Source organism: Paraburkholderia unamae (assembly GCF_003096875.1).
Taxonomy (GTDB): Bacteria; Pseudomonadota; Gammaproteobacteria; order Burkholderiales; family Burkholderiaceae; genus Paraburkholderia; species Paraburkholderia unamae.
Genome location: NZ_QEOB01000048.1, coordinates 1 through 43983 on the forward strand (window position 1 = coordinate 1; position 43983 = coordinate 43983).

At 66.7% G+C, this 43983-nt stretch carries 37 protein-coding genes; 26 read left to right on the top strand and 11 right to left on the bottom strand.

The window, feature by feature from the left end; translation table 11 throughout:
* The first annotated feature begins 676 nt into the window (after nucleotides 1-676).
* Nucleotides 677-1765 carry an OpgC domain-containing protein gene (locus C7402_RS45160; protein WP_116615184.1) on the top strand — a complete coding sequence of 363 codons (1089 nt, stop codon included), beginning with the start codon at nucleotides 677-679 and terminating at the stop codon, nucleotides 1763-1765.
* Nucleotides 1766-1952: 187 nt separating this feature from the next.
* Here C7402_RS45160 and C7402_RS45165 read toward each other — a convergent pair whose 3' ends face one another.
* The gene (locus tag C7402_RS45165) at nucleotides 1953-2729 is read right to left on the bottom strand and encodes an SDR family oxidoreductase (protein WP_116615185.1); all 777 of its coding nucleotides are present in this window, start codon (nucleotides 2727-2729) and stop codon (nucleotides 1953-1955) included.
* A gap of 233 nt (nucleotides 2730-2962) precedes the next feature.
* On the opposite strand from C7402_RS45165, the gene C7402_RS45170 reads away from it, so the two are divergent.
* Nucleotides 2963-3940: a ProQ/FINO family protein gene (locus C7402_RS45170; protein WP_116615186.1), complete on the top strand. Its 978-nt coding sequence runs from the start codon at nucleotides 2963-2965 to the stop codon at nucleotides 3938-3940.
* Between the two features lie 318 nt (nucleotides 3941-4258).
* Here C7402_RS45170 and C7402_RS45175 read toward each other — a convergent pair whose 3' ends face one another.
* The 3 genes from C7402_RS45175 to C7402_RS45185 all read right to left on the bottom strand — a co-directional run bounded on the left by C7402_RS45175 (nucleotide 4259) and on the right by C7402_RS45185 (nucleotide 7557).
* Nucleotides 4259-4882 (bottom strand): transglycosylase SLT domain-containing protein, encoded by a 624-nt coding sequence (locus C7402_RS45175; RefSeq protein WP_112175799.1) that lies wholly within the window; start codon nucleotides 4880-4882, stop codon nucleotides 4259-4261.
* A 159-nt stretch (nucleotides 4883-5041) separates the two neighbouring features.
* Complete coding sequence (locus C7402_RS45180) at nucleotides 5042-5938, bottom strand: fructose bisphosphate aldolase (protein ID WP_116615187.1); 897 nt, start codon at nucleotides 5936-5938, stop codon at nucleotides 5042-5044.
* Between the two features lie 224 nt (nucleotides 5939-6162).
* Nucleotides 6163-7557, bottom strand: coding sequence for an aminotransferase-like domain-containing protein (locus C7402_RS45185; RefSeq protein ID WP_116615188.1), 1395 nt, complete (start codon nucleotides 7555-7557; stop codon nucleotides 6163-6165).
* Between the two features lie 345 nt (nucleotides 7558-7902).
* Here C7402_RS45185 and cyoA point away from each other — a divergent pair, with 345 nt between their 5' ends.
* The 5 genes from cyoA to C7402_RS45210 all read left to right on the top strand — a co-directional run bounded on the left by cyoA (nucleotide 7903) and on the right by C7402_RS45210 (nucleotide 12117).
* Complete coding sequence (gene cyoA, locus C7402_RS45190) at nucleotides 7903-8772, top strand: ubiquinol oxidase subunit II (protein WP_425273829.1); 870 nt, start codon at nucleotides 7903-7905, stop codon at nucleotides 8770-8772.
* Nucleotides 8773-8778: 6 nt separating this feature from the next.
* Complete coding sequence (gene cyoB, locus C7402_RS45195; RefSeq protein WP_112175791.1) at nucleotides 8779-10788, top strand: cytochrome o ubiquinol oxidase subunit I; 2010 nt, start codon at nucleotides 8779-8781, stop codon at nucleotides 10786-10788.
* 3 nt (nucleotides 10789-10791) lie between these two features.
* A complete protein-coding gene (gene cyoC, locus C7402_RS45200; protein ID WP_116615190.1) occupies nucleotides 10792-11403 on the top strand; it encodes a cytochrome o ubiquinol oxidase subunit III in 612 nt (203 codons plus the stop codon).
* Nucleotides 11400-11774 carry a cytochrome o ubiquinol oxidase subunit IV gene (gene cyoD / locus C7402_RS45205; protein ID WP_224045175.1) on the top strand — a complete coding sequence of 125 codons (375 nt, stop codon included), beginning with the start codon at nucleotides 11400-11402 and terminating at the stop codon, nucleotides 11772-11774. The genes cyoC and cyoD overlap by 4 nt, the downstream gene beginning before the upstream one ends.
* Before the next feature lie 154 nt (nucleotides 11775-11928).
* Nucleotides 11929-12117, top strand: coding sequence for a CsbD family protein (locus tag C7402_RS45210; RefSeq protein ID WP_112175786.1), 189 nt, complete (start codon nucleotides 11929-11931; stop codon nucleotides 12115-12117).
* 93 nt (nucleotides 12118-12210) lie between these two features.
* On the opposite strand, the gene C7402_RS45215 is transcribed toward C7402_RS45210, so the two are convergent.
* The gene (locus tag C7402_RS45215; RefSeq protein WP_116615191.1) at nucleotides 12211-12696 is read right to left on the bottom strand and encodes a PaaI family thioesterase; all 486 of its coding nucleotides are present in this window, start codon (nucleotides 12694-12696) and stop codon (nucleotides 12211-12213) included.
* Nucleotides 12697-12743: 47 nt separating this feature from the next.
* Nucleotides 12744-15476, bottom strand: coding sequence for a winged helix-turn-helix domain-containing protein (locus C7402_RS45220; RefSeq protein ID WP_244315111.1), 2733 nt, complete (start codon nucleotides 15474-15476; stop codon nucleotides 12744-12746).
* A gap of 377 nt (nucleotides 15477-15853) precedes the next feature.
* Here C7402_RS45220 and C7402_RS45225 point away from each other — a divergent pair, with 377 nt between their 5' ends.
* The 15 genes from C7402_RS45225 to C7402_RS45295 all read left to right on the top strand — a co-directional run bounded on the left by C7402_RS45225 (nucleotide 15854) and on the right by C7402_RS45295 (nucleotide 32517).
* The gene (locus C7402_RS45225; RefSeq protein ID WP_116615192.1) at nucleotides 15854-17410 is read left to right on the top strand and encodes a long-chain-fatty-acid--CoA ligase; all 1557 of its coding nucleotides are present in this window, start codon (nucleotides 15854-15856) and stop codon (nucleotides 17408-17410) included.
* Between the two features lie 58 nt (nucleotides 17411-17468).
* The gene (locus C7402_RS45230) at nucleotides 17469-18653 is read left to right on the top strand and encodes a lipid-transfer protein (RefSeq protein ID WP_112175780.1); all 1185 of its coding nucleotides are present in this window, start codon (nucleotides 17469-17471) and stop codon (nucleotides 18651-18653) included.
* A gap of 15 nt (nucleotides 18654-18668) precedes the next feature.
* Nucleotides 18669-19115 (top strand): MaoC family dehydratase N-terminal domain-containing protein, encoded by a 447-nt coding sequence (locus tag C7402_RS45235; RefSeq protein ID WP_116615193.1) that lies wholly within the window; start codon nucleotides 18669-18671, stop codon nucleotides 19113-19115.
* 47 nt (nucleotides 19116-19162) lie between these two features.
* Nucleotides 19163-19579 (top strand): MaoC family dehydratase, encoded by a 417-nt coding sequence (locus C7402_RS45240; RefSeq protein ID WP_112175776.1) that lies wholly within the window; start codon nucleotides 19163-19165, stop codon nucleotides 19577-19579.
* 36 nt (nucleotides 19580-19615) lie between these two features.
* Nucleotides 19616-20446 carry an SDR family NAD(P)-dependent oxidoreductase gene (locus C7402_RS45245; RefSeq protein WP_116615194.1) on the top strand — a complete coding sequence of 277 codons (831 nt, stop codon included), beginning with the start codon at nucleotides 19616-19618 and terminating at the stop codon, nucleotides 20444-20446.
* A 39-nt stretch (nucleotides 20447-20485) separates the two neighbouring features.
* A complete protein-coding gene (locus C7402_RS45250; protein WP_116615195.1) occupies nucleotides 20486-21634 on the top strand; it encodes an acyl-CoA dehydrogenase family protein in 1149 nt (382 codons plus the stop codon).
* A 36-nt stretch (nucleotides 21635-21670) separates the two neighbouring features.
* Complete coding sequence (locus tag C7402_RS45255; RefSeq protein WP_116615196.1) at nucleotides 21671-22867, top strand: acyl-CoA dehydrogenase family protein; 1197 nt, start codon at nucleotides 21671-21673, stop codon at nucleotides 22865-22867.
* 9 nt (nucleotides 22868-22876) lie between these two features.
* Entirely contained in the window at nucleotides 22877-24010 is a 1134-nt protein-coding gene (locus C7402_RS45260; RefSeq protein WP_112175769.1) for an acyl-CoA dehydrogenase family protein, read from the top strand.
* Nucleotides 24011-24071: 61 nt separating this feature from the next.
* Complete coding sequence (locus tag C7402_RS45265; protein WP_116615197.1) at nucleotides 24072-24866, top strand: enoyl-CoA hydratase/isomerase family protein; 795 nt, start codon at nucleotides 24072-24074, stop codon at nucleotides 24864-24866.
* A gap of 180 nt (nucleotides 24867-25046) precedes the next feature.
* A complete protein-coding gene (locus C7402_RS45270) occupies nucleotides 25047-25943 on the top strand; it encodes a TauD/TfdA dioxygenase family protein (RefSeq protein ID WP_116615198.1) in 897 nt (298 codons plus the stop codon).
* 36 nt (nucleotides 25944-25979) lie between these two features.
* Nucleotides 25980-27410: an aldehyde dehydrogenase family protein gene (locus tag C7402_RS45275; protein ID WP_116615199.1), complete on the top strand. Its 1431-nt coding sequence runs from the start codon at nucleotides 25980-25982 to the stop codon at nucleotides 27408-27410.
* A complete protein-coding gene (locus C7402_RS45280) occupies nucleotides 27407-29104 on the top strand; it encodes a GMC family oxidoreductase (RefSeq protein ID WP_116615200.1) in 1698 nt (565 codons plus the stop codon). The genes C7402_RS45275 and C7402_RS45280 overlap by 4 nt, the downstream gene beginning before the upstream one ends.
* Before the next feature lie 90 nt (nucleotides 29105-29194).
* Nucleotides 29195-30478, top strand: coding sequence for an MFS transporter (locus C7402_RS45285; RefSeq protein ID WP_116615201.1), 1284 nt, complete (start codon nucleotides 29195-29197; stop codon nucleotides 30476-30478).
* Between the two features lie 113 nt (nucleotides 30479-30591).
* Entirely contained in the window at nucleotides 30592-31707 is a 1116-nt protein-coding gene (locus tag C7402_RS45290; protein WP_116615205.1) for a porin, read from the top strand.
* A 192-nt stretch (nucleotides 31708-31899) separates the two neighbouring features.
* Complete coding sequence (locus C7402_RS45295; RefSeq protein WP_116615202.1) at nucleotides 31900-32517, top strand: histidine phosphatase family protein; 618 nt, start codon at nucleotides 31900-31902, stop codon at nucleotides 32515-32517.
* A 10-nt stretch (nucleotides 32518-32527) separates the two neighbouring features.
* Here the strand turns inward: C7402_RS45295 and C7402_RS45300 are convergent, their stop codons facing one another.
* Nucleotides 32528-33637, bottom strand: coding sequence for a serine hydrolase (locus C7402_RS45300; RefSeq protein ID WP_112175755.1), 1110 nt, complete (start codon nucleotides 33635-33637; stop codon nucleotides 32528-32530).
* Nucleotides 33638-33909: 272 nt separating this feature from the next.
* Between C7402_RS45300 and C7402_RS45305 the strand changes: the two genes are divergently transcribed.
* Entirely contained in the window at nucleotides 33910-34593 is a 684-nt protein-coding gene (locus C7402_RS45305) for a MarC family protein (protein WP_112175753.1), read from the top strand.
* A gap of 48 nt (nucleotides 34594-34641) precedes the next feature.
* Here C7402_RS45305 and C7402_RS45310 read toward each other — a convergent pair whose 3' ends face one another.
* A complete protein-coding gene (locus C7402_RS45310) occupies nucleotides 34642-35517 on the bottom strand; it encodes a LysR family transcriptional regulator (protein WP_112175751.1) in 876 nt (291 codons plus the stop codon).
* A gap of 154 nt (nucleotides 35518-35671) precedes the next feature.
* Here C7402_RS45310 and C7402_RS45315 point away from each other — a divergent pair, with 154 nt between their 5' ends.
* A complete protein-coding gene (locus tag C7402_RS45315) occupies nucleotides 35672-36745 on the top strand; it encodes an alkene reductase (RefSeq protein ID WP_112175750.1) in 1074 nt (357 codons plus the stop codon).
* A 24-nt stretch (nucleotides 36746-36769) separates the two neighbouring features.
* On the opposite strand, the gene C7402_RS45320 is transcribed toward C7402_RS45315, so the two are convergent.
* From C7402_RS45320 to C7402_RS45330, 3 genes are all read right to left on the bottom strand, one after another.
* On the bottom strand, nucleotides 36770-37573 hold the full coding sequence (locus C7402_RS45320) for a sulfite exporter TauE/SafE family protein (RefSeq protein ID WP_112175748.1): 804 nt from the start codon (nucleotides 37571-37573) through the stop codon (nucleotides 36770-36772).
* Nucleotides 37574-37605: 32 nt separating this feature from the next.
* Nucleotides 37606-39261, bottom strand: a complete 1656-nt coding sequence (locus tag C7402_RS45325; protein WP_116615203.1) for a bifunctional protein tyrosine phosphatase family protein/NAD(P)/FAD-dependent oxidoreductase — start codon at nucleotides 39259-39261, stop codon at nucleotides 37606-37608.
* Nucleotides 39262-39331: 70 nt separating this feature from the next.
* Nucleotides 39332-40213 carry an MBL fold metallo-hydrolase gene (locus C7402_RS45330; RefSeq protein ID WP_112175744.1) on the bottom strand — a complete coding sequence of 294 codons (882 nt, stop codon included), beginning with the start codon at nucleotides 40211-40213 and terminating at the stop codon, nucleotides 39332-39334.
* Nucleotides 40214-40501: 288 nt separating this feature from the next.
* Between C7402_RS45330 and C7402_RS45335 the strand changes: the two genes are divergently transcribed.
* Nucleotides 40502-41905 (top strand): sigma-54 interaction domain-containing protein, encoded by a 1404-nt coding sequence (locus C7402_RS45335; protein WP_112175743.1) that lies wholly within the window; start codon nucleotides 40502-40504, stop codon nucleotides 41903-41905.
* Between the two features lie 223 nt (nucleotides 41906-42128).
* Complete coding sequence (locus C7402_RS45340) at nucleotides 42129-43799, top strand: phospholipase C (protein WP_112175741.1); 1671 nt, start codon at nucleotides 42129-42131, stop codon at nucleotides 43797-43799.
* Nucleotides 43800-43983: the final 184 nt, after the last annotated feature.

A 43983-nucleotide genomic window follows, 5' to 3' on the forward strand; every position in this document is an offset into this window, starting at 1 on the left:
GAGCGAGACCGCGCCGTTCGACTATGTGCCCGCGCTCGCGCAGCAGGTGGAGCCGGTGGTGCGGCGCATGGTGGGCGGCGCGCTCGATGCCGTGATGGCGATGAACGCTTCCGCAAGCCGCTAACGCGCGGCGATCGCCTGATTCTGCAACCGAAAAGATCGCAGGATCAGGCTCAGTAACGAAACGTCTCAAATTTTCCGGAACCCTTGGCGCCGCCCGGCGTCAACTCGCCATGACGCGAGTAAAGGGAACACCCACGGGAACACCCAAGGCCGCCCACAAGGGCGTCCATCGGCTTTCGCGTGGCTTTCTGGCGGCCGCGACTTCCACGACTGTGCAATGGCGCTTGTCTCGCGCCACAAATGGGCGCGCGCCTACCCAGTGTGCATCGCGCGCACGGTTTGCGAGCACGCGAGGCGACGCCCGGCGACATCGCAGCGGCGAAATGCTTACCATGGGTTACGCCGCCACACTTCACGGCGTGCTGGCATTAAAGTCGCATGGTGCAGCCGCGCCCGCCAGCAGCCTTTTACGGAGCCCTTTCACGCGGCATCGCGGCGGCCACGAATCGATCAGTCATCCTTACAAAAAGACCCGAAAAGCTGACAGCCTTGTCGAATTCCGGCTGCCTATCCCTTCAATCGTAATGTTCGAAGCGAGCGGGAGTTGTCATTGATGAGTCAGGCGGCGAAGCGATCAATCGAAATCGACTTTTTACGCGGTTTCGCATTGATCTCCATTGCACTCGATCACATTCCGTCCAGCGTGCTCTCGCATGCGATGTTGCATAACTTCGCCTTCTGCGACTCCGCGGAAGTCTTCGTGTTCGTGAGCGGCTATGTGTGCGCGGCGAGCTGGCTGGCCATGGCGCAGCGCAAGGGGGCGGGGGCCGCGAACCGGCGTTTCTGGCGGCGCGGACGCGAGATCTACGCCGCCTATCTCTGCACAGCGGCGTTGATGCTGCTTTCAGGCGCCGCCGCCGTGATGCTGCGTGTCGATTCGCCCCTCGTTGGCGAGACGGGCTTTTTGCGTTTCGCCGCGCATCCGTTCGCGATGCTCGCCAATATCGCCGTGTTTCGCGATCAGCCTTATCTCGCGGGCGTGCTGCCCATGTACATCGTACTGGTGCTCGCGTTGCCGTTCGTCATGCCGCTCGCGCGCCGTTCGCCCGACCTCGTGCTTGTCGGCAGTTTCGTGCTGTGGTTCGGCGGTTGCTGGCTCGTGAATTATCTGCCCACCGCGCCGGGCGCTATCTGGCCCTTCAACCCGTTCGCGTGGCAGGCCATGTTCATGCTGGGCCTGCTGTGCCGCCTTTATCCGGTGTCGCGCGCGTTCCAGACTTCATTGACAGGGCGCACCTTGACGGCGTTCGCGCTCGTGCTCGTCGCAACGTTCGCGTTCATCCGGCTCTTTGCCGATCTCGATCCGCAGCCCGGCTACATGAAACAGAACCTCGCGAGCGTGCGCATCGTGAGCTTTGCCGCCGTCGCGTGGCTTGCCGCCCAGGCGGTGCGCAAGGGATGGATCGCGTGGTTCGCGCAACGGCTGCCGGCTGTCGTCAACGTGGGGCAGCAGGGGCTCGTGTGCTTCGTGGGCGGCGCGGTGGCGTCGAACGTCATCGACACCCTGCTGCGCGCGACGCATACGATGGATTCGTTGCCCGCGCGGCTCGCGGGCGATCTGCTGGCTATCACCGCGTTGCTCACGCTCGCCGGCGGCGCGCGGCGGCTGAAATCGGTGCGCCCACGCGTTGCGCTGACGTGATGCACGTCACACGCGAACGCGATTTTCCAAAGGTGAGTGTTTGCGGGAGGCCGCGCGTTGCGGGCCTCGGCATATCGCCCATATTGCGATTGGACGGCCCGTTTTTCCGCTCAACCCTCCAGTGGAAAACGCTGGAAGGTGAGGTTTTGCGGGAGCCGGGTGCGCCGCTTGTACTAGCGGCCCAGATTCACGCCTTGGCGAGTTCGCGCACGTCGGCCGTGGGCGTCGATCCGAATGCATCGCTGAGCGCGTAATCGATCAACTGCGTGGCCGCCGTTTCCGGCGTGGCGAGCAGGCCGTTTTGCTTCAGTTGTTCGAACCGTTCGCGCATCGGGAAGTGTGCGACGCTCGTGGCACGTATCGTTTCCTGCATGCCCGTGTCCACCACGCCCGGCGCCACGCTGCAAATGCGCACGCCTTGCGGCGCGTCGAGTGCGACAGCGCGCGCATGATGATCGAGCGCGGCCTTGGTTGCGCAATACACGCTCCAGCCCGGGTACGCATTGCGCGCCGCGCCGCTCGAAACATGCACGATGCGGCGCGACGCGTTTGCGCCCAGCGTGGGCAACGTGGCAAGCGCGTTCGCAAGCATCAGGGGCGCGGCCACATTGAGCGTCACGGCGCGCGCAATCGCACCCGCGTCCTGCGCGCCGAGCGGGGCGATCGGCTCGACGGTGCCCGCGTTGTTGATGAGGATCACGCACTGCGCGCCGCTCGCGAACGCGCCCAGCGTGTCGCCGGCAAGCCAGCGTTCGAGCGCGGCGGGATCGGCGAGATCCACTACGGACTGCGTGAAACGCGCCGCGTGGCGCGACGCGAGGGCGTCATGCGCGCCACGGCCGAGGCCGAGCACGTCGATGTGCCGTTGCAGCAGCAATTCGGCGAGCGCCGCGCCCAGGCCGCGCGTATGGCCGGTGACGATGGCGCGAATGGCGCTACGGGGGGCGGATGTCGAATTCGTCATGGTGTCGTGAGAAAAAAGGGTGGCGATCCTTGCGTGCGCAAGGGCTTGCCGGATGGTGGATATCGACGGGATTTGCCGCGTCTGTTCGCGATTTTCATGCGTTTTGTATGTTCCGCGCACGACGCAACGCGTGGCGGCGGACGCAAAAAAACAGCGATGAAACGTCATTCGCCGGTGAGGTCGCCCGTGATTCGGTATCATAGCGTCCGATCCCATATGGAAGAGAGCTGGACGTGAAAGCCGCATCGCAACAACGCCGCACCCTGAGCTTCAAGGATGGTCTTCTCGAAATCAAGAAGAGCATGGGGATGGACACGGGCCAACCGGCCGAAGAACAGACGCAGAAGTCGCCTGGCAAGCCCGCGCACAAGGGTGCGAAGGGCCACGGCGGCTCCCACGCCCCGAAGGGCCCGCGCGCGCCGAGAGATGGCGCGCAGGCCACCGGCGGCACGGGCGCCAACGAAGGGCGTTCGCGCTCGCGTCAGGGCCGTCCGCAGGGCGCGAAGGGGCAGCAGCAAGGTCAGCAGCCGGAGCAGGCGCAGCAGCAGCGCCGCCCGCAGCAGCCGAGGCCGGCTCGCGCGCAAGAGGCCGGCGAGCGCTCCCAGCAGCAGCGCCGCCGCCCGGCGCGGCCCCAGCAGCCGCCCGCAGCGCCCCTGAGCGAAGCCGAAAAGGCGCGCATCGAGCGCAATCGCCAGCTCAACACGGTCTGGAACGTGTTTGCGAAGCACTATCCCGCGTTCCGCGACCGTCTGCCGCTGAAGATCGGCGTGGCCGAAGACCTCGTTGCGCGTCACCCCGAGTACGATCGCACGCTGATCGTCGCCGTGCTCAAGCGCCACGTGAACCATCCTCGCTATCACGAGCGCGTTGCGGCAGGCGGCTCGCGTTTTGAGCTGGATGGCACGGCCTCGGAAGGCCCGGGCATCGACCCGTCGCACGTCGGCCGCGCCAACGCGGCGCTGACGCGCCAGAAGGCGAAGGCCGAGGCACAGGCCAAGGCGCGCGAGGAAGGCAAGGCTCAACCCGAGCCGAAGGCGCAAGCGAAGGCTGAGGTGAACGCCGACGTGAAGACCGAAGTGCAGGCCGATCCGGAGGCGCAGGCGCAGCCCGCGCAGGACGCACAGCCGCAAGCGCAGGCTCCGGCAGCCGAGACCCCCGCGCAGCAGCCTCAGCAAGCGGAAAACGGCGAAACGCCCGCAGCTGACGCCTGAGCGAGTGTGAATGCGGCGCGCGTGCGCGCCGCATCAAGCCGGCTTTCACGCTTTCACGTCAGGACTCCTGTTTCGGTTACGACCCTCTCGCGGCGCGCCCGCGCGAGGGCGTTCGCACGTTTACCTGACGGCGCTTGTCGGCACGCGGGATGAAGCAGGTGCAGCCGCGCTGTCAGCTTCTGCGAATTCATTCGGATAACGATGTTTTTTCGCGGCTCGAATTGCCTGCAATTCCGGCAATTTCAGCAAGCGCACCGGATTGAACGCGATTTGACCTGACCGCAGCGGCCATCCGGCGCTCGACGCGCGGAAGTGCGACTAGTGAGTACTGGCCGAAGCCGCGTCTTGCGCAGAAGCCTGAGCCGCTGTCGATGCCGCCGAAGCCACGAGGCCGGCGCTCGCGGGCGCATCGCTCGCGGCAGGCTCGCTGGCATTATCGATCACACGGCTGAACTCCACGGCGCGCAGGCGGATCTTTTCCGCATAGGCCTTCGAGCCGCCATAGTTCTTCATCGCGGCGTTGAGGTCGCCGCCGGCCGCGCGCTGGTAGCCGTAAAGAATCGAGGAGCCGACGTCGATGTTGACCTCGGGATCGGTGAGATCCTTGTTGTGCAGGATATTGCGATGCGCGGAAGGCACGACCTGCATGAGCCCGGTTGCGCCATTGGCGCCATGCGCCCGTTCGCGAAAGCGCGATTCGATCGAGATGATGGCCAGCAGCACGGCGGGCGGCAGCGAGTATTTCTCGGCGGCACCCGTCACGGCCAGTGAAATTTGCGCGGCCTTTTCCTTCGCCACGCCGAACTTCTGCGTGAGGTAGGTCGAAACCACGGCGGTGCGCGGCGTGCTGACGGTCTCGCTCGCGGGAACCTGCTGGGCCTGCGCGGCCGCGGTTTGCACGAGGCCCGGCAACAGGGCGAGCAGGCAGAATAGCTGCCTCATGGCCGGTGCATAGGGTGAGAAAAGGGAAGGAGCAAGTATAACCGGCCTCGCGTGGCGAGGCCGGTTGATGTGTCATCTTGTTTTTGTGCGGCTGACCGGCGTCAGACAAGGACAAGGCGCCTTGCGCGCCCCGGGTTCAGGTCCGCGTCAGACACGCATTCAGACCTTCTGCACCGATGCTTTCCAGATTTCATCGATGCTCGCGGCGAGCGTCGCATCGAACTCGGCGTCGCTCATCGACTTCGTGAGGTCGTTGATGAGCGCGCGCGAAAAGCTTGCAATCATTCCATGGTTTTTGGCGAGCCGCGCGCAGGCGTCGCTGCGCGTGTAGCCGCCGGAGAGCGCGACCACGCGCACCACGCGCGGATGCTCGATGAGCGGGCGATAGAAGTCCGGCGTATCGGGAATCGTCAACTTGATCATGACGTTGTGCGAGGCGGGCAGCGCGTCGAGCCCCTTGAGCAGTTCGGCGCGCAGCAGCGCCTCGGCCTTGGCCTTGTCGGGGGCCTTGATCGAGATTTCCGGTTCGAGAATCGGCACGAGCCCGTGCCCGGCGATCTGCGCGCCCAGCGCGAACTGCTGCGCGGCGATCGATGCGATGCCCGAAGGCGAGGCGTGCTCGACCACCGAGCGCATTTTGGTGCCGAAAATGCCGGCCTTCACGGCGCGTTGGAGCAGGGTGTCGAGGGCGGGAATCGGCTTCATGAGGCGGACGCCGTCGGCCTCGGCTTCCAGACCCTTGTCAACCTTGAGAAAGGGCACCACGCCGCGGTCGTTCCAGAGGAACGCGGGCACGGGCTTGCCGCCCGCTTCGCCTTCCATGGTGGCTTCGAAGAGAATCGCGCCGATCACCTTGTCGCCTGTGAACGCCGGCGCGCTGATGATGCGCACGCGCATTTCGTGGATCAGGCGGAACATCTCGGCGTCGCCGCTATAGGCGCTCTCGGGAATGCCGTACTGGTGCAGCGCGCCCGGCGTCGAGCCGCCGCTCTGGTCCAGCGCTGCGATGAAGCCCGGTTTGTCGCGCATCTGCGCGAGCATTTGCTCGTTTGCCATCGTTTTACCTCCCGCTTTGGGGCGCCCTTGGGGGCGCGGTGACTCGAATCCGGCCGTCGGCTGCTGCGACGAGTGTACTTGCGCCGCCGCGCCGCGTCTTTGCCATTATGTGGGCACGGCCGCGCAGCGGGGCGCAAGCAGGGAAACGATAAGCCGTAGCAATTGCGGTGCCATGGCAGGCGATAAAAAATCCGCAAGCGCGGATCGCCCGCGTGCCCAGGCCATCACACGATCACCTGGGTTTGCGCGGAGCGGTCGTTCGCGAGCAGCGCCGAAAGCTTGCGCAGCGCGGCCTGCAACTGCTCGCGCCCGCCCGTCGCGCCGAGCGAGATGCGGATCGCATTGGCGGTCTCCGGGCCTTGCTGGAACGCCGTGGAAGGCGCCACGGCCAGCCCTTCGTTGCTCGCGGCGGCGGCCAGATCGCGCGCGTGCCAGTAGCGCGGCAGCGTGTACCAGACGTGAATGCCCGCGCCCGCCGTGGACCCCAGCGTGTGCGACGCGATGCGCTGGCGCTCGCGCGCCTCGGCCTTCACGCCCGCGAAAATCTGCTCGGCCACGCCTTCCTCGATCCAGTGCGTGGCGAGCGCATTGGTGAGCGGGGCGGCCATCAGCGAGAACGCGCGCAGCGCCGCCAGCAGTTGCGCGTGTGCCACGCGGTCGGGCAGCGCGAGGTAGGCCGTGCGCAAGCCGGGCGAGAGCGTTTTCGAGAGCGTCGCGAGATAGCAGACCTGCGCGGGCGCGAGGCGCGCGAGGGGCGGCGGCGCATCGGGCACGAAGCGCCAGTACGGATCGTCCTCGACAATGCGCGCGCCGCAGCGTTCGGCCACCCGCAGGATCTCCAGGCGCCGCGCCTCGGGCATGGTCGCCGTGGTGGGGTTTTGCAGCGTCGGGTTCAGGTAGACGAGCCGCGCCGCGTGCTCTCGACACGCCGCTTCGAGCGCGTCGGGGCGCATGCCGTAAGCGTCGGCGGCCACCGGTTCGATGCGGCGGCCCAGTTGCGCCGCCGCGTGCGGCAGGCCGGGGTAGAGCAGCGGCTCGGTCAGGATCGTCTCGCCGGGGCGCGTGAAGGCGAGGATCAGCGCGGCCAGCGCCGCCTGCGCGCCGGGGCATACGGCCACGCGCTCGGGCGCGACTTCGCCGAGCATGGGTTGCAGCCACTTCGCGCCCGCTTCGCAGTCGGTGCGCCCGCCGCCGCCCACGTGGTAGGTCATGAGCAGATCGGCGTCGCTGCGCAGCAAAACGCGCGAGGTGCCTTCGCGCAGCAGCGCATCCATTTCCAGCCCCACGGGCGGCGGCGGAATGTTCATGCTGAGGTCCACGCGTTGCAGCAGCTCGGCGCGCGGCGCGGCGATGAAGGTGCCGAGCGGCCCGCGCGCCTCGATCAGCCCGCGCCGCCGCGCCTCGTTGAAGCCGCGCGTGACGGTGGTCAGATCGACGCCGAGCAGGGTGGCGAGCGAGCGCTGCGCGGGCACGCGCTCGCCTGGGCGCAGCGCGCCGTGCGCCACCGCCTCTTCGATGAAATCAGCGAGCCGCAGGTAGCGCGGGCCGCTGCCCGCCTGCATGGCCGTGGCCCACGCCTGGATCCCGGCGGGGCTTTCGGTAGCTTGGTCGTGTGTCATTCTGTCGCGGATGTATGCGTCATGTCTTACTCTAGCATGCGTGCATGAAGCGCGTAAATCCATACATATAGGCTATGTATGGCTTCTATAGCGGCCCTCCGGCGGACTGGTCGGGCCGCTTGTGCGGCAGCAGAGTGAGCACGTATGGATGGGTTTGCGCGAATGTCAACCTTGGAACCAGACATGCGCACTCCAGACCCTTGTACCGGGCAGGCCGCGACCGCCGGCCCGCCATCTTCCCCGCTGATCTCACTCGCCTCGTCAACGTCGCGCGTCGCCGGCTTCATGCGCCGCGCGGCGCTCGCCGCGGCGGCCGGGCCGCTCGTCCTGCTCGGCGGCTGCAACATGGCGCTGTTCGCCCCGAAGGGTGACATCGGCGTGCAGGAAAAGAACCTGATCCTCATCGCGCTCGGCCTCATGCTGCTCGTGGTGATTCCCGTGATCGCGCTCACGCTGTGGTTTGCGTGGCGCTATCGCGCCTCAAACACGAACGCGACCTACGCGCCGCGCTGGTCGCACTCCACGGCCATCGAAGTGGTGGTGTGGTCGATTCCCTGCGTGATCGTGCTCACGCTCGCGGTGCTGATCTGGCACACGACGCACTCGCTGGACCCATACCGGCCGATCGAATCGCAAACGAAGCCCGTGCGCGTGGACGTGGTCGCGCTCAACTGGAAGTGGCTTTTCATCTATCCCGACTACGGCGTGGCCTCCGTGAACCAGCTCGCGATTCCCGTGGATACGCCGGTCGAGTTCAACCTCACCGCCGAGTCGCTGATGAATTCGTTCTTCATCCCGCAACTGGGCAGCCAGGTCTACGCGATGCCGGCCATGCAGACGAAGCTGCATCTGATCGCGAACGAGCCCGGCGTGTACACGGGCCGCTCGGCGGCCTTCAGCGGCCCCGGCTTCTCCGACATGCATTTCGACACGCTCGCCACGAGCCGCGCCGACTTCGACGCGTGGATCGCGCAAGCGAAAGCCTCACCCACGATGCTGAGCCGCGCGGCCTACGAACGGCTCGCGCAGCCCGGCGAAAAGACGCCGGTCACGCTCTATTCGAACGTGGCGCCCGGCCTCTTCGACGGCATCGTCGGCAAGTACATGCGCGACGTGCACGGCAACCCGATTTGCGGCGCCGTCCCCAACGCCACCCCCGGCACCGGCGCCCCGGCGCTCACGCTCAACCGTAGCGCCATCCTGGCAGCGGAGTAATCACACATGTTCGGAAAACTCACGCTCGACGCCGTTCCCTGGCACGAGCCGATCATCATGGGCACCGGCGCCGTCGTGGCGCTCGGCGGCCTCGCCTTGCTCGCCGCGATCACGATCGCGGGGAAGTGGGGCTATCTGTGGCGCGAGTGGCTCACTTCCGTCGACCACAAGCGCATTGGCGTCATGTACATCATTCTCGCGATCGTCATGCTGCTGCGCGGTTTCGCCGATGCGATCATGATGCGCGTGCAACAGGCGCTGGCGTATGGCGACGCGGCGGGCTACCTGCCGCCGCATCACTACGACCAGATCTTCACGGCGCACGGCGTCATCATGATCTTCTTCGTGGCCACGCCGCTCATTCTGGGCTTGATGAACGTGGTGGTGCCGTTGCAGATCGGCGCGCGCGACGTCGCGTATCCGTTCGTCAACTCGCTGAGCTTCTGGCTTTCGGTGGTGGGCGCGGTGCTCGTGATGGTATCCATGTTCGTGGGCGACTTCGCGGCCACGGGCTGGGTGGCGTATCCGCCGCTTTCCGAGCTTGGCTATAGTCCAACCGTAGGTATGGACTACTACATATGGTCGTTGCAGCTCTCGGGGCTCGGCACCACGCTCTCGGGCATCAACTTCATCGTGACGATCCTGCGCATGCGCGCGCCGGGCATGGACATGATGAAGATGCCGGTGTTCGTCTGGACAGCGTTCATCACCAACATCCTGATCGTCGCGGTGTTCCCGGTGCTCACGGGCACGCTCGCGCTGCTCACGATGGACCGCTACTTCGACATGCACTTCTTCACGAACGAGCTCGGCGGCAACGCGATGATGTACATCAACCTGATCTGGGTGTGGGGCCACCCGGAGGTGTACATCCTGATCCTGCCCGCGTTCGGCGCGTACTCGGAAATCATCGCCACGTTCTCGGGCAAGCCGCTGTTCGGCTACAAGTCGATGGTCTACGCCACCTCATCGATCGGCATTCTCTCGTTCTTCGTGTGGCTGCATCACTTCTTCACGATGGGCTCGGGCGCGAACGTCAACGCGTTTTTCGGCATCATGACCACGGTCATTTCGATTCCGACCGGCGTGAAGCTCTTCAACTGGCTGTTCACGATGTACCGCGGCCGCATTCGTTATCACAGCGCCACGCTCTGGACCATCGGCTTCATGGTGACGTTCGCCGTGGGCGGCATGACCGGCGTGCTGCTCGCCGTGCCGGGCGCTGACTTCGTGCTGCACAACTCGCTGTTCCTCGTGGCCCACTTCCACAACGTGATCATCGGCGGCGTGGTGTTCGGCTGCCTCGCGGGCGTGAGCTTCTGGTTCCCCAAGGTATTTGGTTTCACGCTCAACGAATTCTGGGGCAAGGTGTCGTTCTGGTGCTGGCTGATCGGCTACTGGCTCGCGTTCACGCCGCTCTACATCCTCGGTTTCGAAGGCATGACGCGCCGCATGAACCACTATGAAGTGGCCGACTGGCACCCGTGGCTCGTGGTGGCGCTCGTGGGCGCGGTGTTCGTGGGTCTGGGCATTCTCGCGTTCATCGTGCAGATCGTGGTGAGCCTGCGCAACCGCGAAGCCAATCGCGACGTGACCGGCGACCCGTGGGACGGCCGCAGCCTCGAATGGTCGACCTCGTCGCCCGCGCCGTTCTACAACTTCGCCGTGCTGCCCGAGATCACCTCGATGGAGCAGCACTGGGACAACAAGGAAGCGGGCCGTGCCTACGTGCAGCCGCGCAAGTACGAAGACATTCACATGCCGCGCAATACGGGCGCGGGCTTCATCATCGCGGCATTCAGCCTGTTGTTCGGCTTCGCGATCGTGTGGCACATGTGGCTGTTCGCGGCGGTGGGCCTGATCGGCATGATCGCCACCTTCATCGTGCGCAGCTACGACCAGGACGTGGACTACTGGGTGCCGGCCGCCGAGGTCGAGCGCATCGAGAACGCGCGCTTCAAGCAACTCGGCATCAAGCGTGTCGATCAATCCGGGAAAATCGAGGAGATGGCTTAAACCATGGCTCACGCTGCTACTACCCACGCCCATGGTCATGGTCACGATCATGGGCACGACGACAGCACCAAGACCACGCTGGGGTTCTGGATCTACCTGATGAGCGACTGCCTCATCTTCGCGACGCTGTTCGCCACGTTCGGCGTGCTCGCGAATGCGACGGCAGGCGGCCCCGGGGCGAAGGAACTGTTCGAACTGCCCTATGTGCTGGGCGAAACGCTGCTGCTGCTCGCGAGCAGCGTCACCTTCGGCATGGCCATGCTGAGCCTGCACGCGCAGCGGCGCGAGCAGGTGATCGTATGGCTCGCCGTGACGTTCCTGTTCGGCGCGGGCTTTGTCGCGATGGAAGTGAACGAGTTCGCCAAGCTCATCGCCGACGGCGCGGGGCCGCATACGAGCGCGTACCTCTCGGCGTACTTCACGCTGGTCGGCACGCACGGGCTGCACGTCACGGCCGGTCTGCTCTGGATCGCGATCATGATGCACCAGACCTTCAAGTTCGGCCTGAGCGGCACGGTGCGCCGCCGCCTCGCGTGCCTGAGCCTGTTCTGGCACTTTCTCGATCTCGTGTGGATCTGTGTGTTTACGTTTGTTTATCTGCGAGGTTTCCTGTGAGCCATTCCCATGCCACTCACCAGGCCGGCCACGACGCGTCGCATGGCAGCCTCAAGGGCTACATGATCGGCACGGTGCTCTCGCTCGTGCTCACGCTCGCCTCGTTCGGCGTGGTGATGTTTCGAGTCGTTTCGCCGGGCTTCGGGCTCGCGGCCATCGTCGTGCTCTGCATTGCGCAGCTTGTCGTGCAACTCGTGTATTTCCTGCATATCGGCGCGGCGCGCGAGCAGCGCTCGAATACGGCGATCTTCATCTGCACGGCGTTCCTGATCGCGGTGATCGTCGGGCTTTCGCTGTGGGTCATGCATAACGCCAACGTCAACATGATGCCCACGCAAATCTCGATCGACCGCGCCATGGCGCACGATTGACCGGCCTGCCTTCACCTGTCTCTACCGGCCGGGTTTTCCCGGCCGGTTTGGGCCCTCAAAAAGCGCGCCGGGGAGGCCCCCCGACACCTCGGGCACAGTGCATGCGCTATACGAAGCGTCGCGACACACCGTCGCTTTTACGTGGAGTGTGACCATGAACAAGGACCAGGTGAAGGGCACGGCTGAAAAGATGAAGGGCAAGGTCAACGAGGCCGTGGGCCGCGCAACCCATAACCCGGCGCGCGAAGTGAAGGGCGACCTCCAGCAGGAAGCCGGTCAGGCACGCAAGAATGTCGGCGACATGAAGGAGGCCGCGAAGGACATGATGAAGAAGCATCACTGACGCCGCCTGATGCGTCAGCCATGAGCAACGCCGCCGCCTCGCAAGGGGCGGCGGCGTCATGCTATGCGGCGTTTGCGCAAGACCCGATGGCGCTCAGCCCGGATTGGAAGGACTGGCCGGATCACTCAGCACGGCAAACGTGGCGTTGGCCTTGAGCATGCAGCGCGAGCCGACCATGAGCCGGCAAGTCGCGAAGCGCAGCCGCGCGCCCATTTTGTCCAGTTCGACGTGCGCTTCGAGCCAGTCGCCGGGGCGCACGACGCCCAGGTAATCCAGGCCCAGATGCGCCGTGACGGCGGGCGGTTCGCGTCCGGCCGCGCGCATCATCGCCGCGCCGATGGCGGTGTCGGCGAGCGTGGCCAGCATGCCGCCGTGCGCAATGTCCAGGTTGTTCAGGTGGCGTTCGTCAACACGCGTGCCGATCACGCCGCGCGCCGCGTCGAAGTACAGCGCGCCGAACTGGCCCATATAGCCGCTGCGCAGCGGCAGCGGCGCGAAGCCGGGCGGCGGCGCGTCGGCTTCCATGGTTGCGTGCGCAACGTTAATGGCGATGTTGTCGGCGCTCACTCGGTCGTTCATGGTTTTTGTTCCGGTCGATGTTCACAGGGCAAGCGGCGGTTCGCGCCTCAGGGAATGAGCCCCTTCGCGCGGCCGATCGCGACGGCCTGGGTGCGATTGCCCGCGCCGAGCTTGGCGTTGATCTTGCGTAGATGCGACTTCACGGTGAGTTCGGAAACGAAGAGCTTCTCCGCGATCACGCGGTTACGGTGGCCGGCCGAGAGCATGCGCAGCACGTCGAGCTCGCGCGCGGTGAGCGCGTCGGCGGGCGAATCGGACCCGTAGGGCGCAAGATCGGGCGCCGTGGCTTCGCGCGTGTGCGCGGGCGGCGCGCCCTCCAGCAATTGCGTGACGAACGCGGGCACGACGCCGAGCGAGGCGATCTGCGTGGGCCCGCGCTCGGCCCACGCGCCGATGAGGCGCATGAGCGGTTCGCCCTCGTCGAGGAACGCGCGCACGAAGCCTTCGTGGCTCGCCATGCGCAGCGCTTCCGTGAGCGTGTCGAAGGCGCCGGTGCGCTCGCCGCCGCCTTCGAGCGCGAGCGCCAGCAACACCCGCACCTTGAGCGCGCGCCAATGGCGACGCCGCGCGTTCGCCTGTTCGAGCGCCTCGCGCAGCGCCTCGGCCGCCGTGGCGTAGCGGCCCTGCGCGATATCGAGGCGGCAGCGCATCAGCACCGGCTCGTCGATCTCGCTGGCATGGAACGACACGCCCGTGCGCGCCCAATCCGCGTGCAGCGTGGCGGCGCGCAGCGCTTGTTCGGCCGCGTCGAGGCGGCCCTCCAGCGTGGCGACGCGCGCGCGTTCGAGCCATGCGGCGCTCACCGCGCGATCGGATTTCACGGCGCGGCCCAGTTGCTCCAGCTCGGCGAGCAGCCGCAGCCATTGCTCGACATTGCCCTCGATGAGCGCGGCGCGCGCCGAAAGCACGTGCGTGGCGATCAGGCCGTCGGTCACGCCCACGCGTTTGGCGCGCGGCAGCGCGTCGGCGAGCAGATGCGTCATGTCGTCGAGCGCGTTCTTCTCGTAGAGCGCGAGCGAGCGCACGCTGTCCACGCTGGTGCGGCCGCCGCCCGAATCCACGGTGCGGTTCGCCGTGGCGTTGGCCGCCGAGATTTCGAGCCGCGCGAGCGCCGTGCCAAGCCGCCCCTGCACGAGATCGATGATGCCTTCGATGGTCTCGGCCATCGTGCGCATCACGACATAGGGATGGTCGTGCGCGCGCCGCAACGCGCGCGAGAGCACGCCGCGCGCCTCGTCGTAGCGGTCGGTGCACACGTAGCTGAAGGCGAGCGAATTCGTGAGGCTGTAGAACGAGAAGTTCGCGCGGTCGGGCAGGCGGTCGAGCAAAACGGCGCTCGATTGCGCGCACGCCTCGACCTGGTCGGTGAGGGCGAGCAGCACGCCGCGAATGGCTTCCGCCACGAACGTGACGCTCGCCTGGTCGGGCTCGCCGGCGCTGCCGTCCACCACGTTTTGCGCGGTGCGCATGGCGTCGGCGTAGCGGCGGTTCAGGAGCAGCACCCAGGCGTAGGTGAGGCCCACATCGGGCCGCGTGGCGAGCCGTTCGGCGCCAATGCGGTCGAGCCAGCGCATCAGCAGGCGCAGGCGGCCGCTGCCCAGCAGGGCGCGCGAATGGTGCGCGATTTCGGCGAGCGCGGCGGCCTCGTCGCCCGCGTCGAGCAGGTGGTCGATGGCGGGCACCGGGCGTTGCGCGTCGAGATACCAGCGCGCGGCCGCGCCGTGCACCGCGCGCTCGCGCTCGGGCTGCGCCGCGCGCAGCCGGTGCTGAAGGAAGCTCGCGAACAGCCGGTGATAGCGATACCAGGCGCGCTCGCCGTCGAGCGGCACGAGAAAGAGATTCGCGCGCTCCAGATAGTCGAGCATCTCCCGGCCGTCGCTGCGGCCGGTCGCGGCGTCGCACAGCGCGGCCGAAAACTGCGGCAGCGCGCTCGTTTCCAGCAGGAACGTGCGGCACGCTTCGGGCTGCCGCGCAAGGATGTCTTCGGCCAGATACTCCGCGAGTTCGAGATTCGTGCCCGAAAACGAGGCGACGAAGGCCGCGTGGTCGGTGCGCGTGCGCAGCGAGAGCGTGGCCAGATAGATGGCCGTGGCCCAGCCTTCGGTGCAGCGGTGCAGCGTGGCGATATCGGCGTCGCGCAGCGGCAGCGCGCATTTCTCCCGGATGAACGCGCTGGCCTCCGCCAGCGTGAAGCGCAGTGCGGCGGGATTGATGTCGAGCAGCTCGCCGCGCGCGCGAATGCGGCCGATGCCCAGCTCCGGCGTCACGCGCGAGGCGACCACGAGCGGGTTGCCGGGCGGCAGGGCGGCGATCAGGTCCTGCATGAAAGCGAGCACGGGGCCGCCCTGGATCGACTCGAAGTCGTCGAGCAGGATGGCGAGCGGCTTGCCGTGCGCCGCCACGCGCTCGATCAGGCTCGACCCGAAGGTCTCGGGGTCCAGTGCGAGCGCGCGCGGCGTGCGCGGGCCGGGCAACGCCGCGTCCAGGTGTTGCAGCAGGCGCGAGAAGTCGTTGTCGGCGGCGTCGAGGCGCAGCCACGCCACCTCGCGCCGGTGCGCGCGGCAGTACGCCGCGTATTGCTGCAACAGCGTGGTCTTGCCGAAGCCCGCCGAAGCGCGGATCAGCACGAGCCGGGCCGTATGCGCGCCGGCGATTGTCTCGATCAGTTGCGCGCGCAACAGATGTGACGGACTGTCTGCGGGCGGCATCAGCTTCGATGCGACGATCCCGCGGGGATGATTTTCGTTGCCGCTTGCGGCGTGTGCATCGGCGATGTTCACAGGCGCTGATTCCTTCTGCGGCGCGCGCGGCGGCGCGCCTCGCGGGTCCGCCGCCGGCCGGTCCGGCCGGGCAGTGGACCTGTCTCACTCCAGTTCGTTATTGCCGGGCGCGAATCGGGTTCAATGCGGGTTTTGACACCGCCCCACAGGTTCGCACCCTCTTTTTCCGTTGCTTGCGCAATCGTCATCCTATTGTTCCACAGCCGCGGGGCGTCGTCGTACTCCTTTCGAACGATTCGCGTGCGCGCCCCAAAATCCTCCCTTCGGCTCAGGACATCGGGCCGCCGCGCGCCTAAAGTGATACCGACTTCACGACAGCCACGCCTTTCATCCCTCGACCGGCGCGGCGAGAACGACACAAGAAGCTCGGAGACAACATGTACCTGACTCAAGGCCTGCATCGCTGCCTGCAACAGCGCCCGGCGGACATCGCGATCCGCTACGGCGAGCGCACGCGCACTTTCGCGGAACTGGGCGCACGCGTGGCGCGCCTCGCCGGCGCGCTCCAGTCGCTCGGCATGGGCGACGGCGACCGCGTGAGCATGCTCGCGCTCAATTCTGACCGCTACCTCGAATACATGCTCGGCGTGTGGTGGGGCGGCGGCGTGCTCAATCCGGTGAATATCCGCTGGAGCGTGCCCGAAATCGTCTATTCGCTCGACGATTGCGACACGCGCATCCTCCTTGTGGACGACCACTTCCTGCCGCTCGCCCAGGACATCGCCGCGACGGCGGCCCACCGCCCGACGCTCGTCTACACGGGTGAGCGCGAAGCGCCGCAAGGCATGCTCGCCTACGAGGCGCTGATCGCCGAAGCCCAGCCCGTGGCCGACGCGTTTCGTGGCGGCAACGACCTCGCGTCCATCATGTATACGGGCGGCACGACTGGCCGCTCCAAGGGCGTGATGCAGTCGCACCTGAATCTGTGGTCTTCGGCCATCTCGCGCATGGCCGAATTCCGCAGCTACGAGCACGCCATCTCGCTGCACGCCGCGCCGCTCTTTCACACGGCGGCCATGGCGCGCGCGGTTGGGCACTTCGTCGCCGGCGACACGCACGTCGTGCTCCCCACCTTCGAGCCGCGCGCCGTGCTGGAGGCGATCGAGCGCGACCGCGTGGACGAGATCCTGCTCGTGCCGACCATGCTGCAAGCCGTGCTGGAGCACCCCGACTTCAAGCAGCGCGACCTCTCGTCGCTGCGGCGCATCTATTACGGCGCTTCGCCGATCGCGGCAGGCGTGCTCGACACCGCGCTCGCGGCGCTGCCCGGCATCGAATTTTTCCATGCGTACGGTCTGACCGAGGCCGCGCCCGTGGTGTCGGTCAATCCGCCCGCGAATCACGGCCCCGAAGGGCGCGCAAGCGGCCTCTACCGCTCGGCCGGGCGCGCGGGCTTCGGCGTGAGCGTGAAGGTGGTGGACGCCGACGGCGTGGAAGTGCCGCGCAATACGGTGGGCGAAATCGCCGTGCGCGGCGCGAACGTCATGCTCGGCTACTGGAACAAGCCTGAGGAAACGCGCCAGGCGCTGCGCGACGGCTGGCTCCACACGGGCGACGGCGCCTATATGGACGAGAACGGCTATCTCTTCATCGTCGACCGCATGAAGGACATGATCGTGACGGGCGGCGAGAACGTGTATTCGGCCGAAGTCGAGAACGTGCTCTCGCGCCACCCCGCGGTCGCGCAATGCGCCGTGATCGGCATACCCGATGCGCGCTGGGGCGAGGCCGTGCACGCCGTGGTCGTGGCGCGCGCCGGCACCCGCGTGGACGAATCCGCGTTGCGCGAGCATTGCCGCCAGTTCATTGCGGGCTACAAGTGCCCGAAAACCATCGAGTTTCGCGAGGCGCTGCCGCTCTCGGCCGCCGGCAAGATTCTCAAGCGCGACCTGCGCGCGCCGTACTGGCAGAACCAGACCCGTCAGGTGAGCTGATCCGCCCGGATCCGCACCGCATCGTTCCATTGCAATCACATTTAGTAAGGTATCCAGAATGACTAACAAGGTAGTGGTAGCCGGCGTCGGCATGATTCCGTTCACGAAGCCCGGCGCGAGCGACGATTACGCGACCATGGGCGCCAACGCCGCGAAGGCGGCGCTCGCCGATGCGCGCATTGACTACGCGCTCGTCGAGCAGGCCTACGTGGGCTATGTGTTCGGCGATTCGACCTCGGGCCAGGCCGCGATTTATGGCGTGGGCCTCACGGGCATTCCCGTCGTGAACGTGAACAACAACTGCGCGACGGGTTCGACCGCGCTGTTCCTTGCGCGCCAGGCCGTGGAAAGCGGGGCCGTGGAATGCGCCATCGCGCTGGGCTTCGAGCAGATGGTGCCGGGCGCGCTCAAGGGCGCGTACACGGACCGCCCCACGCCGATGGAGCGCTTCGTCAAGACCATGCTGGAAGTGCAGGGCTTCGACGAAACCGCGCCGCGCGCGGCGCAGTTCTTCGGCGGCGGCGGGCGCGCCTACATGAAGGAGTACGACATCAAGCCGGAGACCTTCGGCCGTATTTCGGTGAAGGCGCGCCAGCATGCCGCGCGCAATCCGTTCGCCGTGTTCCGCAACACTGTGACGCTGGAAGAGGTGATGGCGTCGCCCGCTGTATTCGATCCGCTCACGCGCTTGCAGTGCTGCCCGCCCACCTGCGGCGCGGCGGCGGCCATTGTGTGCTCGGAAGCGTTCGCGAAGAAGCACGGCCTCGACACGCGTGTGGTGATCAAGGCGCAGGCCATGACCACGGACCGCAACAGCACGTTCGACGAAGGCGACATGCGCAAGGTGGTGGGCTACGACATGACGCGCGCGGCCGCGCAACAGGTGTATGAAAAAGCGGGCGTGGGCCCCGAAGATATTCAGGTCGTCGAACTGCACGACTGCTTCACTGCGAACGAGCTCATCACCTATGAAGGCCTGGGCTTGACGCCCGAAGGCACGGCGGAGAAGTTCATTCTCGACGGCGACAACACCTATGGCGGGCGCGTCGTCACGAACCCCTCGGGCGGCCTGCTTTCGAAGGGGCATCCGCTGGGCGCGACGGGTCTCGCGCAATGCACGGAACTCGTGTGGCAACTGCGCGGCCAGGCGCAGGACCGCCAGGTCGCGGGCGCGCGCTTCGGCCTTCAGCATAACCTCGGGCTCGGCGGCGCGTGCGTGGTCACGCTCTACGAGCGCCAATAACCGGGAGGCCCGACGATGATCGACAAAAGCCATATCGGCGCGCTGATCTCGCGTCACACGGCCCTCGTCGAGGCGGGCCGCCTGCGCTTCTTCGCGAAGGCGACCGGCCAGACCGACAGCCGCTATATCGACGACGAAGCGGCGCGCGCGGCGGGCTATCCCGCGCTGCCCGTGCCGCCCACGTTCCTGTTCTGCCTCGAAATGGAGTCGCCCAATCCGCGCGCGACGGTCGAGCGCCTGAACATCGACATCGGCCGCGTGCTGCACGGCGAGCAGAACTTTCGCTATCACCGCATGGCGTACGCGGGCGAACGCCTGGCCTTCGAAACGCGCATTGCGGACATCTACGACAAGAAGGGCGGCGCGCTGGAGTTCGTCGTGCGCGAAACGCGCGTGACGAACGCGGAAAACGACGCGCCCGTTGCCGACCTGCGCAGCGTGATCGTCGTGCGCAACGGCTAAATGCCATGCATCACGAAACCACGCACGCAACAGAAGCAGGAGTCATCATGCAATCGATTCGTTTCGACGATCTGGCCGTAGGCAGCGCGTTGCCGCCATTCGCCGCCGCGCCGCTCACGCGCCTCACGCTCGCGCTCTACGCGGGCGCTTCGGGCGACCACAACCCGATTCACGTCGATCTCGACTTCGCGCGCCGCGCGGGCATGCCCGACGTGTTCGCGCACGGCATGCTGTCCATGGCGTATCTCGGGCGGCTGCTCACGAACTGGGTGCCGCAGCAGGCTATCCGCGAGTTCTCGGTGCGCTTTGCCGCGATCACCCAGGTGGGCGACGCCATCACCTGTAGTGGCGTCGTTACCGAGCGCGACGAAGCCGCGCGCACCGTCAAGGTCGCGCTCACCACGCGCGACGCACAAGGCGAAATCAAGCTGTCGGGCGAAGCGCTGGTGGCGCTCGACGCCTGACGTAACCCCTATCCATGAACAAGGAGTAGACAAAACATGAGCAAACTGACTGGCAAGGTCGCCATCGTATCGGGTTCGGGCCGCGGCATTGGCCGCGAGATCGCGTTGAAGCTCGCGAGCGAGGGCGCGGCGATCGTGGTCAACGATCTGGACGCGGAACCCGCGCAAAGCGTGGTGGCCGAGATCGTCTCGGCGGGCGGCAAGGCGGTGGCCTGCGCGGGCAGCGTGACCGACGCCGATTTCGGCACGCGCTTCGTAGGCACGGCGCTCGAAGCGTTCGGACGTCTGGACATCATCGTGAACAACGCGGGCTACACCTGGGACAACGTGATCCAGAAGATGAGCGACGACCAATGGAACGCCATCATGGACGTTCACGTGAGCGCGCCGTTCCGCATTCTGCGCGCCGCCGCCGACTACTTCCGCGAGAGCGCGAAGGCCGAGGCCGACGCGGGCCAGGAAGTGTTCCGCAAGGTCGTGAACATCTCGTCCGTTTCGGGCGTGATGGGCAACGCGGGCCAGGCGAACTACTCGGCCGCGAAGGCCGCGATCAACGGGCTTACCAAGGCGCTCGCGAAGGAGTGGGGCCGCTACAAGGTCAACGTCAATAGCGTGGCGTTCGGCCTCATCAAGACGCGCCTGACCGAAGCCGTGGCGGGCGAGGGCAACAGCTCGACCATCGACATCGCGGGCCAGGAGATCAAGGTGGGCGTGAACGCGCAACTCATGAAGAACATCGAAGCGATGATTCCCGTGGGCCGTGGCGGCACGCCGGAAGAAGCCGCGGGTGCGGTGTATCTCATGTGCATTCCCGAATCGAACTACGTGTCGGGGCAGGTGCTGGTGGTCGGCGGCGGCCGTCCGTAATTTGCGCCCGCGCGCGCAGGCTTGACGAAGGAAACGAACATGGCTGAAAACCGCAGTCCGTGGATCACGGACGATCTCGTGCTGTTCCAGGATTCGATCCGCAAGTTCATCGAGCGCGAACTCGCGCCCCATGAGGAACGCTGGTGGAAGCAGCAGCATGTGGACCGCGAGGTGTGGCGCAAGGCCGGCGAGTTCGGCATGCTCTGCGCGAGCATTCCCGAGGAGTACGGCGGCGGGGGCGGCACCTTCGCGCACGAAGCGATCATCGCGCTCGAACAGTCGCGCGCGATGGTGTCGAGCCTTGGCACGAACGTGCATAGCGGCATCGTCGCGCATTACATCCTGCGCTACGGCACCGAGGAGCAAAAGCGCAAGTGGCTGCCGAAGATGGCGAGCGGCGAAAGCGTGGCTGCCATCGCGATGTCCGAACCGGGCGCGGGCTCGGACCTCAAGAGCATCAAGACGCGCGCGGTGCGCGACGGCGACCACTACGTCATCAACGGATCGAAGACGTTCATCTCGAACGGGCTGCTCGCGGACCTGATTTGCGTGGTCGTCAAGACCGACCCGGCGCAGGGCGCGAGGGGCGTCTCGATCGTGGTGGTCGAAACCGACGATCTGCCCGGCTTCCGGCGCGGTCGCGTGCTCGAAAAGATGGGCCAGAAGGGCCAGGACACTGCGGAACTGTTCTTCGATGACGTGCGCGTGCCGTGCGCGAACCTGCTCGGCACGGAAGAGGGCAAGGGCTTCTACCAGTTGATGCAGCAGTTGCCGCAGGAGCGCATGATCATCGCGCTCGGCGCACTGAGCGCAATGGAAAAAGCGCTCGAAGTGACCACGGCGTATGTGCGCGAGCGCAAGGTGTTCGGCGCGAGCCTGCTCGACATGCAGAACACGCGTTTCAAGCTCGCCGAATGCAAGACCCATGCGACCATCGCGCGCACGTTCATCGACGATTGCATGGCGAAGGTGCTGCGCGGGGAACTCGATGCGGAAACCGCGGCGATGGCGAAATGGTGGTGCACGCAACGAAGCTGCGAAATCATCGACGAATGTCTGCAACTGCATGGCGGCTACGGCTACATGATGGAGTACCCCATTGCGCGGCTTTACGTGAACGCTCGCGTGAGCAAGATTTTTGGCGGCTCCAACGAGATCATGAAGGAACTGATCGCCCGCACGCTGTAACGCAGCGCAGTCACGTCGTACCGAAAGGAGCACCAGATGGATTTGCGTTATACCGCAGCGGAACAGGCGTTCCGCGAAGAAGTTCGCGCTTTCGTGCGGGAGAATCTGCCCGCCGATATCCGCGAGAAAGTGCTCGGGCACCAGCGCGTGGAGAAAGACGACTACGTGCGCTGGCATCGCATCCTCAACGCGCGCGGCTGGGGCGCGCCAACGTGGCCCAAGGCGCACGGCGGCACGGGCTGGAATGCGCTGGAGCGGCTGATCTTCGAGATCGAGACGCTCAGCGCGGGCGCGCCGCGCCTCCTGCCGTTCGGCCTCACGATGATCGGGCCGGTGCTCATGAAATACGCGAGCCCGTCCATGCAGGAGCGCTTCCTGCCGCGCATTCCGGATGTCGACGACTTCTGGTGCCAGGGCTACTCGGAGCCGGGCTCGGGATCGGATCTCGCCTCGCTGAAAACGCGCGCCGTGCGCAAGGGCGACAAGTACATCGTGAACGGGCAGAAAACCTGGACCACGATGGCGCATTTCGCCGACTGGATTTTCTGCCTCGTTAGAACGGACTCCGAAGCGAAGCCGCAGGAAGGCATTTCGATGCTGCTGATCGACATGAAGTCGCCGGGCGTCACGGTCCGGCCGATCGTCACGCTCGACGGCGGCCACGACGTGAACGAGACCTGGTTCGAAGACGTCGAGGTGCCCGTGGAGAATCTCGTGGGCGAGGAGAACCGCGGCTGGACCTATGCGAAGTATCTGCTGGGCCACGAGCGCACGAGCATTGCGGGCATTGGCCACTGCTATCGCGAACTGCGCCAGTTGAAGCACTACGCCGCGCAGGGCGCCGATGGCAAGGGCGGCCGCATGCTCGACGACGCGCGCATGCGCGACAAGATCGCGCGCCTGGAAATGGACCTCATGGCGCTGGAAATGCTATTGCTGCGCGTGGCGACGGCCGGCGGCGGGCGCGGGCCCGGCCCGGAAGCTTCGATCGTCAAGATTCGCGGCTCGGAACTGCAACAGGACATCGCCATGCTCCAGCAGGAAGTGGCCGGGCCGCACGGCTGGCCTTACGCGCCGCAATGGCTCGAGGCGGGCGCCCATGCGCCCGTTAGCGGGCCGCAATGGGCTCCGCCGGCGGCGTCCACCTACTTCGACATGCGCAAGACCTCGATTTACGGCGGCGCGACCGAGGTGCAAAAGAACATCATCGCGAAGATGATCATCGGCTTTTAGGACACGCATATGGACTTCACGTATAGCGAAGAGCAGCAAATGCTCGCAGACAGCCTGCGCCGCTTCGTCGAGAGCGAATATCCGTTCGCGCAGCGGCGCCGCCGGGCCCGCGAAGGCGCGAGCTTCGATCGCACGATCTGGTCGCAGCTTGCCGAAATGGGCGTGCTCGGCTTGACCACACCCGCGCAATATGGCGGCTTTGGCGAAGGCGCGGCGAGCCGGCTCGTGGTGCAGCGCGAACTGGGCCGCGCCCTCGTGCAGGAGCCGGTGGTCCCGTGCAGCGTGATGGCAACGGCGATACTCGCCGCCCATGGCAGCGCGGCGCAGCAGGACCGCGTGCTTGGCGCGATGGCAACGGGCGCGCAGATCGTCGTGCCCGCGTATGCCGAGGCCGCGTCGCGCTACCGCCTCGACGCAGTCGCCACGCGGGCCGCGCCGGTGGGGCGCGGCTACGTGCTCGATGGCGCGAAGGCGCTGGTGTGGCATGGCGAAATCGCTGACGCCTTTATCGTCAGCGCGCGCGTGGGCGACCCTGCCACGGGCGAAATCGCGCTGTTCCTCGTGCCGCGCGAAAGCCGTGGCGTGAGCGTGACGGGCTATCCGACCATGGACGGCCAGCGCGCCGCCGACGTGAAACTCGACGCCGTTGCGCTTGGCGCCGATGCGTTGATCGGCGCGCCGGGAGAGGGCGTGGCCGCGCTCGCGCACGGTGTGGACCACGGCATCGCCGCGCTGTGCGCCGAGGCGGCCGGTGCGATGGAGCGGCTCATCGAGATCACGGCCGAGTATCTGCGCACGCGCCGCCAGTTCGGCCAGCCGCTGGCTGCCTTCCAGGCGCTCCAGCACCGCATGGCGGACATGGTCGTGCAAAAGGAGCTTGCGCTTTCCATGGCCTACGTGGCCGCGCAGGCGCTGGACGAGCCCGATGCGCGCAAGCGCCGCCGCATGCTCGCGGCCGCGAAGGTCACGGTGGCAAAGGCCGGGCGCTTCGTCGGCCAGCAGGCGGTGCAACTGCACGGCGGCATGGGCATGACCGACGAGCTGGAAGTGGGCGACTATTTCAAGCGTCTCACGATGTTCGATCCGCTGCTCGGCGACAGCGACCATCACACGGCGAGCTACGCCGAGGCGATGGAAGACTGAAACACGCACGCCGCCCCGCCATGCACGGGGCGGTTCTTCATCCGGACCGGACTTTCGAAAAATGATCAGGACTACCATTGAAAACGGCGTCGCTACGCTGACGCTCGACAATCCCGGCCGCAAGAACGCCCTGAGCGCCAGCGCGCTCGGCGAGCTTGCCGACGCCGTCGAATCGCTGAACCGCGACGCCACGGTGCGCGCGCTCGTGCTTTGCGGTGCGGGCGGCGACTTCTGTGCGGGCGGCGATGTAAGTGCGATGCAAGGTGGCGCGCAAGTGGACACGGCTTCGGTGCGCCGCCGCATGATCGAAAGTCAACGCCCGTGCGCGGCACTCGCGGGCTTCGACAAGCCCGTGATCGCCGTGGTGGACGGCGTTGCCTACGGTGCGGGCTTCAGCCTCGCGTTGATGGCCGATTTCATCGTTGCGAGCGATCGGGCGCGCTTTTGCCTTGCCTTCGCGCGCATGGGCCTGTTGCCCGACCTCGGGGCGCTGCATACGCTGCCGCGTATGATCGGCGCGCAGCGCACGCGCGAACTTGTTTATTCGGCGCGCGAATTGCCCGCGCGCGAAGCGCAAGCGCTCGGCCTCGTGCTCGACGTGCTGCCCGCCGAGGCGCTGGGCGCCCGCGCACAGGAACTCGCGCTCGCCATGAGCACGCAATCGCCCGAAGCGTTCGCCATGACCAAGCGTCTGCTCGCGCAGACGTTCGAGCGCGACTTCGGCGCGCTGCTCGACGCCGAAGCGGGCGCACAGGCCATTGCGTTGACGTCGCCCTATCTGCGTGAGGCTGCGGCGCGCTTTGCCCGCAAGGAGCCGCCTGCATTCCGGTGGCCGCGCAACGACATCAAGACTTGAGCCCCCGCCCGAAAGGAGGAGGCTGCGGGCAAACCCTTGCTCCGTTCGAAGGACCGCAAGGCGCATGCGTAGTTCCTGCGTTAGGACCACGACAGCGATTTGTGTCCGCCCTAAGGTAACACCATTGCAGGTCAATTAGATAAGGCGCAGGCCAGGCCCGCGCCATCACGGAGACACGACATGACGAATGCGATTGCGGCGCACGCCGCCACGCAGCCTTGCGCGCCCGCGCGCTTCACGCTGGAAGCCGTTTCGCCCGCGATCGGCGCGGAAGTGGCCGGCATCGATCTGCGCGAGACGCTCGACGAAGCGACCATCGCCGCGCTGCGCTCGGCGCTCGTGCAGCACAAGGTGCTGTTCTTCCGCGACCAGGACATCACGGCAGCCCAGCACGTGGCGCTGGCGCGCCGCTTCGGCGAACTCGAAGTGCACCCGGTGTTCCCGCATCACGCGGACCATCCCGAACTCGTGCTGCTGGGCGGCACGCAGGCTTCGAAGGCGCGCGAGAACATCTATCACTCGGACGTGTCCTGGCGCGAGATTCCCTCGATGGCGTCGATGCTGCGCTGCGTGGAATGCCCGCGCAGCGGCGGCGACACGATCTGGGTGAACATGGCGAAGGCCTATGCGGATCTGCCCCAGGCGGTGAAGGATCAGCTTGCCGATCTCGAAGCGGTGCACGACATCATGCCGTCGTTCGGCTCGCGCATGTCGGCCGAAGAACGCGCGGCGAACCGCGCGAAGTTTCCCGCCGTTACGCACCCCATCGTGCGCACGCACCCTGAAAGCGGCGAAAAAATCCTCTACGTGAACGAGGGCTTCACGACCCATCTCGCGAATTATCTGAGCAAGGGCACGTTCCGCGTGGGCTTCGACTACCGCTACGGCGAATTCGAACTGCTCCAGTACCTGTTCCGCCAGGCCGCCGTGCCGGAGTATCAGGTGCGCCTGCGCTGGGAGCCGAACACCATCGCGTTCTGGGACAACCGCTCGACCCAGCACTACGCCATTCAGGACTACTTCCCGGCCGTGCGGCGCATGATGCGCGCGACGATCATCGGCGACAAGCCGTTCTGACGCCCCGCGCGTTCCATTCGAAAGGAAACCTTTGCCGTGCACAAACTCGACACGTACTACATTGGCGGCCAGTGGGTCGCGCCCGCGCCAGGCGGGCAACTTCATGAGATGGTGTGCCCCGTTACCGAGACCGTGACGGGCACCGTGCACCTGGGCACGCAGGCCGACGTCGAGCGTGCCGTCGCCGCCGCGCGCGCGGCCTGGCCGGCGTGGTCGGCCACGAGCGTGGCGAGCCGCGTGGCGCTGCTCACGCGGATCATCGAGTGCTATACCGCTCGCTACGAGGAACTGGCAGGGGCGGTGAGCACCGAAATCGGCGCGCCGGTCAAGCTGAGCCATGAATTGCAGGCGCGCGTGGGTCTCGCCCAGTTGCAAAGCACGCGCGCCGCGCTCGAATCGTTCGAATTCGCCGAGCGGCGCGGCACGACCGAGATCGTGCGCGAAGCGGTGGGCGTGGTCGCGCTCATCACGCCGTGGAACTGGCCGCTCAACCAGATCGCGGCGAAAGTCGCGCCCGCGCTCGCGGCGGGCTGCACGATCGTGCTCAAGCCATCGGAAATCGCGCCGCTCGACGCACGCCTTTTCACTGAAATCCTGCACGAAGCCGGCGTGCCGCCGGGCGTGTTCAATCTGGTGTACGGCGACGGCGCGACCGTGGGCGCGGCGCTTTCCAGTCACCCGGACGTGGACATGGTGTCGATCACCGGTTCCACGCGCGCGGGCGCGCAGGTCGCCACGAACGCGGCGGGCACGGTCAAGCGCGTGGCGCAGGAACTGGGCGGCAAGTCGCCCAACCTCGTTTTCGACGACGCCGATCTGCCCACGGCCGTGAAAGCGAGCGTGCTGGCCTGCATGCTCAATTCGGGGCAAACCTGCATCGCGCCCACGCGCCTGCTCGTGCAGCGCAAACATTATGAAGCTGCCGTTGAAGTTGCGTGTGCAACGGCCAATGCGCTGAAGGTGGGCGATCCCGCCGCGCCGGACACGATTCTCGGCCCCATTTCGAATCGTGCGCAGTACGAAAAGGTGCAGCACATGATCGCCGTCGGCGTGGAAGAGGGGGCACGTCTCGTGGCCGGTGGACCCGGTCGCCCGGCGCATCTGTCGCGTGGCTTCTTCGCGCGGCCGACCGTGTTCGCCGACGTGCGCAACGACATGGCGATCGCGCGCGAGGAGATTTTCGGGCCGGTGCTCGCGATCCTGCCGTTCGACACGGAAGAGGAAGCCATCGCCATCGCCAACGACACCCCGTATGGCCTCGCCGCCTATGTCTGGTCGGGCGATGCGGCGCGTGCGCGCCGCGTGGCCGCACGGCTGCGCGCGGGTAGCGTGCAGATCAACGGCGCGAAGATGGATCTCGCCGCGCCGTTCGGCGGCATGAAGGCATCCGGCAACGGTCGCGAGCACGGCGCTTTCGGGCTTGCGGAATTCCTCGAATACAAGCAGATCACCGGTTGCGCGCAATGAATCGAACGGCAGAGAAGGGGAACGCAACGCCCGTGGCGGAGCTGGAATTCGACTACGTGGTGATCGGCGCGGGTTCGGCGGGTTGCGCGATCGCCGCGCGCCTCGCCGACGCTTCGAGCGCAAGCGTGGCGCTCGTCGAGGCGGGGCCGAGCGATCATCACTATTCGGTGTGGGCGCCGCTCGGCATTGCGGCCACGGTGCCACGCGCGGGTCCGCGCAACTATGCGCTGCATACGGAGCCGCAGGCGGGGCTGCTCGGCCGCCGCTCGTATCAGCCGCGCGGGCGCGGGCTCGGCGGCAGTTCGTCGATCAACGGCATGGTTTATATACGCGGTCATCGCGTGGATTTCGATGCGTGGGCCAACGCGGGTTGCACGGGCTGGGCGTACGAAGACGTCCTCCCGTATTTCCGGCGCAGCGAAGCGAACGAGCGTTGCGCAGACGGTCACGAGAGCGCGTATCACGGCGCGGGCGGGCCACTGCATGTGAGCGAGTTGCGCTCGCCCAATCCGTTTTCGCGGCACTTCATCGACGCCGCCTTGCAGGCCGGGCTGAAGCCGAACCCCGACTTCAACGGCGCGGAGCAGGAGGGCGTCGGGCTCTACCAGGTCACGCAGCGCAACGGTGAGCGCTGGAACACAGCGCGCGCGTATCTGCATGGCGGCCATCGCGCCGACATCGCGCACAACGGCGGCCGCGAGCGGCTCGCGGTGCTGACCGAGGCACAGGCGCAACGCATCGTGTTCGAAGGCGCGCGCGCGGTAGCGGTCGAGATCGTGCGCGGCGGGCAGACGCAACGCGTGCGCGCACGCCGTGAAATCGTACTGAGCGCGGGCGCGTTTCACTCGCCGCAATTGCTCATGGCCTCGGGCATCGGACCGGCCGCGCATCTGCGCGAATTCGGCATCGATGTCGTGCACGACGCGCCGCAGGTCGGCCAGAATCTGCAAGACCACCTGGACATCATCGTCAACAAGCAGGTCGCCTCGACGGAGTTGTTTGGCCGCTCGGTGCCGGGCCTGCTGCGCCTCGCGCGCGAGATTCACCGCTACCGGCGCACCCGCACGGGCATGGTCACCTCGAACCTGGCCGAGGCGGGCGCGTTCGTGCGCAGCGCGCCGGGACTCGCCGCCCCCGACCTGCAACTGCATTTCGTGCCCGCGATGCTCGGCAACCGCGGCGAAGGCAAGCCGCCGCGCGGGCACGGCTACTCGTGCCACGCCTGCGTGCTGCGGCCTCACAGCCGCGGCGAGGTGCGCTTGCGCTCGCCGCATATGCACGACGCGCCCGCGATCGACCCGCGCTTTCTCGCCGACGAGCGCGACCTGGACGGCATGGTCGCGGGCGTCAAGCTGGTGCGGCGCATCTTCGCGCAGGAGGCGCTGGCTCGCCACGGCGGCCGCGAGCTTTTCACCGCCGGGATCGCTAACGGCGCGGCGGGCGACGACGCAAGCGACGAGGCCGCCCGCACCTTCGTGCGCCGCAACGCGGACACGGTCTATCACCCGGTGGGCACCTGCCGCATGGGCGCCGATGCGCAGTCCGTGGTCGATCCGCAACTGCGCGTGCGCGGCGTGACAGGGCTGCGCGTGGTCGACGCCTCGATCATGCCGACGCTCGTGGGCGGCAACACCAATGCCGCCGCGATCATGATCGCGGAGAAAGCGGCGGACCTGATGCGCCAAACCGTCTGAAGCGACGCGCAATCACAAGCCGATAGCTTTCAATTCTATTCGGATAACGAATTAAATTGAAAGGTTAGTTAAAACCCAGGGGCACGACTCATGCTTCAGATCGAACAACCCGTAGCCGCCCAGCGTGTCGTCCGTGCGCGCAGCGGCTGGGCCACGGTGGCCGTGCTGTTTCTCTTCATGGCGCTCAATTTCGCGGACAAAGCCGTGATCGGCCTCGTCGCGGTGCCGATGATGCGCGAGATGGGGTTGAGCGCCTCCCAGCTCGGCATGGTCGGCAGCGCGTTCTTCCTGCTGTTCGCGGTGTCGGCCATCGGCGTGGGGGCGATCGCGGACCGGCTCGATCCCACGTGGCTCCTTGCCGGGCTCGCGCTCGTGTGGGTCGCCGCGCAGGTGCCGATGATCTGGCCGGCGAGCTTCGCGACGCTGCTGGCGTGCCGCATCCTGCTCGGCGCTGGCGAAGGCCCCGCGCTACCGCTCGCGATGCACGTGACCTACGAGGCCTTCGACGACCGGCAACGCAGCCTGCCCACGCTGATCGTGCAGCTAGGCGCGACGGCGGGCCTCGTGCTGGCCGGACCCGCGCTCACGTTCGTCGAGCAGCGCTGGCACTGGCGCGCGACTTTCCTCGCGCTTGGCGTGGCCGGCGTGGCGTGGGTGGCGCTCTGGCTCGCGTTGCGTCTCGCGGGCGGCGGCCGCGCGCAAGCGCAGGCCCCCGGCGGCGCGCGGCCGGCCGCCCCGACATGGCGCGTGCTGCGCGCGCACTTCGCCCGCCCCATGGTCCTTTGCGTGCTGCTCCAGTCGTTCGTCGGCTATGCGGTGGTGGCTTGCGGCATTACGTGGATGCCCGTGTATTTCCGTCTCGGGCTGGGCATGCCGGCCGCGCGCGCGGGCTGGCTGTTCGGCCTCCAGGTGCTGTTGCAGGTGCCCGTCGGCTTCGCGCTCGCCTCGCTCTCGCATGCGCTTCTCAAGCGCAACGTCTCCACGCGTCTCGCGCGGGGCGTGCTCGTGAGCGCGTGCTGCGTGGCCGGCGGCGTGCTGTTGTGCGCCTCGCTCGCGGCGTGGCCGCCGCTCGTCAAGGTGGCGCTGGTCGGCGTGGCTTGCGCGTTCGCCACGCAGGTGTTCGCGTTCGGCCCGCAACTCGTGGCCGAGGTCGTGCCGGGCGCGAGCCGCGCCGCGATGCTGTCCTGCGTGCATGCGCTCGCCACCACGGCCGGCGTGTTCGCCCCGGCGCTGATGGGCCGTTTCGTCGATGCGATGCCGGGCGCGCGCGGCTTCGAATCCGGCTTCGGCATCACGGGCGCACTGCTCGCGGTCGCGGGCCTTGCGGGCTTCGTGTGGCTACGGCCCGCAAAGGAGGGGCAGGGGGCGCGCTGACGCTTGCGCTTCCGATCGACATAACAGGTTTTTCTGGCAATTCGCAGTGCGCAGTGCAATCCATACCGCCATCGAGCGGAGACTGAAAACAGAAGAGGAGACAATGCATGCGTTTGAAGCTGATCAGCCGGAGCGTGATAGGCGCGATGTTCGCGATGGCCGCAGGTAGCGCCTGCGCCCAGACGAGCGTCACGCTCTATGGCGTGGCCGACACGTTCTTCCAGTACCTCAACAACGGCGGCAGCGCGTCCGTCTCGCAGCGCAGCGGCGGCTCGACGGGCTCGATGTTCGGCCTCAAGGGCTCCGAGGATCTGGGCGGCGGACTCAAGGCCAATTTCGTGCTCGAAAGCGGCTACAACATCAACAACGGCTCCGCCTTCGCCGATACGACCACCTTGTTCTATCGCCAGGCCTGGGTGGGCGTCGCGCACGCCGACTACGGCTCGCTCACGTTCGGGCGGCAGTATCAGCCGAGCTTCCGGGCCGTGTACCCGACCGACCCGTTCCGCGCCAACGAAGTGCTCTCGCCGCTCTCGGCGGCCGTGCTGGCGACCGACCGCAACACGCTTTCCACGCAGTACGCGGCGGGCCGCACGAGCAACGCCATTCTCTACGTTTCGCCGAAGCTCGCCGGGTTCCAGCTCAACGCGATGTATGGCTTCGCCGCGACCGTCACCCAGCCCGTGCCCGCCACGACGGGCAATATTCTCGACGTTTCGGCGACCTATACCGGCTATGGCCTGTTCGTCGGGCTTGCGTACATGAACGAGCACTCGGGCGTCGAGACCGTGCCGAGCCTGCCGTCCGCGCTCACGCTCGTGGGCACGGAGCACTACACGGCGGCGCTCGCGTACCGCATCGGCATCGTCAATCTTCAGGCTAACTACTCGTACGCCAGCCCCAAGACGCCGGCCGCGCATTCGCTCGCCGCCCTGATTGGCAGCGCGCATCCGTATAACATCACGGAAGTGGGTGCGTCGATTCAGGCGAGTTCGTTCGACTCGTTCCAGATCGCGGGTATTCAGCGCAATATCCACGGCATCAACGACGAGACGTTCGGCGTGGAGCTGGGTTACGAGCATCAGGTCTCGAAGCGCACGAGTCTTTACGCGCGCGCGGGTTATCTGAAGAACCACGGCGAGGCGACCATGAGCTGGCCCGGTGTTTCGGTCACGGCGCCGCATACGTCGCAGACCCTGGCGGTGGTCGGCATGTCGCATCTCTTCTGACGCGACTCTTCGGGTAATCGATTCGGACTGCCATGTAAAAAGCGTGGCGCCGCTCAGGCGGCGTCACGCGGCTTTCGATATGCCTTCATTTCTGGCCGTGCGTGCGCCATCGCAAAGGGCAAAGCCGCATCAAAACGGGTATGCTGCCGGGATCCCGCGCGCACCGCGCGGGGCTCGAACGCGGAGTTCACGATGTCTGCCAATCCTGCCGAAGTGTCCCCCGGCGTGCGCGAAGTCTGGTTGATCCGTCACGGCGAAACACTATGGAGCCGCTCGGGGCAGCACACCGGCAGCACGGATATCGCGCTCACCGAGCATGGGCGCGAGCAGGCGCGCTCACTCGCCGCCACGCTCGCTGCGCAGCGCTTCGACGCCGTGCTGTGCAGCCCGATGGCGCGCGCCATCGAAACCTGCCAGCTTGCAGGCCTGGGCGCTCAGATGACGATCACGGCAGACCTGCACGAGTGGGACTACGGGATCTACGAAGGGCGCACCACAGCGGAAATCCATCGCACCGATCCCGGCTGGAGCGTATGGCATTCGCCCATTCCGCAAGGCGAGGATCTCGCGCGCGTTCAGGCGCGCGCCGCGATGGTGGTCGAAAACCTGCTCGCCATGCGCGGGCGCGTGGCGCTCGTTTCGCACGCGCATTTCCTGCGGGCGCTCGCGGGCTGCTGGGTGTCCGGTTCGGCGGCGCTCGGCGCGCATCTGTATCTCGACACGGCCTCGGTGAGCATACTGGGCTTCGACCACGAATGCCGCGCCATTCGCCGCTGGAATGCGCTGGGAGAAAGCCGCGCGCTCACCTGAGGCCCCGCGCTCATCGCAATGAGCAGGACAGCCAGTGCGCGATGCGCACGCCGTCCAGGCGCGAGCCTTCAGGCGTCGCGCTGCCCAGCATCGTGACAATCACGGGCCGGCGGCCGTGCACCATCACGCGCATGACCATGTTGTGCCCGGACTCGTTGATAAAGCCGGTTTTCTGCACGCTCGCGTGCACCTGCCCGTAGCGCACGAGGCGGTTGCTGTTCACATACTGCAACTGGCCGTTGCCGGTCGGCACGCGCTCCTCATGATCGATCGAATAGCGGCGGATCAGCGGATAGCCGTTGGCCGCGCGCACGAGGCTCGCCAGTTCGCGCGCGGTCGAAACGTTCTGCGGCGAGAGCCCCGTGCCGTTCACGAAATGCGTGTGCGGCATGCCGAGCCGGTGCGCCTTCGCATTCATCGCCGCGACGAACGCGGGGCGGCCGCCCGGATAGTCGCGGCTGAGCGCCGCCGCCGCGCGATTCTCCGAAGACATGAGCGCGACGTGCAGCAGGTTCGCGCGCGTGAGGCTCGCCCCCACGTCGAGGCGCGAACCGGTGAACTTGAGCGTGTCGAGGTCGGCGGTCGTGATCGAGAGGTGGCGTTGCAGCGGCGCATGCGCGCTGTCGAGCCAGACCACGGCCGTCATCAGCTTCGACACCGAGGCAATGGGCGCGACAGCGTCGGCGTTGCGCGCGTAGAGCGGCGTGTGGGTGTTTTCGTCGACGACATAGACCGCATGCGAGAAGATCTTGCCGCGCGACGCAGGCGTGAAACCGCAGCGCGCGAGCAGGCGCGGCGCGTGTTCGCGCTTGCCGTGCGCGTGGGCCACGTGCTGCGGCGCTGTGGGCGGAGGGTGCTTCGGCTTCGCGCGTTTGGTGCGGCGCTTCGAGGTGGAGAGCTTGCTGGAGGGCGCGTCGGCGGGCGTGCTTCGATGCGCGGGCTTCTGCTTGTGCGCGACGCGCTTTTTCTTCTTCGGAGCGGCGTGGACCGTACGCGCCGAGGCGCTGTGGTGGGTGGCGGCGCTCGCCCCGGCGGGCACCGCCGCGGCAGCCAGGGCGGCAATGGCCAGGGAGAGGGCGAGCAGGCCGGGCAGCAATCGAGGTCGGGGCGCGAGGGTCATCGACGAAGAGACATGAGCATGGGGTCTGGAAGATGCGCGGGCGCGGCCGATACCAAAACCGCGCGTTGGACGCTGTGACGCTATTTTCGACGGTTTCGTTCGAGCCCGCGTGCGTGCCGAAGTTCCGCGCATGAGACCTTCGTCTTATTGAGCGCCCCATGCAGCGCTTCCTATACTCGCGGGATGCGGCGCAGCCTCGCGTCATCACGCGCCTGGCCGTCCCGAGGCGATCCGCCCACGGCGCTTGCGCCGTCGCACACAGGAAAACAGGGATGCTCACCCAACTCTCCGACACCTTCCTGCTCGTCTTCGCCGGCCTCTTTCCCGTCATCAATCCGCCCGCAGCAGGTTTCATCGTGCTCAGCCTCGTGCCTCAGGCGACGGCCAGCGAGCGCGCGTTTCTCGCGCGCATCATCGCGATCAACAGTCTCTTCATTCTGCTCGGTTCGCTGGTGATGGGCGCGTACGTGCTCTCGTTCTTCGGCATTTCGATCCCCGTGTTGCGGGTGGCGGGCGGCCTCGTGATCGCGTTCGCGGGCTGGAACCTGCTGCACAAATCAGCGGATGAAACGCGCAAGACGCCGGCCACGCCGACGCCCGACGCCGCGCGCAAGGCGTCGCTGCGCGCGATGGCCTTCTATCCCTTGACGCTGCCTGTCTCGGTCGGCCCCGGATCGATCGCGGTGGCGATCGCGCTGGGCACCGGGCGCCCGCGCGGCCATGTGCAGATCATCAACGCTGTCGGCGTGCTGCTGGCGTTGCTGGTTCTGTGCGGCTCGATTTACCTGTGCGTGCGCTTTGCGGGGCACATCGGCAAGCGGCTCGGGCCGGTGGGCACCGAGGTGCTCATGCGTCTGCTCGCGTTCGTACTGCTCTGCATCGGCATTCAGATTTTGTGGCTTGGGCTCGACGATCTGCTGGAGAGCGTGCCGCTCACCATCAGCATGAAACCATGACGATGGCCGCCGCCCGCGCAACCTGAGCGCCAGGAAAACGGGAGCGCGCTAGCGCGCGAGGCGCTCGCGCAGGAACTCGATGAAACGCTGCGTTTTCGCGGGCAGCAGACGCGTTTCCGTAATCGCGTAGATCGAGGTGGGCGCGCCGCGCCACCCTGGCAGGACCGGGCGCAGCGCCCCGCTCGCCAGTTCGTCGTCAACGACTTCGCGCGGCACCAGAAGAATGCCCATGTCGAGCGCGGCGAGCCGCCGGATCATGCCCACGCTGTTGAGCGCGAAGCGTCCGGACACCGGCACCGTGACCGTCCGCTTGCCGTCGTGCAAGGTCCAGGTGCCTGCTTTCAGGATGCTCAGGCATTCGTGCTGTTTGAGGTCGGCGGGTTTCCCGGGTTCGCCCGCCCGCTCGAGGTAGCCGGGCGACGCATAGAGGTGTGGCGTGAGGGAGGCCAGCGGGCGCGCGATCAGTTGCGAACTCTCCGACTCGCCCATGCGGATCGCCACGTCGAAGGGCTCGCTGACCAGATCGACGCGCCGGGGCGTGAGATCGAAATCGAACGCGATACCCGGATACAGGCCCGCGAACTCCACGATCAACGGCGCCAGGTAGGTCACGGCGAAATCCACCGGCAGCGAGACGCGCAATACGCCGCTCGGCTGGGCGAGCATCTCGCCAAGCTGTTCATGGGCGAGGCGCGCTTCGTCGACAATGCGCTTGCAGCGCTCGAAGTAGATCTGCCCCGCCTCGGTCAGCTCGATCTTGCGTGTCGTGCGATGCAGCAGCCGCAGCCCGATGGTTTTCTCCAGCGCGGTGATGCGCCGCGAGAGCGTCGAGTTCGGCATGCCGATCGCCTCGGCGGCGTGCCGAAAGCCGCGCGCCTTCACGACCTCCACGAAGAGGGCCATGTCGTTGAGGTAATCGTCCATGCGCATTGCTCCATCAGTGGATCAATGATATCCGAAATGCCGTATTTATCTCCCGCAGGAAGCGGACGATGATGTTCCTCATGGCAAGTGCACGGCGCGCCTGAAACACTCGCAGGCCGCCAGCGCCTGCATCCACCCATTCGAGGAATTCATCATGAGCCAACTGTTCGATCCGGTCCGCGTGGGCCGCCACACGCTGCAAAACCGCCTGGTGATGGCGCCGATGACGCGCTCGCGCGCGCAGTTCGACGGCACGCCGGGCGAGCTGGCCGCCCGCTATTACGCGCAGCGCGCAGGGGTCGGTCTGATCGTGACGGAGGGCACCCAGCCTTCGGACGACGGCCAGGGCTACTTGAGCACGCCGGGCATCTACACCGACGCGCATGTGGCGGGCTGGAAGCGCACGACCGACGCCGTGCACGCGAAGGGCGGCCACATTTTCATCCAGCTCATGCATGCCGGGCGCATGTCGCACCCGGACAACACGCCTCACCACCGGCCGGGTGTCGCGCCTTCCGCCATCGCGCCGGGCACGGGCATGTTCACCGTCAAGGGGATGCAGGACATTCCCGTGCCGCGCGCGTTGAGCACGGAGGAAGTGCGCCAGAGCGTTGCCGACTTCGCCTTCGCGGCGCGGCGCGCGGTCGAGGCGGGTGCGGACGGCGTCGAAATCCACGGCGCGAACGCGTACCTCATCCAGCAGTTCCTCGCGCCCAGCGCCAACACGCGCACCGACGAATACGGCGGCGCCATCGCGCATCGCGCCCGCTTCGCCATCGAGGTCGCGAGCGCCATCGCCGACGCAATCGGCGCGGATCGCACCGCCATTCGCCTCTCGCCCGGCACGACGCTGTGGGGCATCGACGAAGGCGTGGAGGGCCCGGATCTGTATCGCTATCTGGTCGCCGAACTCGACAAGCTCGGCCTTGCGTATCTGCACATCGCGCATCAGGGCGACGAGCCGTTGCTTGCCGACATCCGCAAACGCTGGCGCGGCAAGCTGATCCTGAATCGCCCTGGACGCCCGCGCGAGCAGGTGGGCGCGGACATCGCCGCGGGCGCGGCCGATCTGGAAGCCTATGGCTCGATGGTGCTCGCGAACCCGGATTTCGTCGAGCGCATCAAGGCCAACGCCCCGATGAACGAGCCGCGCCGCGAAGGCTTTTTTGGCGGCACGGAAAAGTTCTACACGGACTATCCGACGCTGGCCGAGGCCGAAGAGGCCTGAACGCGCGCGGGCAAAAGCCGCCTTTCACGCGAACACGGCTTTCGCCATCAGGCCCAGCGCCACGCACACCAGAATGGCCCCGAAGCCAAGCTGCACGTGATGCGCGGCGAGGCGGTGGGAGGCAATGCGGCCGCTGAGCATGCCGGCGGCGGTGGCGATGCTGAACCACAACGCGACGTCGAACGGAAAGGCCGTGCCATGCAGGCTCGTTGCGAGCACGCCGCCGCTGCCCACCAGCGCGATCACCATGAGCGACGTTGCCACGATGCCGTGCATGGAGACGTCGGTGAGCTTGCGCATCATGGGGACGATGATGAAGCCGCCGCCCACGCCGAGCAGCCCCGTCATGAGGCCGGTGACCGAGCCGGTTGCCGCGAGCGCGAGCGCGGTGGGCCACGTCCAGTCGAAGCGTCCGGTGGCCGGATTGATATGCGCCACGCAAAGCGGCGAATGCTCCGGCGACGCCGTTTTGCGCTTGAGCGTTTGCCGCAGGAGCCTGAGCGCGACGAACAGCATCACGGCGGCGAACAGCACGAGCAAGAGCCGCTGGGGAAGGGCGCGCGCGAGGCGTGCGCCGAGCAACGTGGTCGGCACGCCCGCCGCTGCCATGAAAAACGCCGCGCGATAGCGCACGAGGCGCTTGCGGAACGCTTCGAGCGCGCCCACCGCCGCGCTGCCCGCCACCGCGACGAGCGCGACGGGCGTGGCCTGCTGCATGGGCCAGCCCATGCCGAACACCAGCGCGGGCACGGCGAGGATGCCCCCGCCCGCGCCCGTGAGGCCGAGAATGGCGCCCACCACGGCGCCGAGTAAAAGCGAGACCAGCATCGATCACCTCGAGGACGGCAAGCGGACCAGAATCAGTCGGTCACCTGGGGTTGCACGAACCACTCGCGGCCCTTGAGCATGCCTTTCCAGTAAAGCGGCGGCAGGATGCGCTCTTTCATCAGCCAGGCGAGCCGCGACGGATGCTTGCCGTCGATGAGCCAGGTGGGGAAGGTCGGCGCGACCTTGCCGCCGTAGAGGAATTCGGCCAGCACGATCTTGCCGCGCTCCACCGTGAGCGGGCACGAGCCGTAGCCGTCATAGGACGCCTCGCCACGCTTCACGCCCAGCGCGGCCAGCACGTTGTGCGCGACCACCGGGGCCTGCTTGCGCGCCGCCGCCGCCGTTTTGGCGTTCGACGTACTGGACACGTCGCCCAGCGCGTAGACGTTCTCGTAGGCCTTGTGGCGCAAGCTGCCCGGATCGACATCGACCCAGCCTGCCGCGTCGGCGAGCGGACTCACGCGGATGAAATCGGGCGCCTTCTGCGGCGGCACGACGTGGAGCATGTCGAAACCCGTCGTGAACGTTTCGCTGCCGCCGCCGGGCAGTGCGCGCGCGAAGGTGGCCTGCTTCGCTTCGCCGTCCACGGCCGTGAGGTTCATGCCGAAGTTCAGATCGATGCCGTACGACTCGACATACTTCATCAGGGCGGGCACATAGTCGGCCACACCGAAAAGCGCCGCGCCCGCGTTGAAAAATTCCACCTCGATCTGGTCGAGCCGGCTGCTGCGGCGCCAGTGATCGCACGAGAGATACATGGCCTTTTGCGGCGCGCCCGCGCATTTGATCGGCATGGGCGGCTGCGTGAAGAGGGCGCGGCCGCCCTTGAGCTGCTGCACCCGTTCCCACGTATAGGGCGCGAGGTCGTAACGATAGTTGGACGTCACGCCATTGCGCCCGAGCGTTTGCGCGAGGCCATCGATCGCGTTCCAGTCGAGCTTCAGGCCGGGGCAGACCACGAGCTGCCGGTAGGTCACGACGCGGCAGCCTTCCAGTATCACGGCGTTCGCGGCGGGTTCGAACGCGGCCACCGCCGCCTTGATCCAGCGTACGTTGCGCGGGAGCACGCCGCCCATGGGGCGCGCGGTTGTTTCCGGGTGGAACACGCCTGCGCCCACCATGGTCCAGCCGGGCTGGTAGTAATGCACGTCGGCGGGATCGATGATGGCGATGTCGAGATCGGGCGCGCGGGCGAGCAGGCTCGACGCCGTGGCGACACCCGCGGCCCCCGCGCCGATGATCACGACGTCATGCTGATCGTCGGCGCTCGCGCGCGGCGAACCGATGCGGCGCGTGAGTCCGCTGAGATCGACGCCGGCGCGCTTGCCCGCGGCGAGAATCTCGACGAGCGGCATGGCGGGCGCGCTGGCGAGCGCCCACAGCGTGGCCGAGCGCATGCCGCTGCGGCAGTAGGCGAGCAGGGGACGCGGCAGGGTTTCCAGATAGCCGCGAAACCGTTCGGCATCCTGATCGCTGACTTTGCCCGTTTCCACGGGAAGGTAATGCGCCTCGATGCCGAATTGACCGGCCGCCTGCTCGATTTCAGTGAAGGTGGGCTGGTCCGCGCCTTCGCCGTCGGGGCGATTGCAGATGATCGCGCGAATGCCCATCTCGCGCAGCGCGGGCAGATCGGCGACGTGGACCTGCGGGGAAACGGCGAAGGTGTCCGTGAGCTTCTTGAGTTCCATGCTTGCCTCTTGTGCTTTCTCTTGTACGTTCTCTTGTGCGTTCTTTAATGACTGACGACTGCCGCGCGGCTCAAAGGACATTGACCGGAATCTTGATGTACGCAATGCCGTTGCTCTCCGGCTCCGGCAGGTGGCCCGCGCGCATGTTGACCTGCACCGAGGGCAGGATGAGAACGGGCATGTCGAGCGTGGCGTCGCGCGCCGTGCGCATGGCGATGAACGACGCCTCGTCCACGCCGTCGTGCACGTGAACATTGGCTTCGCGCTCATCGGCCACGGTGGATTCGAACTTCACGGCGCGCCCGCCCGGCTGATAGTCGTGGCACATGTACAGGCGCGTTTCGGGCGGCAGGCTCAGCACACGGCGAATCGAGCGGTACAGTGTCGAGGCGTCGCCGCCGGGAAAGTCGCAGCGCGCGGTGCCGTAGTCGGGCATGAACAGCGTGTCGCCCACGAAGGCCGCCTGTTGAGCGCCTTCGCCGACCACATAGGTCACGCAGGCGGGCGTGTGGCCCGGCGTGTGCATTACGCGCACTTCGAGTTCGCCCACGCGGAACACGTCGCCATCGCCGAAAAGCTGATCGAACTGCGAGCCGTCGGTGCGGAACTCGGAGCCCGCGTGAAAGAGCTTGCCGAATACCGTCTGGACGCGCGTGACCGCTTCGCCGATCGCGGTTCGACCGCCCAGCCGCGCCTGGAGATAAGGCGCGGCCGAAAGATGATCGGCGTGCACGTGCGTTTCGAGCAGCCACTGCACGCGCGCGCCCAGTTCCTCGACGCGCGCGGCGAGCCGGTCGGCCGTGTCGGTGCGGGTGCGCCCCGACTTCGGGTCATAGTCGAGCACGGTGTCGATCAGCGCGCAGTGCTTCGTTGCGGGGTCCAGCAGCAGGTAGCTGACCGTCCAGGTGGCGGGGTCGAAAAGTCCTTCGACGACGAACTTGGCAAGACTCATCCCGTTATTCCTCACGTGTGGCGGAGCCTGGTTTTCGGCTCCTTGCGGGAATAACAGTCAAATATCGTGCCAGCGCAGGTCAGAGCGGCGGCTGGCAGGCTAACCGCTTAATTCCTAGGGGTATTTCCTGGCGAGCCGGGGCGGCCTGCTGTCAGTCGACGGGCGCGGCGGCGGGCGGTTGCGTCATGACGTCTGCCAAATGGCAGTGGCATGGCAGAAATGGCAGTCGAGGCGTATAGTGCGGCATCCCTGGAGTCACAGCCCGAATTGAAGCCCGGACCCAAGCCCATGATTTCGCCCGACCTGCCATCGCAAGATTCGACCTTGCCCGAACGTCACACCGACGGCACACCCGATCTGGGCGCGCTCGTGTCGTACCTGGAGTACGATCCGCAGCCTTCGATCGTCCTCGATCCGAACTACCAGATTCTCGCGGCCAATACGGCGTACCAGCGGCAGTTCGGCGTGAAAGGGCAGGCGCATGTCGGGCGCAAGTGCTACCAGGTGTCGCATCACTACGACGTGCCCTGCGACCAGGCGGGCGAGCACTGCCCGATGCGGCGCGCGGCGGAGGTGCGCAGCGCAGACCGCGTGCTGCACATTCATCACACGCCGCGCGGGCCCGAGCACGTCGACGTGGAGCTGCGGCCGATCTTCGATGCCAACGCCGAGATCGTCGCGTACGTCGAGCGTCTCGCGACGGTGCGCGGCGCGTCGGCCAAGCCGAGCGCCGCAGGGCTCGTCGGCCGCGCGCCGGCGTTCAACAAGGCGATCTCCGCGTTGCAGCGGGTCGCGCCCTCGATGCTGCCGGTCTTGCTGCTCGGCGAGTCGGGCACGGGCAAGGAGTTGTTCGCGCAAGCGCTGCACGAGGCGAGCGAGCGGGCGCAACGCCCGTTTGTCGTCGTCGATTGCTCTGGCATTACCGAAACGCTGTTCGAGAGCGAGTTGTTCGGCTTCGAGAAAGGCGCGTTCACGGGCGCCACGGGCCGCAAGCAGGGGCTGGTCGAAACCGCGCAGGGCGGCACGCTGTTTCTCGACGAGATCGGCGACGTGCCGCTGTCGATGCAGGTGAAGCTGCTGCGGCTGATCGAAACGGGCACGTTCCGGCGCGTGGGCAGCACCGAGACCCAGCGCGCCGACTTCCGGCTCGTGGCCGCCACGCACAAGCCGCTCGAAGCCATGATCGCGGCAGGGCAGTTCCGCTCCGATCTCTACTTTCGCATCAGCGCGTTTCCCATCCATTTGCCCGCGGTGCGCGAACGCGTTGAAGACGTCCCGCTGCTCGCGGACTCGATCCTGCAACGCATTGCGGCGGCAAAACACGGCGCCGCGCGCAAGGTCACGATTTCGCCGGACGCGCTCGAACGGCTGCGCGCCTGGCGCTGGCCCGGCAATATCCGCGAGCTGCGCAACGTGCTGGAGCGCGCGTGCCTGCTGGCAGACGACGGCGTGATCCGGCCCGCGCAACTGCCCGATGCGCTGAGCTACGCGACGCGCGCCGACGTGCCCTCGGACGTGCTCGAAGCCGCCGCAACGAACTACGCGTTGCCCCGCAAGCTCTCCGATGCGGACCTGGCGCGCGCCGCCGCGGGCTTTCGCGGCAAGCGCAGCGAACTGGCCGCGCAACTGGGGCTCAGCGAGCGCACGCTGTACCGCCGCCTCAAGGCGCTCGGCGGCGAAGGCGGGGCCTGAACGCCGCGCGCCCGCCGCGTTCGCGGCGACCGGCAAACGTTTTCGCGCCCGAAAATATTTCGTAAGGAGTCTGACGCTCAGCATTCATACCTCGATGCTCTAATCCTGTTGCCGTGTAGCCATAAGCATCCAGACGGCATCAGCATGATGATGCGACGCAGACCCTCTCTGCGCCTCGGCTCCGCGGTCATCCGGGCAATACGAATCCAACCAGGAGCCGAATATGCAATGGCGTCATATAGCAATTGGTTCGCTCACAGCCGCGGCATTCGCATCGACAGTTGCGTGGAGTGCCGACGATGACCACGACAAGGGCCGGCCGAACGAGGTTCACACTGCCACGCCCATCAAGCATCTGGTCGTGATCTATGGCGAGAACGTTTCGTTCGATCATTACTTCGCGACGTATCCGCACGCGACCAACCCGGCGGGCGAACCGGCTTTCAACGCCGTGCCTGGCACTCCTGAGGTTAATGGCCTCACGGGCGCGCTCCTCAACAACAACCCCAATTTCACGAACACGGCGAATGGCGCGGGCGCGGCCAATCCGTTCCGCCTCGATCGCACGCAGGCGGCCACCGCCGACCAGAACCACGCCTATACGGCCGAGCAGCAGGCGTACGACAACGGCGCGGCCGACCTTTTCCCGAAGTACACGGGTAAGGGCACGAGCGGCGGGGCCGGCGCGTTTGGCACGACCGGCCAGGTGATGGGCTATTACGACGGCAACACGGTCACCGCGCTGTGGAACTACGCGCAACGATTCGCGATGAGCGACAACGCGTATACGTCGACGTACGGCCCCTCGACGCCGGGCGCGCTCGAAGTCGTATCGGGACAGACCAACGGCATGAAGGTTGTGCTCACAACGAAACAGCCTTCGGTCGCCGGCTCGTACTACGTGAACGACGGCGAGGGCGGGTACACGATGATCAACGACGTCGACCCGGCCTACGATAGCTGCTCCAGCACGACCGATACCGCCTTGATGACCGGCAAGAATATCGGCGACCTGCTGAACGCGCGCAATGTCTCGTGGGGCGGCTTCATGGGCGGCTTCGACCTCGCGACGCAGAACAGCAACGGCACGACGGGATGCAAGCGCAGCACGCTCTCGACGGTCGTGGGCGCCGCCACGGCGGACTATATCCCGCACCACAACTGGTTCCAGTACTTCGCGTCGACGTCGAACCCGAAGCACCTGCGACCGAACTCGATCGCCGCGATCGGCCACAGCTTTGGCAAGGACGGAAACCCGGACCCGGCCAACCATCAGTACGATACCGACGACTTCTTTAACGCGGTGAAGTCGGGCAATTTCCCGGCGGTGAGCTTCCTCAAGGCCCCGGCTTACCAGGACGGTCACGCGGGGTATTCGGACCCGCTCGACGAGCAGGCGTTCGTCGCGAAGGTGGTCAACTTCCTCCAGGAACAGAAAGACTGGGACGAGACCGCCGTGATCGTGGCCTGGGACGACTCCGACGGCTGGTACGACCACGCCTATACGCTGCCGACCAGCGCGTCGTATGACACGGTGGCCGACCAGGTGACGGCGCCCGGCACCTGCGGCACGGGCTCGGCGCACGACGGCTTGAGCGGCAAGCCCGTGAACGGCCGCTGCGGTCCGGGCACGCGCATCCCGTTCGTCGTGATCTCGCCGTGGGCGAAGGAAAATTACGTCGACCACACGCTGATCGACCAGGCGTCCGTGGTGCGCTTCATCGAGGACAACTGGCTCGATGGCAAGCGGCTTGGCGGCGGGTCGTTCGATGCGAGGTCGGGCAGCATCATGGGCATGTTCAATTTCGACCGTCGCGGCAAGGGTCACGATGAGCGCAAGCTGTTCGTCGATCCGGCGACGGGCAGCCAGGTGGATAAGGCTCCGAAGGTTTGATACCGGGCTACGGGGTGTCGGGCGAAAACGGGCTTCGGCCCGTTTTCGCTTGAGGTTTGGGGTTTTTACTGATGTTTGAGAACATTTATATGTCAAAGCCATTTTCAGATGTCCGCTTTCCGGCCAAGTTCAAGTGTCCGCCTTGCGGGGTTTAGGGTTTGTCTTTCACGGGGTGCAGTTCACG

Excerpts from the sequence above, each read along its gene's own strand:
- C7402_RS45305 (WP_112175753.1), top strand. The coding sequence starts at position 33,910 with ATGCTCACCCAACTCTCCGACACCTTCCTGCTCGTCTTCGCCGGCCTC.
- C7402_RS45165 (WP_116615185.1), bottom strand. The coding sequence starts at position 2,729 with ATGACGAATTCGACATCCGCCCCCCGTAGCGCCATTCGCGCCATCGTC.
- C7402_RS45280 (WP_116615200.1), top strand. The coding sequence starts at position 27,407 with ATGAATCGAACGGCAGAGAAGGGGAACGCAACGCCCGTGGCGGAGCTG.
- C7402_RS45250 (WP_116615195.1), top strand. The coding sequence starts at position 20,486 with ATGGCTGAAAACCGCAGTCCGTGGATCACGGACGATCTCGTGCTGTTC.
- C7402_RS45330 (WP_112175744.1), bottom strand. The coding sequence starts at position 40,213 with ATGAGTCTTGCCAAGTTCGTCGTCGAAGGACTTTTCGACCCCGCCACC.
- C7402_RS45285 (WP_116615201.1), top strand. The coding sequence starts at position 29,195 with ATGCTTCAGATCGAACAACCCGTAGCCGCCCAGCGTGTCGTCCGTGCG.
- C7402_RS45315 (WP_112175750.1), top strand. The coding sequence starts at position 35,672 with ATGAGCCAACTGTTCGATCCGGTCCGCGTGGGCCGCCACACGCTGCAA.
- C7402_RS45240 (WP_112175776.1), top strand. The coding sequence starts at position 19,163 with ATGCAATCGATTCGTTTCGACGATCTGGCCGTAGGCAGCGCGTTGCCG.
- C7402_RS45245 (WP_116615194.1), top strand. The coding sequence starts at position 19,616 with ATGAGCAAACTGACTGGCAAGGTCGCCATCGTATCGGGTTCGGGCCGC.
- C7402_RS45185 (WP_116615188.1), bottom strand. The coding sequence starts at position 7,557 with ATGACACACGACCAAGCTACCGAAAGCCCCGCCGGGATCCAGGCGTGG.
- C7402_RS45235 (WP_116615193.1), top strand. The coding sequence starts at position 18,669 with ATGATCGACAAAAGCCATATCGGCGCGCTGATCTCGCGTCACACGGCC.
- C7402_RS45265 (WP_116615197.1), top strand. The coding sequence starts at position 24,072 with ATGATCAGGACTACCATTGAAAACGGCGTCGCTACGCTGACGCTCGAC.
- C7402_RS45335 (WP_112175743.1), top strand. The coding sequence starts at position 40,502 with ATGATTTCGCCCGACCTGCCATCGCAAGATTCGACCTTGCCCGAACGT.
- C7402_RS45255 (WP_116615196.1), top strand. The coding sequence starts at position 21,671 with ATGGATTTGCGTTATACCGCAGCGGAACAGGCGTTCCGCGAAGAAGTT.
- C7402_RS45300 (WP_112175755.1), bottom strand. The coding sequence starts at position 33,637 with ATGACCCTCGCGCCCCGACCTCGATTGCTGCCCGGCCTGCTCGCCCTC.
- C7402_RS45180 (WP_116615187.1), bottom strand. The coding sequence starts at position 5,938 with ATGGCAAACGAGCAAATGCTCGCGCAGATGCGCGACAAACCGGGCTTC.
- C7402_RS45325 (WP_116615203.1), bottom strand. The coding sequence starts at position 39,261 with ATGGAACTCAAGAAGCTCACGGACACCTTCGCCGTTTCCCCGCAGGTC.
- C7402_RS45320 (WP_112175748.1), bottom strand. The coding sequence starts at position 37,573 with ATGCTGGTCTCGCTTTTACTCGGCGCCGTGGTGGGCGCCATTCTCGGC.
- C7402_RS45310 (WP_112175751.1), bottom strand. The coding sequence starts at position 35,517 with ATGGACGATTACCTCAACGACATGGCCCTCTTCGTGGAGGTCGTGAAG.
- C7402_RS45225 (WP_116615192.1), top strand. The coding sequence starts at position 15,854 with ATGTACCTGACTCAAGGCCTGCATCGCTGCCTGCAACAGCGCCCGGCG.
- C7402_RS45215 (WP_116615191.1), bottom strand. The coding sequence starts at position 12,696 with ATGAACGACCGAGTGAGCGCCGACAACATCGCCATTAACGTTGCGCAC.
- C7402_RS45160 (WP_116615184.1), top strand. The coding sequence starts at position 677 with ATGAGTCAGGCGGCGAAGCGATCAATCGAAATCGACTTTTTACGCGGT.
- C7402_RS45210 (WP_112175786.1), top strand. The coding sequence starts at position 11,929 with ATGAACAAGGACCAGGTGAAGGGCACGGCTGAAAAGATGAAGGGCAAG.
- C7402_RS45230 (WP_112175780.1), top strand. The coding sequence starts at position 17,469 with ATGACTAACAAGGTAGTGGTAGCCGGCGTCGGCATGATTCCGTTCACG.
- cyoC (WP_116615190.1), top strand. The coding sequence starts at position 10,792 with ATGGCTCACGCTGCTACTACCCACGCCCATGGTCATGGTCACGATCAT.
- cyoA (WP_425273829.1), top strand. The coding sequence starts at position 7,903 with ATGGCGCTGTTCGCCCCGAAGGGTGACATCGGCGTGCAGGAAAAGAAC.
- C7402_RS45260 (WP_112175769.1), top strand. The coding sequence starts at position 22,877 with ATGGACTTCACGTATAGCGAAGAGCAGCAAATGCTCGCAGACAGCCTG.
- C7402_RS45340 (WP_112175741.1), top strand. The coding sequence starts at position 42,129 with ATGCAATGGCGTCATATAGCAATTGGTTCGCTCACAGCCGCGGCATTC.
- C7402_RS45270 (WP_116615198.1), top strand. The coding sequence starts at position 25,047 with ATGACGAATGCGATTGCGGCGCACGCCGCCACGCAGCCTTGCGCGCCC.
- C7402_RS45295 (WP_116615202.1), top strand. The coding sequence starts at position 31,900 with ATGTCTGCCAATCCTGCCGAAGTGTCCCCCGGCGTGCGCGAAGTCTGG.
- C7402_RS45175 (WP_112175799.1), bottom strand. The coding sequence starts at position 4,882 with ATGAGGCAGCTATTCTGCCTGCTCGCCCTGTTGCCGGGCCTCGTGCAA.
- cyoB (WP_112175791.1), top strand. The coding sequence starts at position 8,779 with ATGTTCGGAAAACTCACGCTCGACGCCGTTCCCTGGCACGAGCCGATC.